Source organism: Streptomyces sp. NPDC050085, from assembly GCF_044460595.1.
GTDB lineage: Bacteria > Actinomycetota > Actinomycetes > Streptomycetales > Streptomycetaceae > Streptomyces.
Map to the genome: position 1 here is coordinate 56,598 of NZ_JBITJZ010000004.1, position 55,628 is coordinate 112,225.

The following is a 55,628-nucleotide window of genomic DNA, read 5'->3' on the forward strand; positions in this document are numbered from 1 at the left end:
GCAACGCATCCCGGTGGCAACAGGGCGTAGAGCGCCCGGTTCGCACACAACCGGCCAATAACGAACGGGGGCCTACTGGGGCGAAGTGCGTGGACCAGTGGGTGTCGAGTAGCGTTGCCGACCATGCGTCTTGTCATCGCCCGCTGCTCCGTGGATTACGCGGGCAGGCTCACCGCCCATCTCCCGTCGGCCCCCCGCCTGATCCTCGTGAAGGCGGACGGCAGCGTCTCCATCCACGCGGACGACCGGGCCTACAAGCCCCTCAACTGGATGTCCCCGCCCTGCACGTTGAAGGAGGGCACGGGCGACGACGAGGGCACGTGGACCGTCATCAACAAAGCGGGCGAGAAACTCATCATCACGATGGAGGAGATCCTTCACGACTCCTCGCACGAACTCGGCGTCGACCCGGGCCTCATCAAGGACGGCGTGGAAGCACACCTTCAGGAGCTGCTCGCCGACCGCATCGAGACGCTCGGCGAGGGCTACTCGCTGATCCGCCGCGAGTACATGACGGCGATCGGGCCCGTCGACATCCTGTGCCGCGACGCCGACGGACAGACCGTCGCCGTCGAGATCAAGCGCCGCGGCGAGATCGACGGCGTGGAGCAACTGACGCGCTACCTCGAGCTGTTGAACCGCGACCCGCACCTCGCTCCCGTCCGCGGCATCTTCGCGGCCCAGGAGATCAAGCCCCAGGCCCGCGTCCTGGCGACGGACCGGGGCATCGGCTGCACCGTGCTCGACTACGACGCGATGCGGGGCATCGAGGACGACAAGCTCAGGCTGTTCTAGGGTCACCCGCGAAAAGCCGCAGTCGCGCCCGCTCAGCTTCCGAGTGGGCGCGACTGCGGCTTTTCCGTGCGGACTACATCACCGCGGCGGAACTGGACGCGCTGCCCGTCGAGGACGCCGGGGCGCTACTGCTCACCGGCGCACTGCTCTGCGGAGCACTCGCCGAGTCCGACGTGTCCGGCGTGGTCGCCGGAGGCGACGACGACGGAGGCGGGGACGAAGGCGGCTGCGACGACGGGGGCTGCGACGAAGGCGGCTGGCTCGTCGGCGGCTTGGACGTGGGCGGCTTCGAAGACGGCGGCTTCGAGGACGGGGACTTCGAAGGCGACTTGCTCGGCGACTTCGACGGGTCCTGCGGGGATCCGCTCCCGCTCGGGTCGTCCGAAGGCCCCCCGGAGGATCCGCTCGGCGTCGGGTCGTCGGAGGTGCCGGGGATCCCGTCCTTGCCGGGGTCGGTCGGCTTCGTCGCGGTGCCACCGGAACCGCCGCCCGAGCCGTTGCCCGGGTCGGCCTGGTCGGCGCCCAGGTCCCCGCCGTTCTCCCCCGCCGAGGCCGACGGGTTGGTGCCCACCTTGTCGGACGGCGGTTCGTTGTTGTTCGACGTGGCGCCGAGCGTGACGACCGTGCCGAGCACCGCGGCGAGCAGCGCACCCGCGCCGGCCGCCACGAGGTTGCGCCGCGTGCCGTGGACGATCGACTTGCGCGAGGGCGCCTTGCCGCCGACGACGGTCGGGGCGGGCGGGGGCGGCGCCTGCCGGGTCACCAACGTGTCCGGCTCGCGCGGCGGTTCGGGCAGTGCGTACGCGGCGGGCACGCCACCGGGCGGCGACGCGGACTCCTCGTACATCGCGTCCGGGACTTCTTCCCCGGCGGCCGTGCGCCCGCCGGGCAGTGCGCCGCCCGAGCGGTCCGCGACGAGCGCGAGGGCCCGGCGTCCGGCGATCGTGCCGCGCTTGTCGGCGAGGGCGCCGCGCAGGCCGATGGAGGCCTCCAGCTCGGCGCGGGCCCGGTCGAGGTGCCCGCCGAGCAGCGCGAGAACGCCCAACTCATGGTGGAAGTACGCCTCTTCGGATACGTCACCGACGAGCCGCGCCGCCTCCTGGCCCGAGCGCAGCGCACGCTCCCAGGCGCTCCAGGCGAGCCCCGCGGCGAACGCGGGCGAGGCCGCACGGGCCAGCTCCACACCGTCGCTGGTCTCGCCCTCCACCGGGGCGGGCACGAGGACGGTGAGCGCGGCAAGGACCGCGTCGCACTCGGCGGCGACCCGCTCGGGCCCGACCGACGGGTGCCCGGCCCACCAGGCGTAGTGCCGTGCGGCGGTGCGGGCGTGCCCGACGGTGTCGTCGCCGTAGCCCGCGGCCTCCAGCTGGGTCTGCACTCCGGAGGCGAGGCGGTAGTGGCTGCCGACGGCGGTGACGAGCGCGCAGGAGACGAGCTCGGCGAGGGCCGCGTCGGCGTGCGTGTCCCCGACGAGCGCGGGCAGATGCGCCTGGTGCGGGATCTCGCCGCCGAGCGCGACGGCGAACCGCAGGGTGGCGCGGGCCGATTCGCTCAGCCGGGAGGCGAGCAGCGCGGCGGGCGCGGCACCGTCGGCGAGCGAGGGCAGCGGCACTTCGTGTCCGTCGGCGGCGTCGAAGGGCGCGTCCACCGGGGCGGCTTCGGGGCCCTCGTAGTAGCCGAACTCGTCGAACGCGGCCGGGTCGGCGCGCAGCAGGTCGCGCTGGCGCAGCAGGGCGCCGGCCTGGGCGAACCGCAGCGGCAGCCCCTCGGACTCGAACCAGAGGTCACCGGCCCACTGCGCCTCGTCGTCGGTGAGGACACGGCCGACGGCCCTCTCGAGCAGCTCCAGGCTGCTGCCGCGGCCGAGGCCGCTGAGGAAGACCTCTTCGACGTGGGAGTCGGCGGACGGCGCGGGCACGTCGGGCGTCGCGGCGAGCAGGAAGGCGCACTCGGGGGTGGCTTCGAGGAGCTCGTCGAGCGCGGCGCCGCCGAACTCGAGGTCGTCGAGGATGACCACGGCGCCGATGTCGTGGACGAGTTCGAGCAGCAGGGCGCGGTCGGGGCGGTGCAGCGGCGCGTTGTACACGGCGGCGAACAGGTCGTACAGGACGTCGCTCGCCGAGCGGCGGTGTCCGGTCAGGCGGACGACGCCGTCGGGTGCGATGTCGAGGCAGTCGTCGGCGAGCTGGTCGAGCAGCGCGGTGCGCCCGGACCCGGACGGCCCGGTGAGCCGTACGGAACGGCCGCGCGCGAGGAGCCGGACGAGCCGCTCGCGGTCCTCCTGGCGCTCCAGGAGCGGCAGTCGGGGCAGCGCGGGTCCCGGCGGCATGGGCGGCCGGGCGGCGCGGGCGAGCTCGATGCGCTCGGTGGCGTCGTACTTGACGGGCCTGCCGGGACGCTCGCCCGGCGGGCAGGGTTCGATCTCGCTGCCGTCGACGGGATTGACGGTGAGGAGATAGTCGCCGGAGACCAGCTGCACGGTGCGCGCGAGCGCGGGCGACGGCTGGCCGAAGTCGGGTGTGAGCGGATCGCGCGGCGGGCGCTGGCGGCTGCCGCCGGGCACGTCCTCGCGCCGGTCCTGGCTGAAATCTTCCGGTCCCCGGTTCATCGGGTCCATGGTCAAAGCCCCCCAAAAGCGTGGTGTGCCCCTTGCCCCTCCCGGCCTGTGCACACTGCGCTGTCGCTTCTGGTCCGGTGCCCGCGTGGCGGGTTCGTCATTCCGCGGGCGACCGAACCCTAGACCTTCGCTCAGTATCTACGAACAGGCGGGGTGCCGCGCCGCCCGAGACGTCACAGTCTCGTGAGGATTGTGCGCGCTTCCGCTAGGAATGAACGATTCATGCCGTCAGGCGCACGCGGGATTCCCCTGCGTCACACGCGCGGCAGCGACTCGACGCCGATGCCGCCCTCGATGGCCAGAATCCGGTGCAGCCGGGTCGCCACGAGCAGGCGCTGCATCTGGGGCGGCACCCCGCGCAGCACGAGCCGGCGTCCGCAGCGGCCCGCGCGCCGGTGGGCACCCATGATGACGCCGAGCCCGGTCGCGTCCCACGAGTCGAGTGCGGACAGGTCGAGCACCAGGTCTCCGTTGCCGTCGTCGACGGCGGTGTGCAGGACCGTACGGGCGTCCGCCGCGCTGCGGACGTCGAGGCGGCCCCCGACGACCAGCTCGGCGTGGTCGCCCCTGATGTACATATGCGCTCCCCATGCGATCAATCGTGACGAGAGGTATCCATGTGATCTGGGTATGTCACTGCAACTGACTGGCTAGGGACGCCAGAAGTTGCCGTCTGTAAGCGAACCGATACCGAATTCACCCCGAGGGGTGACATCGCGTCAGGATCGCGGTCCGTCCTGTGTCAGGCGTGCTTGTAGAAGCCCTGCCCGCTCTTGCGCCCGATGTCACCCGCGTCAACCATCCGGCGCATCAGCTCCGGCGGCGCGAACTTCTCGTCCTGGGACTCGGTGTAGATGTTGCTCGTCGCGTGCAGCAGGATGTCGACGCCCGTGAGGTCGGCGGTCGCCAGGGGGCCCATCGCGTGGCCGAAGCCCAGCTTGCAGGCGATGTCGATGTCCTCGGCGGTGGCGACGCCCGACTCGTACAGCTTCGCGGCCTCGACGACGAGGGCGGAGATCAGACGGGTCGTCACGAAGCCGGCGACGTCCCGGTTCACGACGATGCAGGTCTTGCCGACGGACTCGGCGAACTCCCGCGCGGTGGCGAGCGTTTCGTCACTGGTCTTGTAGCCGCGCACCAGCTCGCACAGCTGCATCATCGGCACCGGCGAGAAGAAGTGCGCGCCGACGACCCGCTCGGGGTTCTCCGTGACGGCCGCGATCTTGGTGATCGGGATGGCCGAGGTGTTCGAGGCGAGCACGGCGTCGGGGCGCACGATCTTGTCGAGCGCACGGAAGATCTCGTGCTTGACCTCGAGCTTCTCGAAGACGGCCTCGACGACGATGTCGGCGTCGGCGACCGCGTCGAGATCGGTGGTCGTGGTGATGCGGGCGAGCGCGGCCTCGGCGTCCTCGGCGGAGAGCTTTCCCTTGCTCACGAACTTGTCGTACGACGCCTTGATGCCACCGGTGCCACGCGCAAGTGCCTCGTCGGTGACGTCGCGCAGAACGACGTCCCAGCCCGCCTGGGCGGAGACCTGAGCGATGCCGGACCCCATGAGTCCGGCTCCGATGACGGCGAGCTTCCCTGCCACGTGCGACTCCCTCTCACCGCGTACCCGCATACCGCTTAACCACTGTTCACATTGCTCTTTTGCGGACCTTAGCGTCAGTGAGCGCCGGTGTGACCGCGAAGAGATGCGCGTCACGTCTCAAATGACGGACATCACACTGAACCGGGACAGCGGCCCCTCATCAGGCGTCCCGTACGGCGTAGTTGAGCACCTTTTCGCTCAGGAGTTCCTCCATCTCGTCGACGAGTTCGAGGACTTCCCTGGACACCTTGGCCGGGGTGCCGCCGGCCACCATGCGGCGCCCGATGACCGCCATGACGGTCTGGTGCACCCAGCCGATCTGACCCGCCATCAGGTCCGGCAGCGGGTCGTCGGCGCCGGCGCCGGTCTCCTCGCGCAGGGTCTCGGTGAGGTCGTCGTGGACCTCCTGCTGGATGGCCCACAGGCGCGAGCGCAGGGCGGGCGCGCCGTTCACCACGCTCATGAAGGCGCTGTAGCCGTCCATCAGGCCGACGCGCGGCGAGACCGCCTCGATCTCCTCGCGCAGTTCGCGCAGGACGGCGGCCGCGGCCGACTCCCCCGGCGCCCGGCCGCGCACCCAGCGGGACATGCGGTCCACGACGCCCCGGGAGCGGTCGAGGAACAGGTCCTCCTTGGCCGGGAAGTAGTTGTAGACGGTGTTCACGGAGACGTTCGCGGCGTCCGCGACCTCCGCGACGGTCACCGCGTCGAAGCCGCGCGCCAGGAAGAGGCCGGTCGCGACGTCCGAGATGTACTGCCGCGTCTGGCGCTTCTTCCGCTCCCTGAGCCCCTCTTTGACCACCTCTGCCATGCCGTCGATCGTAGTCGTTCTCTGGTCTCTCTGAAATTTTGGGGACATTGCAAAATTTCAGTGACTCTGTTTTTCTGGCTCGCATGGCAGTCATCAGCGCGTCCGGCCTGGCCCGGACCTTCCACACGAAACGGGGCCCGGTCGAAGCCGTCCGCGGCATCGACCTGCGCGTCGACCCGGGCGAGATCCTCGGCTTCCTCGGTCCGAACGGGGCGGGCAAGACCACGACCCTGCGGATGCTCACGACCCTGCTGCCGCCGACCGGTGGCGCGGCGACCGTCGCGGGCTGCGACCTGGCCTCCGACCCGGCGGGCGTGCGGCGTGCGGTCGGTTACGTCGCCCAGTCCGGCGGCGTCGACCCGACCATCTCGGTGCGCGAGGAGCTCGTCACGCAGGGCCGTCTGTACCGGCTGCCGAAGGCCCGAGCGGCGTTGCGCGCCAAGGAGTTGGCGGCCGGCCTCGGACTCACCGGGCTCCTGGAGCGCAGGACGGCCGCGCTCTCCGGCGGGCAGCGGCGGCGGCTCGACATCGCGCTCGGGCTCGTGCACCGCCCGAAGGTCCTCTTCCTCGACGAGCCGACGACCGGGCTCGACCCGGGCGCCCGCGCCGATCTGTGGGACCTGGTGCGCAGGCTGCGTACCGAGTACGGCACAACCGTCTTCCTCACCACGCACTACCTCGACGAGGCCGACGCGCTCGCGGACCGGATCGTCGTGGTGGACAAGGGAGTCGTGGCCGCCGAGGGCACGCCGAGCGCGCTGAAGCTGCGGTACGGCGGGTCCATCGACGCGACGCTCCAGGACACGTTCCTGGCCATCACCGGACGCGGTCCCGCGCCCGTGGACACGACCCCGGTGGCGGTGTGAGCACGATGAGGACCCTTTCCCCGGTGGTCTCCGACACCCTCCTGATCTTCGGGCGGTACGCCCGCCAGACCCTCTCCTCCCGCTTCCAGATGCTGTTCGGCATCCTGATGCCGCTGCTGTACCTGCTGTTCTTCGGGCCGCTCCTGACCGACCTGCCGCACGGCGCGAGCGGCAGCTCCTGGCAGGTCCTCGTGCCGGGGCTGCTGCTCCAACTCGGCCTGTTCGGCGCCGCGTTCTGCGGTTTCGGGATCATCCTGGAGAAGAACTCCGGCGTCGTGGAGCGGATGCGGGTCACCCCGGTCAGCCGCCTCGCGCTGCTGCTCGGCCGCGTCCTGCGCGACACCGCGCTCTTCCTCTTCCAGGCGGTGCTGCTCGTGCTGGCCGCGCTGGTGATGGGGTTGCGGGCGCCGCTCGCGGGCGTGCTCATCGGCTTCGCGTTCGTCGCGCTCCTGACGGTGTCCCTGGCGTCGCTGTCGTACGCGCTGGCCTTCAAGGTCAGTACGCCGCAGGAGTTCGGGCCCGTCATCAACGCGGTCACCATGCCGTCGATGCTGCTGTCCGGGCTGATGCTGCCGATGGCGCTCGCGCCCGGGTGGCTTGACGTGCTCTCGCACGTGATGCCGGTGCGCTATCTGGTCGACGCGATGCGGGACGCGTACGTGGGCGCGTACGGGACGGCGCACATGCTGTACGGGGCTCTGGTGGCGGCCGCGTTCGCCGGGCTCGCCGTGACGGTGGGCACACGGACGTTCCGCCGGGCCGGGGGATAACTACGCTGGCCGCATGGTCAATCTGACGCGCATCTACACCCGTACCGGAGACAAGGGCACCACGGCCCTCGGCGACATGAGCCGCACCGCCAAGACCGATCTGCGGATCTCGGCGTACGCGGACGCCAACGAGGCCAATGCCGTGCTCGGCACCGCCATCGCGCTCGGCGGCCTCGACGAGGAGGTCGTCACGGTGCTCACGCGCGTCCAGAACGACCTGTTCGACGTGGGCGCCGACCTGTCCACGCCGGTCGTCGAGAACCTGGAATACCCGCCACTGCGCGTCGAGCAGTTCTACGTCGACAAGCTGGAGGCGGACTGCGACCGCTTCAACGGGGAGCTGGAGAAGCTGCGCTCCTTCATCCTGCCCGGCGGCACGCCGGGCGCGGCGCTGCTGCACCAGGCGTGCACGGTGGTGCGCCGGGCGGAGCGCTCCACGTGGGCGGCGCTCGAGGTGCACGGGGAGACGATGAACCCGCTCACCGCGACGTATCTGAACCGGCTGTCGGACCTGCTGTTCATTCTCGCCCGTACGGCGAACAAGGCGGTCGGGGATGTGTTGTGGGTGCCGGGCGGGGAGCGTTAGCCGCCTTCTTCCCGCTCTTCCAGGGGGACGCCGACCGCCTCCCAGGAGGCCTTGGTCGCCTTGTGCTCGTCGCTGTCGGTGCCGAAGCGGGACTCCGCGGCCCGGTCGGTGGCCCGCGCCCAGGTGGTGAAGTCCTCGACGAGATCGGGGAGTTCACCGCTCAGCGCATCCCACCAGATGAGTCCGGCCCGCTCCCAGGCGTGGCCGCCGAGCTCCATGGCCAGGCGGTAGAAGGCATGGGCGGGGATGCCGCTGTTGAGCCGGATGCCGCCGGTGTCCCGCTCGGTGTCCATGAAGTCCCGAAAGTGCCTCACCTGCGGGTCCTTGCCGAGGCGTTCGTTCTCGTACGCCTCGCCCGGAGCCTTGAGCGAGCGCAGGGCGTTGCCCCCCGAGTCCGCCAGGACGAGGCCGTCGGCGAGCAGCCAGTCGGCCTCGTCGACGCTCTGCTCGAGCGCGTACTGACGGGTGAGCGCGGCCAGCACGTCGCGGATGGCGACGTGCAGGGAGCCCGACCTCCCGGAGAACGTGAAGCGGGCGAACGCGGGGAGTCGCTGCCATCCTTCGGCGGCCACCACGTCGAGTCGGCTGAAGTTGTCGAAGGTCACCCCGTCGCCGTCACCGAGATACAGGAACTGCCCGCTCCAGGTGCCGTTGTTGTGGCCCCTGCCGTAGTGGACGACCGCCGCGTACGGCCGTCGCGTCGCCTCGTCCGGGGCGAGCCCGAGCACCTCGGTGCCGAACCGGTCCATCGCCACGAGCGCCTCGTACGCCGTGTCGACGGCATCGTCCCCGTACGCGTCCCGCCCGCTCCAGCGCACCGGACGCAGCCCGTCGAGCCCCGTGCCGCCCGCCGCGTCGAACACGACGTGCCTGACCAGGTCCGAGGCGCCCGCGCCCGGGCTCAGCTCCAGCGTGCCGTCCCGGACCACGTAGGCGGGCGCACCGGGCAACAGGGTCCCACCGGGCCGGATGTCGATCCCGGGCGGGAGCAGTGCGGAACCCGTGGCCCTGGCGCCCGGCTCCAGCGCCGAGACGCGGGACAGGATCTCGTGCTCGGGCATCCGGCCCGCCGTGCCGACCGCCCTGATCGCTTCGGCCAGGCGCTGGCTGGCCGTCTCCAGAATGACGTCGCGCTCCGCGGCCGACAACCCGTCCTCGGTGGCGTGCGCGGCCAGGTCGAGGGCCTCGTAACCACGGTTGGCCAGGCCGAAGACCTCACTGCGGCGCAACCGGGCGAGCACCCCGCTGTGCCTGTCCCACGCCGACCGGGACGGTGGCTCCAGCCACCGCCCCAGCTGCCGCAGCTGTACGACGGACGAGCTGTGCCGGGTCAGTTCCGCGTAGACGAGACGCAGGGCGGTGCGGGTGTGGCCACGGCCACGGAACCACGCGCCGAGCCCGGTGGCGGCACCACCGCCCGCCGTACCGATCAACGCCGCCACCAGGGTGCTGTCCATCCCCGCATGGTCAGCCCTGCCCTTGGCCTATGCCCATGGCCCGGTGAGCGTATTTCACCTGCGTATGTCACCTGCGCCCGGAGACCGCCGCCGGCGCCTTCTTCGGGAACACCGTGTAGCTCAGCGCGATGATCACGTTGATCGCGATCAGGAACAGCATCCGCTGCTGCCACTGCACCAGGGACCCGGTGTTCCCGCCGTCGCCCACGTACCAGATCGCGCCCTGCAGCAGGCCGATCGCGATGAGGGCCGCGAGGATCCAGCGGGCCGCGATCTGCCACTCGTGGATCGCGCGCGGCACCCCGTACTTGGGCGTCGAGGGCGGCGGGCCGCCCGCCCAGCGGTGGGCGACGCGGACGTCGACCCACTGGATCGTGTAGTGGCCGAGCGCGAGGGAGTAGCCGATGTAGACGGCGGCCAGGCCGTGCTTCCAGTCGGGCTCGGCGCCGTTCTTGAGGTCGATGGCGGTGACGACGAAGAGGACCACCTCGAGGAGGGGCTCGCACAGCAGCACGGCGACGCTCGCCCGCGGCATCTTCGCCCAGTAGCGCAGCGCGAGGCCCCCGGCCAGCAGCACCCAGAAGGCGACCTCACAGATGACGATCAGCGTGACGACCACGGCGACGGCTCCTCTCACTTCGTGCCCCTGGTAACAGGCTCGCCCGCGCCGGCCCGCCGATCATCGTCACCGGTGACGATGTGCGCCTGCATCCTTCGATGTACTCGCACGGCGCCCGGCTCCGTCCCACGGCACCACGCCCCGCTCGCGCCGTACGTGTTGGATGGAGTCATGCACCTCCCGCTCCCCCGCCCGCACCGCGACGACGTCCGCATCGCCGTCGTGGGACTGCTCGGCGGGCTCGCACTGTGGGGCATCGGGCTCGGCATGAACGCCGGGCGGCCGTTCGGCGGCTCGTGGCTGCTGATCCCGCTGGTCGCGATGTCCGCCCTGGAGCTGCTGCGCCGCACCCGGCCGCAGTTCACGGTGGTCGCGGGCACGCTCGTGCTCGTCGCCGACCAGCTGACGCAGGGCTCGCTCGCGACGGTCCTGATGTTCACGGACCTGATGTACGCGGGCGCGCTGTACGGGTCCCCGGCCCTCGCCCGCCGCCTTCCGGTGTCGACGGGCCTGGTCACGGTCGCCCTCACGCTCGGCTTCCTGGCCTGGTGGCGGCGGCCCGAGGCGATCCTGGTCGGCGTCGCGACCGGCCTCGTCTCGTTCGGGCCCGCGGCGACCGGCATGCTGGTGCGCGGCCATCGCGACAAGGCCGCCGAGGAACGGCTGCGGGCCGAACAGACCGCGCTGCTCGCGGAGATGGACCGGACGCAGGCGGTCACCGCCGAGCGCGCCCGGATGGCACGGGAGCTGCACGACATGGTGGCGAACCACCTCTCGGCGATCGCCATCCACTCCACGGCCGCCCTGTCCATCGACGATCCGGCCACCACCCGCACCGCCCTGGAGACGATCCGGGAGAACAGCGTCGACGGCCTGGCCGAAATGCGTCGCCTGATCGGCATCCTGCGCGACTCCAGCGGCGATACGCAGCCGGTCGCCGCGCCCACCCTGGACGGCCTGGCGGCGCTGGTCGAGCAGGCCCGCACGAACGGACTCGACGCCGCCCTCACCCTGACCGGCAGCGTCACCGACCTGCCCGCGCCCGTCGAGCTGGCCGCGTACCGCATCGTCCAGGAGTCCCTGACGAACGCGCTGAAGCACGCCTCCGCGGGCCGCGTCACCGTCGAGGTCGAGCGCACGGCCGTGCGGATCGAGGTGCGCGTGACCAGCCCGTACGGCGACCGGGACGGCCCGCGTGCGCCCGGCTCGGGCGCCGGGCTCGTCGGCATGCGTGAGCGCACGGCGCTGCTCGGCGGCATGTTCGAGGCCGGGGCGCAGGCCGCCGGAGTGGACAAGGTCTGGCGGGTCCGTGCCACGCTGCCCCTCGACAACCCCGCTGCCGAAGGAGAGCCCGCGTGATCCGCGTACTCGTCGCCGAGGACCAGACCGCCGTGCGCGCGGGCCTCGTGCTCATTCTGGGCAGCGCGCCCGACATCGAGGTCGTGGGTGAGGCGGAGGACGGGGAGCGGGCGGTGGCGCTGGCCCGCGAGCTGCGGCCCGACCTGGTGCTCATGGACGTACAGATGCCGCGCCTGGACGGAGTTTCGGCCACGCGGGCGGTGGTCGAGGAGTCCCTCGCCGACGTCCTTGTCCTGACGACGTTCGACCTCGACGAGTACGTCTTCGGAGCGCTGCGCGCGGGCGCGTCCGGCTTCCTGCTGAAGAGCGCCGACGCGAAGGACCTGCTCGATGCGGTACGCACGGTCGCCCGCGGCGAGGGGTTGATCGCACCGGCGGTGACGCGGCGGCTCATCGCCGAGTTCGCGCACCCCCGCAGGGGCGAACAGGCCACTGTTCCGGCCGAGTTGGAGACGCTGACCCGCCGGGAGCGGGAGGTCCTCGACTGCCTGGGGCAGGGTCTGGCGAACGCGGAGATCGCGGTCCGCCTCGACATGGCGGAGGCCACGGTGAAGACCCATGTCAGCCGCCTGCTGGGCAAGTTGAACCTGCGCAGCAGGGTGCAGGCGGCGGTCCTCGCCCAGGAAGTTGGCCGAAACCCGTAATTGGTTTAGACCTTGACCGCTGGTCCAGACCTTTCTATTCTCACCGCACTGCGGTGAGCACATCCCCCACTCCGGTGCTCATGGGCGTCGCAGGGATCCACCCCCATCACGGACCCCCGAAACACCCGAGGAGCACCGATGCGCTCAACCGACGTACCCAGAAAGAGACTTCGGCACAGAATCACCGCGGTCCTCGCCACGCTGGCGCTGCCCGGCGCGGCCCTGGTCGGTCTCGCGACCCCGTCCCACGCCGCGGCCGAGGCCACCGCCGTCACCGCCACGTACGCCAAGACCCAGGACTGGGGCTCGGGCTTCGAGGGCAAGTGGACCATCAAGAACTCCGGTACCACGTCGGTGAGTTCATGGACCGTCGAGTGGGACTTCCCCTCCGGCACGAAGGTGACCTCCGCCTGGGACGCCACCGTCACCAACTCCGCCGACCACTGGACCGCCAAGAACCTCTCCTGGAACGGGACGCTCGCCCCCGGCGCCTCGGTCTCCTTCGGGTTCAACGGCTCCGGCGCCGGCGCCCCCAGCGGCTGCAAGCTCAACGGCGCCTCCTGCGACGGCGGCGACGTCCCCGGCGACGCGGCCCCCTCCGCGCCCGGCACCCCGACGGCCTCCGCCATCACCGACACCTCGGTCAAGCTCTCCTGGTCGGCCGCCACCGACGACAAGGGCGTCAAGAACTACGACGTCCTGCGCGACGGCGCCAAGGTCGCGACGGTGACCGGGACGACGTACTCCGACACCGGCCTGACCGCCGGCACCGACTACTCGTACACGGTCAAGGCCCGCGACACCGCCGACCAGACAGGACCCGCCTCCGGCTCCGTGAAGGTCCACACCACTGGCGGCGGCACCGACCCCACCCCCGGCAACAAGGTGAAGATGGGCTACTTCACCGACTGGGGCGTCTACGGCCGCCAGTACTTCCCCAAGAACCTGGAGACCTCCGGCTCCGCCGCGAAGGTCACGCACATCAACTACGCCTTCGGCAACGTGCAGAACGGCCAGTGCACGATGGGTGACTCCTACGCCGACACGGACATGGCGTACACCGCGGCCAACTCCGTCTCCGGCGTCGCCGACACCTGGGACCAGCCGCTGCGCGGCGCCTTCAACCAGCTGCGCCAGCTCAAGGCCAAGCACCCGAACCTGAAGATCATCTGGTCCTTCGGCGGCTGGACCTGGTCCGGCGGCTTCCCCCAGGCGGCGCAGAACCCGGCCGCGTTCGCCGACTCCTGCTACAAGCTGGTCGAGGACCCGCGCTGGGCCGACGTCTTCGACGGCATCGACATCGACTGGGAGTACCCGAACGCCTGCGGCCTGTCCTGTGACACCAGCGGCCAGGACGCGCTCAAGAAGCTGACGACCGCGCTGCGCGCCAAGTTCGGCTCCAGCAACCTGGTCACCGCCGCCATCACCGCGGACGCCTCCGCCGGCGGCAAGATCGAGAAGAACGACTACGCGGGCGCCGCCCAGTCCCTCGACTGGTACAACGTCATGACCTACGACTTCTTCGGCGCCTGGGCCGCACAGGGCCCGACGGCCCCGCACTCCCCGCTCACCTCGTACCCCGGCATCCCGCAGCAGGGCTTCAACTCCGCTGAGGCCATTGCCAAGTTGAAGGCCCAGGGCGTCCCGTCGGCCAAGCTCCTGCTGGGCATCGGCTTCTACGGACGCGGCTGGACCGGCGTGACCCAGGACGCGCCCGGCGGCACGGCCACCGGCCCCGCGGCAGGCACGTACGAGCAGGGCATCGAGGACTACAAGGTCCTCAAGACGAAGTGCCCCGCGAACGGCACGGTGGCCGGCACGGCCTACGCCCACTGCGGCTCGGACTGGTGGTCCTACGACACCCCGGCGACCATCAACTCGAAGATGAGCTGGGCGAAGTCGCAGGGTCTGGGCGGCGCGTTCTTCTGGGAGTTCTCGGGAGACACGTCGAACGGCGAACTGGTCACCGCGATCGACTCCGGCCTGAAGTAGCCGGCCTGAAGTAGCCACCCCACAAACCGAAGCCGGGCCTACGGGAACGCCCCCCGTAAGCCCGGCTTCTTCCATGAACGGATCAGGCCACGTTCACCCGCTGGCCGGGCGGCGCCGCCTCGAGCCACGCCAGGAAACCGGTCAACGCGTCCTCGCTCATCGCCAGTTCGAGGCGGGACCCGCGGTGCGTACAGGCGAGGACGATGGCGTCGGACAGCAGCGCCAGCTCCTCCTCGCCCTCCGGGGCACGGCGGCCGGTGACCTCGATGGCGGCGCGCTCCAGGATGCGGCGCGGCCGGGGCGCGTAGGAGAAGACGCGGAACCACTCGATCCGGTCACCGTTGTAGCGGGCGATGCCGTACCCCCAGCCCTTGCCGGAGGTGTCGTCCTCATCGGGCCCTGGCGCGTCCCACCGCAGCGAGCAGTCGAACGTACCGCCCGACCGCTGGATGAGCCGGCGCCGCAGCCCGAAGACGAACAGCCCCAGCAGTACGAGTACGACGACCGCGACTACGCACAGCACGAGAACGAGGACCATCTGCACCGACCTCCTCGCTTCTCTCGACCGGACGACCGAACGCCTGATAACGGAACAGCAAAAACAGTTGTGGATCGCCTCAGCCGCGACCCGGTCCGGAGGTCATCTCCGGCCTGGGCCGCGGCTGAGGTGTGTCACAGGGCTCGCTGGGGTCAGCGCGCCGCCACCGCGCGCAGGCGGACGTCCGCGCGACGCTCGGCAGAGGCATCGCCCTCGGCCTTCGCGCGCTCGAGCTCCCGCTCCGCCCGCTGGACGTCGATCTCGTCCGACAGCTCGGCGATCTCGGCCAGCAGCGACAGCTTGTTGTCCGCGAACGAGATGAAGCCGCCGTGGACAGCCGCCACGACCGTTCCCCCGTCGCTCGTACGGATCGTCACCGGGCCCGACTCCAGCACACCGAGCAGCGGCTGGTGACCGGGCATGACGCCGATGTCGCCGGACGTGGTGCGTGCGACGACCAGGGTGGCCTCGCCGGACCAGACACTGCGGTCCGCGGCGACGAGCTCGACGTGCAGCTCAGCAGCCAAGGTGGGCTCCTCGGGTCACCACCCGGAAGCATCCGCCACCGGGTGTTGGGTCAAAGTCTAGTGGGCGTACGACGGGGGGCGGGACACCCGCCCCCCGTCAAGAAGTCAGCAGCAAGTCAGCGACTTGCGTCACCGGCTTCAGGAGACGCCGAGCTCCTTGGCGTTGGCCTTGAGGTCCTCGATGCCACCGCACAGGAAGAACGCCTGCTCCGGGAAGTGGTCGTACTCACCGTCGATGATCGCGTTGAACGCGGTGATCGACTCGTCCAGCGGCACGTCCGAACCGTCGACGCCGGTGAACTGCTTGGCGACGTGGGTGTTCTGCGACAGGAAGCGCTCCACGCGACGGGCGCGGTGGACGGTGAGCTTGTCCTCCTCGCCGAGCTCGTCGATACCGAGGATCGCGATGATGTCCTGAAGGTCCTTGTACTTCTGGAGGACCGTCTTGACGCGCATGGCCGTGTTGTAGTGGTCCGCCGCGATGTAGCGGGGGTCCAGGATGCGGGACGTCGAGTCCAGCGGGTCCACGGCCGGGTAGATGCCCTTCTCGGAGATCGGACGGGAGAGCACCGTCGTCGCGTCGAGGTGGGCGAAGGTCGTCGCCGGGGCCGGGTCGGTCAGGTCGTCCGCGGGCACGTAAATGGCCTGCATGGACGTGATCGAGTGACCACGGGTCGACGTGATGCGCTCCTGGAGGAGACCCATCTCGTCGGCCAGGTTCGGCTGGTAACCCACGGCCGAGGGCATGCGACCCAGCAGGGTCGAGACCTCGGAACCGGCCTGCGTGAAGCGGAAGATGTTGTCGATGAAGAACAGCACGTCCTGCTTCTGCACATCGCGGAAGTACTCCGCCATGGTCAGACCCGCGAGGGCCACGCGCAGACGGGTGCCCGGCGGCTCGTCCATCTGACCGAAGACGAGCGCGGTCTTGTCGATGACGCCCGAGTCGGCCATTTCCTCGATGAGGTCGTTGCCCTCACGGGTGCGCTCACCGACACCGGCGAACACGGAGACACCGTCGTGGTTGTTGGCGACGCGGTAGATCATCTCCTGGATGAGCACCGTCTTGCCGACGCCGGCACCGCCGAACAGGCCGATCTTTCCACCCTTGACGTACGGGGTGAGAAGGTCGATGACCTTGACGCCGGTCTCGAACATCTCGGTCTTCGACTCGAGCTCGTCGAAGTTCGGCGCCTTGCGGTGGATGCCCCAGCGCTCGCCGTCGTACTTCTCGTCGGAGTTCAGCACGTCACCGAGGGTGTTGAACACCTTGCCCTTGGTGAAGTCGCCGACCGGCACGGTGATGGAGGCACCCGTGTCGGTCACCACGGCCTGGCGGACCAGACCGTCGGTGGGCTGCATGGAGATGGTGCGGACCAGACCGTCACCGAGGTGCTGGGCGACCTCGAGCGTCAGGGTCTTCTTCTTGCCGTCCTCGGCCGGGTCGTTGACCTCGACGTGCAGGGCGTTGTAGATGTCCGGCATCGCGTCGACGGGGAACTCCACGTCGACGACCGGGCCGATGACCCGGGCGACGCGGCCCGTGGCCGTCGCGGTCTCAACAGTGGTCGTCATTACTTGTCACTCCCCGCGGTCGCGTCGGCGAGGGCGCTGGCGCCACCGACGATCTCGCTGATTTCCTGGGTGATTTCGGCCTGGCGGGCCGCGTTGGCAAGTCGGGAGAGCGTGTTGATGAGCTCTCCCGCGTTGTCGGTCGCCGACTTCATCGCGCGGCGCGTGGCGGCGTGCTTGGAAGCAGCCGACTGGAGCATCGCGTTGTAGATACGGCTCTCGACGTAGCGCGGCAGCAGGGCGTCGAGGACGTCCTCCGCCGACGGCTCGAAGTCGTACAGCGGCAGGATCTCGTCGCCCTTGGACGACGCCTCCTCCGCCACCTCCTCGAGGCTGAGCGGCAGCAGGCGGCCGTCGACCGCCGTCTGCGTCATCATCGAGACGAACTCGGTGTAGACGATGTGGAGTTCATCCACGCCGCCCTCGGCCGTGTCCTTCTCGATGGCCTCGATGAGCGGACCCGCGACCTTCTTGGCGTCCGCGTACGAGGGCTCGTCGGTGAAGCCCGACCACGACTCCACGACCTTGCGCTCGCGGAAGTTGTAGTGGGCCAGACCGCGGCGGCCGACGATGTACGTGTCGACCTCCTTGCCCTCGGCCTCGAGGCGCGCCGTCAACTGCTCGGCGGCCTTGATCGCGTTCGAGTTGAAGGCGCCGGCCAGACCGCGGTCGCTCGTGAGGAGCAGCACCGCGGTACGGGTCGCCGTCTCGGCCTCGGTCGTCAGCGGGTGCTTGGTGTTCGACCCCGTACCCACCGCCGTGACCGCGCGCGTGAGCTCGGTCGCGTACGGCGCGGAGGCCGCCACCTTGCGCTGCGCCTTGACGACGCGCGAGGCGGCGATCATCTCCATCGCCTTGGTGATCTTCTTGGTCGCGGTGACGGATCGGATGCGACGCTTGTAGACCCGGAGCTGGGCTCCCATGAGTCAGGTCCCTTCCTTACGTCACTTGGCGACGTTGACGGCCGGAGCGTCCTCGCCGAGAAGCTTGCCGTCCGAGGTCTCGAACTGCTTCTTGAACTCCGCGACCGCGTCGTCGATGGCCTGGATGGTGTCGTTCGACATCTTGGCGCCCTCCTTGATGGAGGTCATCAGGCCCTGCTCCTTGCGGTGCAGGTAGTCGAGCAGCTCGCGCTCGAAGCGGCGGATGTCGGCGACGGGCACCTCGTCCATCTTGCCGTTCGTGCCGGCCCAGATGGAGACGACCTGGTCCTCGGTGGCCATCGGCTGGTACTGAGCCTGCTTGAGCAGCTCGACCAGGCGCTGACCGCGCTCCAGCTGCGACTTCGACGCGGCGTCCAGGTCGGAACCGAAGGCGGCGAACGCCTCCAGCTCGCGGTACTGGGCCAGGTCGAGGCGGAGACGACCCGACACCTGGCGCATGGCCTTGTGCTGAGCCGAACCACCCACGCGGGAGACCGAGATACCGACGTTCAGCGCGGGGCGCTGACCGGCGTTGAAGAGGTCGGACTCCAGGAAGCACTGACCGTCGGTGATGGAGATGACGTTGGTCGGGATGAACGCGGAGACGTCGTTGGCCTTCGTCTCGACGATCGGCAGACCCGTCATCGAACCGGCGCCCAGCTCGTCCGAGAGCTTCGCGCAGCGCTCGAGGAGACGCGAGTGCAGGTAGAAGACGTCCCCCGGGTAGGCCTCGCGCCCCGGCGGGCGACGCAGGAGCAGGGACACGGCGCGGTAGGCGTCGGCCTGCTTCGAGAGGTCGTCGAAGATGATGAGGACGTGCTTGCCGTCGTACATCCACTGCTGGCCGATGGCCGAACCGGTGTACGGCGCCAGGTACTTGAAGCCGGCCGGGTCGGACGCCGGGGCGGCGACGATGGTCGTGTACTCCAGAGCGCCGGCCTCTTCGAGCGCACCACGCACGGAGGCGATGGTGGAGCCCTTCTGACCGATGGCGACGTAGACGCAGCGGACCTGCTTCGACGGGTCGCCGGTGCGCCAGTTGTCACGCTGGTTGATGATCGTGTCGACGGCCAGGGCGGTCTTGCCGGTCTGACGGTCACCGATGATCAGCTGACGCTGGCCACGGCCGATCGGGGTCATCGCGTCGACGGCCTTGTAGCCGGTCTCCATCGGCTCGTGCACCGACTTACGGGCCATGACGCCCGGGGCCTGCAGCTCGAGCGCGCGTCGGCCGCTGGTCTCGATCTCGCCGAGGCCGTCGATCGGGTTGCCGAGCGGGTCGACAACGCGGCCGAGGTAGCCCTCGCCGACACCGACGGACAGGACCTCACCGGTACGCGTGACCGGCTGGCCCTCCTCGATGCCGCTGAACTCACCGAGGACGATGGCGCCGATCTCGCGCTCTTCCAGGTTGAGCGCGAGGCCGAGGGTGCCGTCCTCGAACTTCAGCAGTTCGTTGGCCATGGCCGAGGGCAGACCCTCGACCTTCGCGATGCCGTCGCCGGCAAGGGTGACCGTACCGACCTCCTCGCGCGAGGCCGCGTCCGGCTTGTACGCCTGGACAAAGTTCTCCAGCGCGTCCCGGATCTCCTCCGGCCGGATCGTGAGCTCCGCCATCTGGGTTCCCTGCTCTCCTTGTTGGGCCCGAAGTGTTCTTGGGGGTCTGGGGTCAGCCCCCAGGAATCCTCTGCACGGCCCAACTAGGGCCGTAGGTACTGCTACGTGTTACGCGTCTTTACGTGGGGTCGTCAGCCGGCCATGCGGCGGCTGGCGTCCTCGATGCGGTCCGCGATGGAGCCGTTGATGACCTCGTCGCCCACCTGCACCTTGATCCCGCCGAGGACCTCGGGGTCCACGTCCAGGTTCAGGTGCATCTGGCGGCCGTAGAGCTTCGCCAGGGACTGGCCCAGGCGCTGCTTCTGCGCGTCGCTCAGCGGGACCGCCGTGGTGACGACGGCCACCATGCGCTCCCGGCGCTCGGCGGCGAGCTTGGAGAGGGACTCGAGTCCCGCTTCCAGGCTACGTCCCCGGGGCGCGGTCACAAGACGCTCGACGAGCCGCTCGGTGGTCGGCCGGGCACGGCCGCCGAGGAGGCTCTGGACCAGGCCACCGCGGGCCGAGCCCGGAGCGCCCTTGTCGGTCAGTGCGGCGCGCAGCTCGGCGCTGGAGGAGACGATCCGGTCGAACCGGAACAACTCGTCCTCGACGTCGTCGAGTTCACCGCTCTTCTGCGCCGCGGTGAGGTCCGCGGTGTTGGCCAGCTCCTCGAGGGAGTCGACCAGGTCGCGCGAGGAGGACCACCGGGAGCGGACCAGACCGGCCACCAGGTCGACGGCCTCGCCGCTGACCTGGCCGCCGAGCAGGCGTCCCGCCAGCTCGGCCTTGGCGTCACCGGCCTGCGCCGGGTCGGTCAGGACCCGACGCAGCGACACCTCGCGGTCGAGCAGCGCGGTGACCGCGGCCAGGTCGCCGGCGAGTGCCTTGGCGTCGACCGACGTGTTGTCGGTCAGTGCGTCCAGGCGCTCACGCGCGGCGGCGAGGGCCTCGCGGCTCGCTCCGTGGGCGGTCATCGCGCAGCCTCTGCCTTCTCCTCGAGGTCATCGAGGAAGCGGTCGATCGTGCGCGACTGCCGGGCGTGGTCCTCGAGGGACTCGCCGACCAGCTTGCCGGCCAGGTCGGTGGCCAGCTGGCCGACGTCCTGACGCAGCGCCTGAGCGGCGGCCTTGCGGTCGGCCTCGATCTGGGCGTGACCGGCGGCGATGATCTCCTCACGCTGCCGCTGGCCTTCCGCGCGCATCTCGGCGATGAGCGTGGCGCCCTGCTCCTGCGCCTCCTGGCGCAGCCGCGCGGCCTCGTGCCGGGCCTCGGCGAGCTGAGCCTTGTACTGCTCGAGCACGCTCTGGGCCTCGGTCTGAGCGGCCTCGGCCTTTTCGATACCGCCTTCGATGGCCTCGCGGCGCTCTTCCAGAACCTTGTTGATGTTCGGGAGGAGCTTCTTGGCGAGGAAGCCGAAGACGATGACGAAGGCGATGAAGCCGATCACGAGCTCTGGGATCGGCGGGATGAGGGGGTTCTCGGACTCCTCAACCGCCAGCTGAACCAGGGGGCTCATTTAACTGCCTTTCGTCGAAAGGGTGCTGTCCGACGGATGGTCAGGAGGTCGGGTAGACGAACGGCATGACCAGACCGATCAGGGCGAGCGCCTCACAGAAGGCGAAGCCGAGGATCTGGTTGGCGCGGATCAGGCCGGCAGCCTCGGGCTGACGGGCGAGGGCCTGGGTGCCGTTACCGAAGATGATGCCGACGCCGACGCCCGGGCCGATGGCCGCGAGGCCGTAACCGATCGAGCCGAGGTTGCCCTTGATTTCGACGCCAGCGGCGAGGGTCTGCGCGAGAGCGGACATGCCGGTTCTTCCTTCTCTTTCAAGTACCGGTGGGGGTTGGCCACCGGATGTCTATGGGTGGAGCGGGGTGTGGGCTCAGTGGCCTTCGGCCAGCGCGCCCTGGATGAAGCTGCAGGCGAGGAGCACGAACACATAGGCCTGGACGGCCTGGATGAACAGCTCGAAGGCGGTCATGACGATGACCATCACGAACGACACGGCCGAGTACGCGATGCCGATGCCGTTGAGCATGTACCAGCTGGCGATCGTGAAGAGCAGCAGCAGGGTGTGGCCGGCGAACATGTTCGCGAAGAGCCGGACCGTGTGCGTGAACGGCCGGACCAGCAGGTTCGAGAACAGCTCGATCGTCATCGAGAGCGGGAGCACCCCGCCCAGCGACTTGTCGTAGCCGGAGAAGTTCTTGAAGGCTCCGACGAAGCCGTGACGCTTGAAGGTCAGGCTGACCCAGAGGACGTACACGATGGCCGCGAGGGCCGCCGGGTACGAAATGATCGCCGTGACGGGGAACTGGGCGAGCGGAATGATCGACCAGAGGTTCATCATCCACACGAAGAAGAACAGCGACACCATCAGCGGGACGTACTTCTCGCCCTCGCGCTTGCCGATCGTCTCGTAGACGATGCCGCGCCGGACGAAGTCGTAGCCGGCCTCGGCGACCATCTGCAGCTTGCCGGGGATGACCTTCGGCTTGGCGAAGGCGGCCCAGAAGAAGCCGATGATGACGACCGAGCCGAGCAGCGCCAGCAGCATCGTCTTGTCGAAGTAAACGTTGCTGGTTCCGTCGCCCCACAGGGGCTCGAACAGGAACGAGTGCAGGCCGGGAGCCGGGAAGCCACATCCATCAAAGAGGTGGCAGTCGGTCTCGAAGGCGAGCACCTGCGTCGGGTCAGCACTCACCGCGGGCTCCTTCAGCGTGGCGCATAGGTACGGCAACCTCGTTGTGTCGGCGCGGCGTGCAGCCGCAGTTCGGCACGGGACTGGTGTTACGGATGTGGGGGCGGCAGTTGGGCATCGAGCCTCGCGTTACAGCAGGCGTCAGCTCAGATGCCCGCGCCCGCGATGCCGCAGTTGGCACCGGACGATAGCAGGGTCGAGAACCTGCACTTATCCCGCCCCTACGCTTCACGACTTCGACCCCGTCTTCTCGGGCTTGTCGCCCTTCTGGGAGTCGGGATCGACGTAGAGGATCTTGGCCTTCATGTGGGCGCGCGTCTGCGCTGCGATCCACGCGAGGGTCGAGACGACGAGGGCGATCGCGAAGGCCCTCGGATTGAAGAGCGTCGTGTCCTGGAAGAGGGCCATGAAGACGACCATCAGCAGCAACTGCACTGCGTAGAGCATCAGGCCCATCATCTGGAACAGGTGCGGAAGCGATTTGGCAGTGCGCTCGAGGACGACGAGTCCGAGCCCCATGAAGAAGATCGCCACGAGAGTGCCGACGAGCGCACCGAGGGCCCCCTTGCCGCCCGCGACCGCAGCGCTGACCACGATGGTGATCACGCCAACAGCGGCTGTGGGTACGGCAGTTTTGAGAAGGGTCCGTGCGTCGTTGGACGGCATGGCGGCGCTCCGCTTACTGGTGGGGGCAGGGTGTCGTCATGGACGAGCGTAGTCCGGGGCCGAGAGGGAACTTCGGGCCAAGAGACCGTCGCACTACGGTCTTTCGGCTCTATCCCCGGGTCTCGTGAACCGTATCACAAACTATTTGATGCGGTCTTTACCTAGATGGTGTGCCAACCGTCACACGTGAGAGGGAACCTGCGCGTCTGTGCACTCACGAGGGCAACTTGTCTGGTATTGAAGCGATTTCGAACGCAGTGGCGTCCGGGGTCAACGAGGCGTTCCGGCCTTACGCCGATCCGTGAAGCGCGAACGAGCGCCAATTGCTGTCGCCCCGTTGACTCCTGCCGGCACCGGCGTGCGCTCCTGCTCCTCCTCCGGCACCTGCGTGGTCTCGGCCACAGCCGTACGGCGCCGGTAGCGCGGCGGCACCAAGTGCTCGGCCCAGCGCGGCGCGTGGGGCGTGAAGCGCGGCAGCAGGAGCAGCACCAGACCGACGAAGCTCAGCGCGACGATCGTGAGCACGACCCACATCCCGGACGCGGAGTGCACCGAGTACGCGACCGCGCCGAAGGCGATGAGCGCCGACCAGAAGTACATGATCAGCACCGCGCGGGAGTGCGAGTGGCCGATCTCCAGGAGGCGGTGGTGGAGGTGGCCGCGGTCGGCGGCGAACGGCGACTGCCCGTTCCACGTGCGGCGCACGATCGCGAGCACGAGGTCCGCGAACGGGATCGCGATGATCGTCAGCGGCATCACCAGCGGGATGAAGACGGGGAGCATCGCGTGGGTGGCGTCCCGGCCGCTGCCGAGGTTCAGGCGGAGCGCGTCCGGGTCGACCTGACCGGTCATCGAGATCGCGCCCGCGGCGAGGACGAGACCGATCAGCATCGATCCCGAGTCGCCCATGAAGATCCGGGCGGGATGCATGTTGTGCGGCAGGAAGCCCAGGCACATGCCCATCAGGATCGCGGCGAACAGCGTCGCGGGGGCCGCGGACTCGATGCCGTACCCGTACCAGATCCGGTACGCGTACAGGAAGAACGCGGTGGCGGCGATGCACACCATGCCGGCCGCGAGGCCGTCCAGGCCGTCGACGAAGTTCACCGCGTTGATCGTGATCACCACGAGCGCGACCGTCAGGAGCGTGCCCTGCCACTGGGTCAGCGAGACCGTGCCCACGCCCGGGATCGGCAGGAACAGGATCGTCAGGCCCTGCATGACCATGACGCCGGCGGCGATCATCTGGCCGCCCAGCTTGATCAGGGCGTCGATCTCGAACTTGTCGTCCAGCACACCGATCAGCCAGATCAGCGCGGCCCCGGAGAGCAGCGCCCGCGGCTCGTTCGACGAGTCGAAGACCTTGTCCAGGTTGGTCAGGTGGTCGGCGACCAGCAGGCCCGCGCACAGGCCGAAGAACATGGCGATACCGCCGAGCCGCGGCGTGGGTTCACGGTGCACGTCACGCGCACGGATCTCCGGCATGGCGCCGGCCACGATCGCGAACTTCCGCACCGGGCCTGTGAGCAGATAGGTCACCGCGGCCGTGATGCAGAGCGTCAGCAGGTATTCACGCACGGGCTTCCCCACAGGTATCGCTGGCCATCTCAGCCCCACACCCTAGCTTCGCGTGCTTAGGGATGGAGACTTCCGGGTAGCGACGATGGTTGCACGAGTGACGGACCATCCAGGGCCGCCGGGTCGATCCCGCGGGCCGTGTACCCCCTATCCGACGGGATACGGGGGGAATCGTCCGGCCAGTTCCCGCACTTCCTCGCGGGCCGTACGGGGCTCGAGATCTCCTCGTACGACACCCGAGAAGAGCACCGCGACGCGGGCCATCTCCGCCTCGCCCATGCCCTGGGTCGTCACCGCCGCCGTGCCCAGGCGCAGGCCGCGGCCGTCCCCGTGGGGCAGCGCGCAGGTGTCGAGGACCATGCCGGCCGAGGCCAGACGGCCGCGGGCCACCTGGCCCTGTACGCCGAGCGGCGCCGGGTCGACGGTCACGAGGTGGGTGTCCGTACCGCCCGTGGTGACGGCGAAGCCCTGCGTCTCGAGGGCGCCTGCCAGGGCGCGGGCGTTGGCGACGACCTGGTGCGCGTACCCGCTGAACGCCGGGGCCGCGGCCTCCCCGAACGCGACGGCCTTCGCGGCGATCGTGTGCATCTGGGCGCCGCCCTGCGTGAACGGGAACACCGCCCGGTCGACCCGGTCCGCGAGCTCCTCGCCGCACAGCAGCATGCCGCCGCGCGGGCCGCGCAGGACCTTGTGGGTGGTGGCGCAGACGATGTCGGCGTACGGGACCGGGTTCGGGGCCGCTCCCCCGGCGACGAGCCCGATGGGGTGCGCGGCGTCCGCGATGAGATGGGCGCCCACGTCGTCGGCGATGGCCCGGAACGCGGCGTAGTCGATGTGCCGGGGGTACGAGATCGAGCCGCAGACGATCGCCTTGGGGCGGTGGACCCGGGCGAGGGCCTGCACCTCGTCGTGGTCGATGAGGCCGCTCTCGGGGTCGACGCCGTACGGCACGAAGTCGAACCAGCGGCCGGAGAAGTTCGCCGGGGAGCCGTGCGTGAGGTGGCCGCCGGACGGCAGCCCCATGGCCAGGACGGTGTCTCCGGGGCGCAGCAGGACCGCGTAGGCGGCGAGCACGGCGGAGGACCCGGAGTGCGCCTGTACGTTGACGTGGTCGGCGCCGAAGAGGGCCTTGGCCCGGTCGATCGCGATGCGTTCGGCGACGTCGACGAGTTCGCAGCCGCCGTGGTGGCGGGCGCCGGGGTAACCCTCCGCGTACTTGTTGGCGAGCGGGGAGCCGAGGGCTTCGAGGACCGCGGGGGACGTGAAGTTCTCGGCCGCGACGAGCTGCAGGGAGTCGGCCTGGCGGGCCGTCTCGCCGAGGATGATCTCGGCCAGTTCGGGGTCCTGGCGGCGCAGTGCGTCCAGCGCGGCTGGTTCGGTGACGACCGGCATCTTCGGCTCCGGGCCTCGCGGTGGGAGGTGGGTGCCTTCCAATGTAGATCCGGGAGGTGCGGGCCGCCTGGGCTCAGCTGGGTTTGCCCGTCAGGGCGGCGACCACCGGGTCGAGCGCCTCGCTGATCTCGCCGCCGACCGACCTGAAGAACGGCAGCGGCGCCCCGTACGGGTCGTACACCTCGTCCGCCTCGACGCTCGGGGCCAGGAGCCACCCGCGTAGAGCCGCCGCGGCGCGCACCAGGGCCCGTGCGCGCTCCACCACGCCGCCCTCGGCGTCGGGGAGGGTCGTCGGGTCTATGGCCTGCACGAGCCGCGTGAACTCCTTCAGCGTGAACGTGCGCAGGCCCGCGCTGTGGCCCATGGAGATGACCTGGGCGCGGTGGTCGCGGGTCGCCGTGAGGACCAGGTCGGCCCTTATGACGTGGTCGTCCAGGAGCTCGCGCCCGACGAAGCCGGAGGCGTCCGCGCCGAAGTCGGCGAGGACCTGCTCCGCGTTGGCCTCCATCGGGGCGCCCTCGTGGCCCCAGGTGCCCGCGCTCTCCACGATCAGGCCGCCGGCCATCGGGTCGCCGAGCCGGTCCGCGAGGGCATGCCGGGTCAGCCGCTCGGTGATCGGCGAGCGGCACACGTTGCCGGTGCTGACGTGGAGGATGCGGAACGAGTCGCCGGGGAGCGCGAGCGCCCCGTAGTCGGTGCCTATGCCACGCCCCGTCTCAGGGGCTGTCAATTCGCCACCTCGAGGTCGGGTACCACCTTGCGCAGCTCGTCGGCGGTCAGCGCGCCCTCCCGCAGGAGGACCGGGACCTTGCCGGTGACGTCGACGATCGAGGAGGGCACGATGCCGGGCGTCGGGCCGCCGTCGAGGTACACGGAGACGGAGTCGCCGAGCATCTCCTGAGCGGCGTCGCAGTCCTCGGGCGAGCGGTGCCCGGTCAGGTTCGCCGAGGAGACGGCCATCGGGCCGACCTCGGTGAGCAGTTCGATGGCGACGGGGTGCAGCGGCATGCGCACGGCGACGGTGCCCCGCGTCTCCCCCAGGTCCCACTGCAGGGACGGCTGGTGCTTGGCGACGAGGGTGAGGGCGCCGGGCCAGAACGCGTCGACGAGCTCCCAGGCCATCTCGGAGAAGTCCGTGACGAGGCCGTGCAGGGTGTTCGGGGAGCCGATGAGGACGGGCGTGGGCATGTTGCGGCCACGGCCCTTGGCCTCGAGGAGGTCACCGACGGCCTCGGCCGTGAATGCGTCCGCGCCGATGCCGTAGACGGTGTCGGTGGGCAGCACGACCAGCTCGCCGCGGCGGACGGCGGACGCGGCTTCACGCAGACCGGTTGCGCGGTCGGTCGCGTCATTGGTGTCGTAACGCCGTGCCATTTAGCGGGCCTCCTGCTCAAGTACGTGTACGTCTACGCCTACGAAGAAGTGGGTCACGGCATCGCCTTGCGGGCGGTCGCGAACCGCGGCCGGTTGTTGAGGTCCGGGTGGTCGGCTGCGTCCGCCCAGCCCCGCTCCTCGGTGAAGATCCACGGCACCAGGCCGCCCTGGGTGTCCGCGTGCTCGATGACGACGACGCCGCCGGGACGCAGCAGCCGGTGGGCGGTGCGCTCGATGCCGCGGATCAGGTCGAGGCCGTCCTCGCCGGAGAACAGCGCCATGTCCGGGTCGTAGTCGCGGGCCTCGGGAGCCACGTACTCCCACTCGGTGAGCGGGATGTACGGCGGGTTCGAGACGACGAGGTCGACCTGGCCGTCGAGGTCGTGGAAGGCGTCCAGGGCGTCTCCCTGGCGCAGGTCGACCCTGGACCCCTCGACGTTCTTCCGCGTCCATTTGAGGGCGTCCTCGGACAGCTCCACGGCGTGCACGCGCGAGCGCGGGACCTCCTGTGCGAGGGCGAGCGCGATGGCGCCCGAGCCGGTGCACAGGTCGACGATCAGCGGCTCGACGACGTCCATGGCGCGCACGGCGTCTATGGCCCACCCGACGACCGACTCGGTCTCGGGGCGCGGCACGAAGACGCCGGGTCCGACCTGGAGCTCCAGGTAGCGGAAGTAGGCGAGCCCGGTGATGTGCTGGAGCGGCTCGCGCGCCTCGCGGCGCGCGGTCACCTCCCAGTACCGGGCGTCGAAGTCCGCGTCCTTGACGGTGTGCAGTTCGCCCCGCTTGACGCCGTGCACGAACGCGGCGAGCTCCTCCGCGTCGTTGCGCGGCGAGGGCACGCCGGCGTCGGCCAGCCGCTGGGTGGCCTGGGCCACTTCCGCGAGCAGCAGGTTCACGCTGGTCCTCCGGGGCTTCGCTCAGGACGTGCAGACGTACAGGGGTTACGCGGCGGCGAGCTTGGCGGCCGAGTCCGCGTCGACGCACGCCTGGATCATGGCGTCGAGGTCACCGTCGAGCACCTGGTCCAAGTTGTACGCCTTGAAGCCGACCCGGTGGTCCGAGATGCGGTTCTCCGGGAAGTTGTACGTACGGATCTTCTCGGACCGGTCGACGGTGCGGACCTGGCTGCGGCGGACGTCGGCCGCCTCGGCCTCGGCCTTCTCCTGCGCCGCGGCAAGGAGCCTGGAGCGCAGGATACGCATCGCCTGCTCCTTGTTCTGCAGCTGGCTCTTCTCGTTCTGGCAGGAGGCGACGACGCCGGTGGGGATGTGCGTGATGCGGACGGCGGAGTCGGTCGTGTTGACGGACTGGCCGCCGGGGCCCGACGAGCGGTACACGTCGATGCGCAGATCGTTCATGTTGATCTCGACGTCGACCTCCTCGGCCTCGGGCGTGACGAGCACGCCGGCGGCGGAGGTGTGGATGCGGCCCTGCGACTCGGTCGCGGGCACGCGCTGCACGCGGTGCACGCCGCCCTCGTACTTGAGGCGGGCCCACACGCCCTGGCCGGGCTCGGTCGCGCCGTTGCCGCCCTTGGTCTTCACGGCGACCTGGACGTCCTTGTAGCCGCCGAGCTCGGACTCGGTGGAGTCGATGATCTCGGTCTTCCAGCCGACGCGCTCCGCGTACCGCAGGTACATGCGCAGCAGGTCGCCCGCGAACAGCGCGGACTCGTCGCCGCCGGCGCCGGCCTTGATCTCGAGGATGACGTCCTTGTCGTCGGACGGGTCGCGGGGCACCAGGAGGAGCCGCAGCTTCTCGGTGATCTCCTCGCGCGACTTCTCGAGCTCCTTGACCTCGGCCGCGAAGTCCGGGTCGTCGGCGGCGAATTCCTTCGCCGTCTCGATGTCGTCCCCGGTCTGCTTCCAGGAGCGGTACGTCGCGACGATCGGGGTCAGCTCGGCGTAGCGCTTGTTGAGCTTGCGCGCGTTGGCCTGGTCGGCGTGGACCGACGGGTCCGCGAGCTTCTTCTCCAGATCGGCGTGCTCACCGATCAGGTCCTCGACGGCCTCGAACATCTCCGGCTCCTGCTTTTACGTGAACGGAAAAGGGCTGCACCGCAAAGCGCCGGTCCCGGTGCCCCCGCGCTAACAGGGGCACCGGAGACCGGCGCTTGAGCCTCGCTACTTCTTGGCAGCGGCAGCCTTGCCGAAGCGGGCCTCGAAGCGGGCCACACGGCCACCGGTGTCGAGGATCTTCTGCTTGCCCGTGTAGAACGGGTGGCACTCGGAGCAGACCTCGGCACGGATGGTGCCGGAGTCGATGGTGCTACGAGTGGTGAACGACGCGCCACAGGTGCAGCTGACCTGCGTCTCGACGTACTCGGGGTGGATGTCGCGCTTCAAGGTGTCTCCTAGGTTCGGGAGGGCGCCGGGTCGCAGACGCGGATTGCGGGAGCGTGAACCGGAGCCGACGTACCAGTCTGCCAGGACTGGCCGCATCCCCCAAAACCGGGGTGGGCCCGGAAGTATTCCCGGGCCCCCTCCGATCGTGGTGGCGGGCTACTTGACGACGCCTTCGGCGGTGCCGGTGGCGGTGCCCTCGGAGGCGTTCTTCGGGATCGCCCGGTCGGCCTTCAGGGCCTTCCAGACCAGGTCAGCCTTGGTCTGGTCGACCAGGACGCGGTTGGCGTCGTTCGGGTCGTACTGGACCGGCATCGTGACCATGCTCATGTCGTTCGAGCCGATGCTCTTGAGCCCGTTCCCGAACGAGACCAGGTCCTTGACGGAGGCCAGGTCCGAGTCGGTCGTCACGGACTTCGTGGCGGTGTCGGCCAGGTCGTACAGCTTCTTCGGGTTGGTGAAGACGCCGACGTCCTTGAGCTGGTCCATGAGGGCCTTCATGAACGCCTGCTGGAGCTGGATGCGGCCCAGGTCGCTGCCGTCGCCGACGCCGTGGCGGGTGCGCACGAGGCCGAGTGCCTGCTCGCCGTCGAGCGTGTGCGTGCCCGCGTCGAGCTTGAGGTGGCTGTCGGGGTCGTCGATCGCCTTGCTGGTGGTGATGTCGACGCCGCCCAGGTCGTCGATGAGCTGCTGGAAGCCGCTGAAGTCGACCTCGACGTAGTGGTCCATGCGGATGCCGGTCATCGACTCGACGGTCTTGACCGCGCAGGCCGCGCCGCCCGTGGAGTAGGCGGAGTTGAACATCGCGTTGGACTCGGCCGGGTGGACCGTGCCGTTCTTGTCCGTGCAGGACGGCCGCTCGATGAGGGTGTCCCGGGGTATGGAGACGACGCTCGCCTTCTTGTGGCCCTTGTATATGTGGACCACCATCGCGGTGTCGGAGCGGGCCGAACCCTCGTCCTTGCCGCCGCCGACCTTCTGGTTCTTGCCCGCGCGGCTGTCGGAGCCGAGTACCAGGATGTCCTGCGAGCCGTTGTCGACGTCCTCCGGCCGGTCGGTGCCCAGGGCCTGGTTGATGTCGACGCTCTTGATGTTGCCGTTGAGCTTGAAGTAGACGTACCCGAGGCCGGTGCCGCCGAGCACGACGACTCCCGCCGCGCTCCACGCCACGACGCGCAGCGCCTTGCTGCGGCCGCTGCGCGGCTTGCGGCGGCGGCCCTTGGCGCGGCGGCGCCCGGGCTGGCTGTCACTGTCCGGCATGTACTCCTCGCAGGGTTTGTCTTCGTACGGTCCGCTTTGCTCTTCACTGGGTGTGACGGTGGACCGCCCTGAAGGGTTGCACAGCGCTCTGTGCCCGCAGCGTGGTCCAAGAGCCACCGACGGTGAGGGGACCAAGGTCCCGCACCTCTGTGACCTGCACCTTTGATCTCATTCGCCGCATGTTTCACAGAGCGCGCGAATTCTTATGCCTGTGGTGAAGGTCTCTGGCGGCGCCTGTGGGGCGGGTACCCCGAAAAAGGGCTGAGCCCCGTCGCACGAGGCGACGGGGCTCAGCCCTTGAAGTACCGGTCTACGGATCGTGAAGTACGGACGTCAGTCGTTGCCGTTGCCGTTGCCGGGACCCGGCGTCGTCTTCTGGATCTGCAGCAGGAACTCCGCGTTGGACTTCGTCTGCTTCATCTTGTCGAGCAGCAGCTCGATCGCCTGCTGCTGGTCGAGCGCGTGCAGCACCCGGCGCAGCTTCCAGACGACCGCGAGCTCGTCACTGCCGAGCAGGATCTCTTCCTTGCGGGTACCGGACGCGTCGACGTCCACCGCCGGGAAGATGCGCTTGTCGGCGAGCTTCCGGTCGAGCTTGAGCTCCATGTTGCCGGTGCCCTTGAACTCCTCGAAGATCACCTCGTCCATGCGGGACCCGGTGTCGACGAGCGCGGTGGCGAGGATGGTCAGCGAGCCGCCGTCCTCGATGTTGCGCGCGGCGCCGAAGAAGCGCTTCGGGGGGTACAGGGCGGTCGAGTCGACACCACCGGACAGGATGCGGCCGGAGGCCGGGGCGGCGAGGTTGTACGCGCGGCCCAGGCGGGTGATCGAGTCGAGCAGCACGACGACGTCGTGGCCGAGCTCGACGAGACGCTTGGCGCGCTCGATGGCGAGCTCGGCGACCGTCGTGTGGTCCTCGGCCGGGCGGTCGAAGGTCGAGGAGATGACCTCGCCCTTCACCGACCGCTGCATGTCGGTGACCTCTTCCGGACGCTCGTCGACCAGGACGACCATCAGGTGGCACTCGGGGTTGTTGTGCGTGATCGCGTTGGCGATCGCCTGCATGATCATGGTCTTGCCGGTCTTCGGCGGGGCCACGATCAGACCGCGCTGGCCCTTACCGATCGGCGACACGAGGTCGATGATGCGGGTGGTCAGCACGCCCGGGTCCGTCTCCAGACGGAGGCGGTCCTGCGGGTACAGGGGGGTGAGCTTGTTGAACTCCGGGCGCCCGCGGCCGGATTCGGCCGCCATGCCGTTCGCCGAGTCGAGGCGGACGAGCGCGTTGAACTTCTCGCGACGCTCGCCTTCCTTCGGCTGACGGACCGCACCGGTGACGTGGTCGCCCTTGCGCAGACCGTTCTTACGGACCTGGGCGAGGGAGACGTAGACGTCGTTCGGACCCGGCAGGTAGCCCGACGTACGGATGAAGGCGTAGTTGTCGAGGATGTCGAGGATGCCCGCGACGGGGATCAGGACGTCGTCCTCGGACACCTGCGGCTCGTTGCCGAAGTCCTCGCGGCCGCGACGGCCACGACGGTCGCGGTAACGGCCCCGGCGGCCGCGGCGGCCACCCTCGAAGTCGTCGTCGTCCTGCGGGCCGTTGTTACGGTCGCGGTCGCGGTCCTGACGGCCGCCGCCACCGCCCTGCTGCTGGCGGTCCTGGCGGTCCTGCCGGTCCTGACGACCGCTGCCCTGCTGCTCCTTGTTGCCCTGCTCGTCGCCCTTGCCGCCGCGGCGGTCGCGGTCGCGGCCCCCACGGTCACGGCGGTCACGGCGCTCGCGACGGCCTTCGTTGCCGTTGTCGTCGCCCTTGTTCTCCGCGCCCGGGTTGCCGTCCTGCTTGACCTCGGCCTTCGAGGACACAGCCTCGGCGGTGACGGTCTCCGGGCTGCCCGCCTCGGCGGTCGCGCGGCGACGACGGCGCTCGCCGCCGGCCGGCTGCTCGTCCCCGGCGCCCTGGCCGGGGATCTCGATCTGCTGCTGGGCGGTGGCCTTGGCCTCGGCCTTCTCCGCCTTGCTCTCCGCCTTCTTCGCGGGCGCGGCGTCGGCCGCGGCGGACTCGTCGCCGGTACGGGCCTTCGAGGTGGCCCGGCGCTTCGGCTTCGTCTCGGCGGCATCAGATGCAGCGGCAGTGCTCTTCGCGGAGGCACCGCCTCCGGCCTGCGCCTCCTTGATGACCTCGATCAGCTGGCTCTTGCGCATCCGCGCAGTCCCCCTGATACCGAGGCCCGATGCGACCTGCTGCAGCTCGGCCAGCACCATGCCGTCGAGGCCGGTACCGCGGCGCCGCCGGGCGGGCGCAGCAGAGGCATCCCCTGCAGACGCGGCGGGCGCGGCAGCGGAGCTGTCGGCAGTCACGCCCATCAGATCGGTGGTGTCGCTCACGAAGGGTCCTTCCCTGGAGCGGACGTCGGCCTGTCTGGCTCGGCGACCGGTTGTGCTGTCCGGCGGTGGTCCTGCCTGTACGGACCGTGCCGGGGCGGTTGTCCGCCGAAACGGCGGAAGAATTCATTGGTGACGGCGATTCCGGATTCCGCGGGTGCACTTGATTTCTGTGTCACGCGGCTCGGTCACGCCGGTTCCGGAGCATGCTCGACGGCAATCAGCGCCGCGTCCCGACATACGAGGACGATGCACGGAATTGCTGGGGAGGCTCCCGGAAGAATGGTTGTCCCGGACGGGGACACACAGCACCTCGCCATGGTGGGGTCGGGTGCAGACTTGAGGTTAACACTACCGGATCCAACAAACATTCCCCCTCTCTCAATCCGGCAACCGGACGCTTTTGATCAGACGCCCTGGGAACCGAGCGGCAGCACGCTCGCTCCGTCGGCGTCGAGGTCCAGGCGGTTGGCCGCCCAGCCCTCTCCGGCCAGCCGGGCGACCTTGTCGGCCGCTCCGTCCTCCACCAGGGCGATGACCGTCGGCCCCGCCCCGGAGATCATCGCGGGCACCCCGTCGGCCCGCAGCCGCTCCACCAGTGCGGCGCTCTCCGGCATGGCGGGAGCCCGGTACTCCTGGTGGAGACGGTCCTCTGTGGCCGGCAGCAGCAGCTCGGGGCGCCTGGTCAGGGCCTCGACGAGCAGGGCCGCCCGGCCCGCGTTGGCGCTTGCGTCCACATGGGGGACGGTGCGCGGCAGAAGTCCCCGGGCCATTTCCGTGAGGACCGGCTTTCCGGGGACGAAGACCACCGGAACGATGGAATCGGCGGCGTCGAGCCGGACCGCACGGCCCGCCCCGTTCTCCATCCAGGCGATGGTGAAGCCGCCGAGCAGGCACGGTGCCACGTTGTCCGGGTGGCCCTCGATCTCGGTGGCGAGCTCCAGCAGGGCCGCGTCGTCGAGCTTCGCGTCGCCGCCTATGGTCACCGCGCGCGCCGCGACGACGGCGGCCACGATCGCGGCGGAGGAGGAACCGAGGCCCCGGCCGTGTGGGATGCGGTTCGCGCAGACGATCTCGAGGCCGCGCGGCTGCCCGCCGAGCAGGTCGAAGGCGGTGCGCAGGGAACGTACGAGAAGGTGCGACTCGTCGCGCGGCAGGGTCTGAGAGCCCTCGCCCGCGATGTCGATGTTCAGCCCGGAGTCGGCGACCCTGACGACGACGTCGTCGTAGAGCCCCAGCGACAGGCCGAGGCTGTCGAAGCCCGGGCCGAGGTTGGCGCTGGTGGCGGGGACGCGCACCCTGACGGCGGCGGCGCGGAACGCGGGACCGGCCATCGCTCGATGACTCTCCTTGAGCTGCGGGATGTTTCGAAAAACTTCCGAGACTTCCGATGTCTTGTGCTGCGTGGGACGACACCCGGGCCGCGAAGGGAATCAACGGCGACGGCACCGCGGCATATGCGGCGGGCGGGTTCGGTACAGCCTATCGAAGGAAGGTTCTGTGGCGACATAGGGCGCACAGGAGGCGCACGATGCGTGTCGTAAGCCCCCTGTGCACCCCCTGTACGGATACGCCCAGTTGACGGCGTATCAGGGGTCGCGTTCGCCCTCAGGCGAGGCCGAGGCGCTCGGCCGCGGCGGCCGCGTCGACCGGGACGGTCAGGGGCTGGGGGGCGCCCGCGACGGCCCAGTCGGGGTCCTTCAGGCCGTTGCCCGTGACGGTGCAGACGATCTTCTGGCCCTTGTCGACCTTGCCCTGCTCGGCGGCCTTCAGCAGACCGGCGACCGACGCGGCGGACGCGGGCTCGACAAAGACACCCTCCTGGGACGCCAACAGCTTGTAGGCGCGCAGGATCTCACGGTCCGTCACCTCGTCGATGAAGCCGCCGGACTCGTCGCGCGCGGCGAGCGCGTGCTGCCACGAGGCGGGGTTCCCGATGCGGATTGCGGTCGCGATCGTCGAGGGGTCCTTGACGACCTCGCCGCGCACGATCGGCGCGGAACCGGAGGCCTGGAAGCCCCACATGCGGGGCGTGTGCGTCGACACCGAGTCGGCGGCGTACTCCTTGTAGCCCTTCCAGTAGGCCGTGATGTTGCCCGCGTTGCCGACCGGCAGGACGTGGATGTCGGGGGCGTCGCCGAGCGCGTCCACGATCTCGAACGAGGCGGTCTTCTGGCCCTCGATGCGGAACGGGTTGACCGAGTTGACCAGCGCCACCGGGTAGTTCTCGGAGAGGCTGCGGGCCAGGTTCAGGCAGTCGTCGAAGTTGCCGTCGACCTGCAGGATCTTCGAGCCGTAGACGAGCGCCTGGCCCATCTTGCCGAGCGCGATCTTGCCCTGCGGGACGAGGACGGCGCAGACCATTCCGGCCCGCACGGCGTACGCCGCCGCGCTCGCCGACGTATTGCCGGTGGACGCGCAGATGACGGCCTGCGCGCCCTCCTCCTTGGCCTTGGTGATGGCCATGGTCATGCCGCGGTCCTTGAAGGAGCCGGTCGGGTTCGCGCCCTCGACCTTCAGGTGGACCTCGCAGCCGAGGCGCTCGGAGAGGACCTGCGCGGGCACGAGCGGCGTACCGCCCTCGCGCAGCGTCACGACCGGCGTGGTGTCCGACACCGGGAGCCGGTCCCGGTACTCCTCGATGATGCCGCGCCACTGGTGGGTCATTCCGGTCATCCCTGCTACTCCCCTTCAACACGCATGATGCTGGCGACACCGCGCACGGTGTCGAGCTGACGCAGCGCGTCCACGACCCCGGTGAGGGCCGCGTCGGCGGCGCGGTGGGTGACGACGACGAGGGACGCCTCGCCGTCCTTCCCCGACTGCCGCACGGTGTCGATGGAGACCCCGTGCTCGGCGAAGACCGTCGCGACCTGGGCGAGGACGCCCGGCTTGTCGGCCACGTCGAGGCTGATGTGGTACCGCGTCACGACGTCGCCCATCGGGGAGACGGGCAGTTGCGTGTACGCGGAGTCGCCGGGTCCCGTCGCGCCGTTGAGGCGGTTGCGGCAGACGGCGACGAGGTCGCCGAGAACGGCGGACGCGGTCGGCGAGCCGCCGGCACCGGGTCCGTAGAACATCAACTGGCCCGCGGCCTCGGCCTCGACGAACACCGCGTTGTACGCGCCGCGCACGGAGGCCAGCGGGTGGTCGAGCGGGATCATCGCGGGGTGCACGCGCGCGGTCACTGAGCCACCGTCGGCGGCCCGCTCGCAGATCGCGAGCAGCTTGATGGTGCAGCCCATTTCCTTCGCGGACGCGAAGTCGGCGGCGGTCACCTCGGTCATGCCCTCGCGGTACACGTCGTCGAGGCGGACGCGGGTGTGGAAGGCGATCCCGGCGAGGATGGCGGCCTTGGCGGCGGCGTCGAAGCCCTCGACGTCGGCGGTCGGGTCGGCTTCCGCGTACCCGAGGGCGGTGGCCTCGTCGAGGGCCTCCTGGTAGCCGGCGCCGGTCGAGTCCATCTTGTCGAGGATGAAGTTCGTCGTGCCGTTCACGATGCCGAGGACGCGGTTGACCTTGTCCCCCGCGAGGGACTCGCGCAGCGGGCGCACCAGCGGGATCGCGCCGGCGACGGCGGCTTCGTAGTACAGGTCCTCGCCGTGTTCGAGCGCGGACGCGTGCAGGGCCGCACCGTCCTGGGCGAGCAGCGCCTTGTTGGCCGAGACGACGGAGGCGCCGTGCTCGAAGGCGGTGGTAATGAGGGTCCGCGCGGGCTCGATCCCTCCGATGACTTCGACTACGACGTCGATGTCGCCGCGTTTGACGAGTGCGGTCGCGTCGGTGGTGACCAGCGCCGGGTCGATGCCCTCGCGCACCTTGGAGGGACGGCGGACGGCGACGCCCGCGAGCTCGACCGGAGCGCCGATGCGCGCCGTGAGGTCGTCGGCGTGCGTCGTCATGATGCGCGCCACCTCTGAGCCGACAACCCCACAGCCCAGCAGCGCCACCTTCAGCGGACGCGTACGCATCATCCGACCTCGTTTCCTCTACTACTGCTACTACTCGTCGACGTATCTCTACGGACTTGACGGTCTCTAGCGGTGTCTACGGTGGGACCAGTCTCACGCACCGGACCAGGCTTTCTGCCCCCGGTCCGGATGATGAGACAGATATTTCATTTATCCGACGTCGAGACGCAGGAGATCTTCCTCCGTCTCGCGCCGGACGATCACCCGGGCCTCGCCGTCGCGCACGGCGACGACCGGCGGGCGAAGTGCGTGGTTGTAATTGCTGGCCATGGAGCGGCAGTACGCACCGGTGGCCGGGACCGCGATGAGATCGCCGGGCGCGACGTCCGCCGGCAGGAAGGCGTCCTTCACCACGATGTCGCCGCTCTCGCAGTGCTTGCCGACGACGCGGACGAGCATCGGCTCGGCGTCGGAGCGGCGGGAGACGAGAGCGACCGTGTACTCGGCGTCGTACAGGGCGGTCCTGATGTTGTCGGACATGCCGCCGTCGACGGAGACGTACGTGCGCAGGCCCTCCAGCGGCTTGACCGTGCCGACGGTGTAGAGCGTGAAGGCGGTCGGGCCGACGATGGCGCGGCCCGGCTCGACGGAGATGCGCGGGGTCCGCAGGGACGCGGCCTCGCACTCGCGCGTCACGATCTCGCTCAGCGCCTTGGCGATCTCCTGCGGCTCACGGGGGTCGTCGTCGCTGGTGTACGCGATGCCGAGGCCGCCGCCGAGGTCGATCTCGGGCAGCTCGACGCCGTGCTCGTCGCGCACCTCGGCGAGCAGGCCGACGACGCGGCGGGCGGCGACCTCGAAGCCTGCCATGTCGAAGATCTGGGAGCCGATGTGGCTGTGGATGCCGATGAGTTCGAGCCCGTCGAGCTTGAGGGCGCGGCGCACGGCCTCGGCGGCCTGTCCCCCGGCGAGCGCGATGCCGAACTTCTGGTCCTCGTGCGCGGTGGCGATGAACTCGTGCGTGTGGGCCTCGACGCCCACGGTCACCCGGATCTGCACGCGCTGCCGCTTGCCGAGGCTCTCGGCGATGTGGGCGACGCGGACGATCTCCTGGAAGGAGTCGAGGACGATGCGGCCGACGCCGGCGGAGACGGCCCGCTCGATCTCCACCTCCGTCTTGTTGTTGCCGTGGAAGGCGATGCGCTCGGCGGGCATCCCGGCGGAGAGGGCGGTGGCCAGCTCGCCGCCGGAGCAGACGTCCAGGTTCAGCCCCTCCTCGTGCAACCAGCGCACGACGGCGCGGGAGAGGAAGGCCTTGCCGGCGTAGAAGACGTCCGCGTCGGGCCCGAAGGCGTCGCGCCAGGCAGCGCACCGCGCCCGGAAGTCGACCTCGTCGAGGAAGTACGCGGGGGTGCCGAACTCCTCGGCGAGGCGGGCGACTTCGATGCCGCCGACGGTGACCGTCCCGTCGCCGGTACGGTCCACGGTCTGGGACCACACCTTCGGGTCGAGGGCGTTCAGGTCGGCGGGCGGGGCGGTGTAGTGGCCCTCGGGCAGGACGTCGGCGTAGCGGGGGCCTGCGGGGTGTGCGGAACGGCTCATGGCTGCGGTGGGCTCTCTTCTTTACAGATGTTCCGGGGCGTCGATGCCGAGCAGGGTCAGGCCGCCGGCCAGCACCGTCCCGGCGGCTTCGGCGAGCGCGAGCCGGGCGCGGTGGGCGGCCTCGGGTTTCTCCGCGCCCAGGGGCAGCACGGTGGCGAGGGCGGGCAGCAGGGTGTCGGCGACGGTGACCAGGTGCCGGGCCAGACGGTCGGGGGCGCGGTGCCGGGCGGCGCTCTGCAGGACGCGGGGGTGTTCGGCGAGAGCGGCGAGGAGGTCGCCCTCTCCGGTGACGTCACCTGGCTCGGCGGTGAAGCCGAGGTCGGCCGCGTTGCGCGTGAGGGCGCGGGTGCGGGCGTGGGCGTACCGGACGCGGAAGAGGGGGTTCGACTCGCGCTGGGCGAGGTGCGCGTCGTCGATCCGGGGCCGGTCGTGGGCGGCGGGGTGCAGCAGGGCCCAGCGGGCGGCGTCGCGGCCGAGCGGGACGGGGTCGGCGGGGGCGGGCACGGGCCGCACGTTCACCGCGAGGGGCGCGGGGGCCTCCGGGGTGCCGGCGGCGTCGACCTCGGCGCCGAGAATCCGGGTCCACGCCGCTTCGGTCCTGGCGGCGCAGCTCGTCCGCACGAGGGCGCCCTGGGAACGCAGGATGCGGGCAGCGGCATCCATGACGACGACGGCGCGGACCTCGTGCGGGGCGTGCAGCTGCACCACTTGTCCGGTGGGCCCGGCGGCGAACCCGTACCGGGACCCGTCCCGCAGGATCTGCGCCGCGAGCGGGCCCGGCGCGAACGCCCGGAGGCTGAAATTAAGAAACCCCGGCCCCGTCACGACGACGTCGGCGACGCCGTCCGTGTCCTCCAGATACGGCCGGAGCGTCTCGGCGACCTGCCGCGGGGGCCGGCCGGCGGGGCCCGCGACCTGCAACGCGACGTTGGTCGCGTAGTCGCCACGGCCACCGGGACGGGCCCGCTCGACAACGATCCGGCCCGCGCCAGGCTCCACCGCGGCAGGATCGAGCTCACCGTCGTCGACCGCGCGGCGCACGGCGCGCAGGACGGTGTGGGAGAGCTCTGCGGGGGTCACGGGGTAAGCGTAGGGGAGGAGGGGGGTGGGTAGGCGAGTCGGTTTGTCGGATGGTCCGGGATACGGACGCGCGGACGCGCGGACGCGCGGGCGCCGGGCTGTGCGGCGGGTGGGGCGGGTTCGGCTGGGGTGGCAGGTGGGGCAGGTACGGCGGGGGCAAGACCGACCAGGCCGACAGGTGGGAGGGGTCCGGCAGGTGGGGCAAGACCGACCAGGCCGACAGGTGGGAGGGGTCCGGCTGGCGGGGCAGGTACGGCTGGGCTGGCAGGTGAGGCGGGTCCGGCTGACTCAGGCGTCTGCCGTGCGGCCGGCTCGTTCGGAGTCGTCGGCGGTGTGCCGCGTGCCCTGTCCCTCGTCATCCTTCACCGCGGCGTGCCCGCGCTCGCTCAACTGCCGTACTACGCGCACGAGTTCACCCGGCTCGAACGGCTTGGCCAGGAAGGCGTCGACGCCTACGTCGAGCCCGCTCTCCACCTCGTACTGCGTGCAGGCGCTCACGACGACGATGGGCAGACCGCTGGTCCGGGCGTCCGCGCGCAGTCGCGCGGCGGTCCGCAGGCCGTCCAGGCGCGGCATGACGACATCCAGGGTGACCACGTCGGGCCGCACCTGATGCACCACGTCCAGGCATTCGGCACCATCGGCCGCGGTCACGACCTCGAAGCCCTCCAGCTCGAGATTGACCCTGATCAGCTGCCGGATGACCTTGTTGTCGTCCACAACAAGGACCCGGCCGGACGCGCCTGGCACAACTTGAGAGTAGGTCGGCGCCCGCCACCGCGTCCGGGTTTTCCCCACTTCCGCCCCGTACAGGGGAGGCCGGCGCCACCGCCAAGCCCGCATCCGACCCTGCGACGACCCCGCGACGGCACCCCGATCGCCTTCGAAATACCTGTTCATGATGACCCCGGTCGAGCTGGTAGGGTTCTACCCGTCGCCACGCACCGCGCGGCGCACGCCCCCGTAGCTCAGGGGATAGAGCAACGGCCTCCGGAGCCGTGTGCGCAGGTTCGAATCCTGCCGGGGGCACCTTGTACGAGGTGTCCGAAGACCCCGCCGTCAGCGAGTTCGCTGAGCGCGGGGTCTTCTTGCATGTGCGCGTAAACCGTGAACCGCGAACCGGTCTAGGCCGATGCCTTCTTCCGCGGGGTCGATGTCGTCTTCTTCGTCGACCTGGAGGTGGCGGTGGAGGTGGCGGTGGAGGTGGAGGTCGACGTGGACTTCTTCGCCGATGCCGCCTTCTTCTTCGCCGCCGCTCCCGACTTCGAGGCCGAACTCGCCTTCGTGGGCGTCGACTTCTTCGCCGTCGTCTTCTTGCGGGACGGCGACTTGCGTGCGGCGATGTGCGTCACCTCGGCCACCTCGGAGTCGCCGCGGGCCTCCTTCGCCGCGCGCACGCTGCTCTCCAGGGCCGCCATCAGGTCGATGACCTTGCCGCCGCCCGCGGCCGGTGCCGCCGGGGCCTCGAGGGCCGCGCCGCCGGAGGTCTTCGCCGCGATCATCTCCTCCACCGCGGCCCGGTAGTCGTCGTGCAGGGAGTCGAGGTCGACCTCGCCGAGGGTGTCCATCAGGGCGTCCGCCAGGTCGAGTTCGGCGTCGCGCACCGTGACGTGCGTGTCGGGGGCGACGTCCTGCGGGGTGCGGATCTCGTCCGGCCACAGCAGGCCGTGCATGGCGATGACGTCGTCGACGACGCGCAGCATGCCGAGCCGTTCGCGGCCGCGCAGCGCGAACTTGGCGATCGCCACTTTCTGGCTGCGCTTGAGTGCTTCGCGAAGGAGCGTGTAGGGCTTGGCGGCCGGGACGCCGTTCGCCGCGAGGTAGTAGGCCGCGTCCATCTGGAGCGGGTCGATCCGGTCGGCCGGGACGAAGGCGACGATCTCGATGGTCTTGGCCGTGGGGATCGGGAGGGCGGCGAGGTCGTCCTCCGTGATCGGAATGATGGAGCCGTCCGCGTCCTCGTACCCCTTGCCGATCTCGGCGGACGTGACCTCCTTGTCCTCCAGCTCGCACACCTTGCGGTAGCGGATGCGGCCGCCGTCCTCGAGGTGGATCTGGCGGAAGGAGATCGCGTGGTTCTCCGTGGCGTTGACCAGCTTGATCGGGATGCTGACCAGGCCGAACGAGATGGCGCCGTTCCATATGGAGCGCATGCGGTACCTCCCGTTGTGAATGTCTGGATTACGAAGATGAAGAGGTTTCGACCAGACTATTACGGTATGACGCCCATCACAGAAGTGGAGGGGCGGCGGCTCGCGCTCAGCAATCTGGACAAGGTGCTGTACCCGGCCTCCGGGTTCACCAAGGGCGAGCTGCTGCACTACTACGCGACCACGGCAGGGTCCCTGCTCGCGCACCTCTACAACCGGCCCGTCTCCTTCCTGCGCTTCCCGGACGGACCCGACGGCCAGCGCTTCTTCGCCAAGAACGTGCCGCCGGGGACACCCGCCTGGGTGAAGACCGCGGAAGTGCCGCGCTCGGAGGGCGTCTCGCGGCAGATCCTCGTGCAGGACTTCGCCACGTTGATGTGGGCGGCGAACCTGGTCACGGAGTTCCACACCCCCCAGTGGCAGGCCGACGCCCCCGCCCGGGCGGACCGGCTCGTCCTCGATCTCGACCCCGGGGAGCCGGCCGACATCGTGCAGTGCTGCGAGATCGCGCTGTGGCTGCGCGAGCGGCTCGCCGCGGACGGCCTGCACACGTACGCGAAGACGTCCGGGTCCAAGGGGATGCATCTGCTCGTGCCGCTGGTGCCGACCCCGTCGGAGCAGGTCAGCGCCTACGCGAAGGGGCTTGCGCAGGAGGCCGAGCACGAGCTGCCGCATCTCGTCGTGCACCGCATGACGCGCAGCCTGCGCCCCGGCAAGGTGTTCGTCGACCACAGCCAGAACTCCGCCGCGAAGACCACCGCATCCCCCTACACGCTGCGCGCCCGGCCCGAGCCGACCGTCTCCGCGCCGGTGACCTGGGAGGAGGTCGAGTCCTGCGAGCACGCCAGTGACCTGGTGTTCCTCGCCGACGACATCGCTCCTCGACTGCAGCGGTACGGGGATCTGCTCGGGCCGCTGATCAATCTCAACCGAGCCGGGCGGCTGCCGTCGTGAGCCTCCTGGAGCCGCCGGTGCAGGTGGCCCTCGCCGAGTCCGTGGAGGCGCTGCCGCCGGGCGACGGATGGGCGTACGAGCCGAAGTTCGACGGGCATCGGATGGTCGTGCTGCGGGGCCCCGAGGAAGGGGACGGGGTCCGGTTGCAGGCGCGGTCGGGGCGGCTCGTGGGCGGCGCCTTCCCCGACCTCGTCGCGGCGGGCCTGGAGCTGCCCGCCGGGACCGTGCTCGACGGGGAGGTCGTGGTCTGGCTCGACGGGCGTACCGACTTCGCGGCGGTGCAGCGCCGGGCCGCGGCCGCGTCGGCGGCGCGGGCCCGCGTCCTCGCCCGCGAGCAGCCCGCCTCGTACGCGGCCTTCGACCTGCTCGCCGAGGGCGGCACCGATCTGCGCGCCCTGCCCTACGCCGAGCGCCGCGAGCGCCTGGTGCGGCTGCTTGCGCCGCTCGGGCCGCCGCTGCAGGCCGTCCCGGCGACGACCGACCGGGACACCGCTGTGACCTGGTACGAGACGCTGCCCGCGACCGGCGTCGAGGGGCTGGTCGCCAAGCGGCTCGACGGGAAGTACCGCGGCGGGCGGCGGGCCTGGCTGAAGCTGCGGCACAGTGACACCCGGGACGCCGTGGTCGTCGGCTTCACGGGGCGGGCCGGGGCGCCGCGGGCCCTGGTGGTCGTGCTGCCGGGTGACGGCTCGCCGATTCTGACCACGCCGCTGGCCGCGGGGTTGCGGGCCGACGCGGCGCACCGGCTGCCGCCGTCGACGGGGCAGGAAGGCGTCGTCACCGCCGTGGGTGTGGGGGACGTGGCCTATCAAGTGCTGCCCGCCGAGCCCTCGTTGACGCTGGAGGTCCGGCAGCGCAGTACGCGCCACGGCGCCTTCTCCGCCGAACCCGTCAGGTTCCGGTGAGGGACCCGGGCCACCAGGTCGCCCATGTCCCCCGGTCCCGGGCCATCAGGTCGCCCATGTCCCCCGGTCCCGGGCCATCGCGTGCAGGCCCTCCACGTCCGCCGGCTTCAGCAGGCCCCCCGTCCGCGCGAGCCCCGAGACCTCCGTGTCCGTCAGCAGTCGTACGTCACGTGGCGGCGCCAGTACGTCGACGGAGGACGGCTCGACCAGCACGAGTGCCGCCCTGACCTCGGCCGTCAGCGCGAACGACGCCCGCGACGCGTCGGCCCGCACCCGGCGCAGCAACGGCTCGGGCTCGCCCCGGCCCACCGTGACCATCGGGTCGCTCACCCGCACCCGCTGCTTGCGTACGGGCATCACGTGCAGCGCGAACAGGCCGCCGGGGCCGATCAGCAGATGGTGGATGCGGGCCCCGCCGGGCAGCGGCACCGAGTGCAGGGTCCGCCAGCCCGCAGCCTCCAGGCCGTCGAGCACCCCGCCAACCAGTTGCTGCGCGGCCAGCGCCCGGCGCCGCGGGTCGGTGCGCAGCCTGCGCTGGGGTGCGGGCTCCCGGTCGAGGGCGATCACCAGGGCCTCGCCCGGACGGTTGGGGGCCAGGTCGTCGTCCGGGTGGAGGCTGAGCCGTGCCAGCTCGGCGGGTGTGGGCACGGGCGGCGGGCCTATCGCGACGTGGCCCGTCAGGAAGGGGCGGAGGGCGTCGAGCACCGCCTCGCGCTGGGTCTCGGTGAGCAGATTGACGCGGCCGGCGTCCCGGTCGTACCAGGCGACGTTCCTGCCGTCCTCCCCGCATACGTAGAGCCGCTCCTGCCCGTGCCGCCAGGTCGGTATGACACGCAGTCCGTTCATGGCTCATCACCCCCTGACCATGGGAGCAGCAAGCCAGCCGCAGGGCAAGAAGCCCGCAAGCCCGGCAGGACGTCCGTAACCGTCAGGACCGGCGGCATTAACCGCATCGGGGGCGGAGCGAGGGCCCGCTGTTACACAGCCGCCGAATCTCCGTGATGCCGGACTTTTACGGTGATGGAACGAAACGCACCCTGGGCCCTCGCAACGAAACGCACCCCGGGCCCTCGCCCGTACCGGACCGATCGGAGTCACCATGCGCCCCGCCCTTCTGCGCAGCGCCGTCATCACCGCCGCTCTCGGCGGCGCGGTGCTGGTCCCCACCGCCGCGTTCGCGGACGCCCAGGCGCACGCCCCGGCGGCCGTCACCGTCCAGGTCGCCCAGCGCTCGATGCCCGACCAGCCGGAGCAGCCCGCCGCCCAGGCCCCGCAGGACGTCGCGGCCAATCCGTACTTCCTGGTGGCGGGCGGTGCGATGGCCGCCGCCGGTGCCGCGGGGCTCGTGTACTCCACCGTGCGCCGCGGCCGCGCCGACGGCTGATCCCCCTCACCCCCGATCCCCACTGGAGTGCCCCCGTGAAGATTCCCGCTCGCCTCGCCGCGACCGCCGTGCTGACGGCGTCCCTCGCCGCCGGTGTCACCGCCTGCGGGCAGGGTTCGAGCGGCGGCACCGGCACGAACACGGCCCCCGACGTCTCCGTGCACAACACGACGGCGCCCGCCGCACCGCAGGCCAAGGGCGCCGCCGCCCCGCTGGACCGCTCGGTGCCGACCGGCCTGCGCATACCCTCCGCCGGGGTCGACTCCGCCGGCATGCTGCGGCTCGGGCTCGACCGGGGCGGCGAGCTGCAGGTCCCGCCCGTCGCCAAGGCCGAGGAGGCCGGCTGGTGGACGGGCAGCCCGACGCCCGGCGAGAAGGGCGCCGCGGTGCTGGTCGCGCACTACGACACGGCGAACGGCCCGGCGCTGCTGCGGAACATCGCGAAGGTGGGCACCGGCGACACGATCCAGGTGCCGCGCGCGGACGGCAGCACCGCGACGTTCAAGGTGCGCCAGATCCAGCAGGTCAATAAAAAGGACTTCCCCACCAATAAGGTGTACGCAGCGACCGACCGGCCCACGCTGCGCCTCATCACCTGCGGCGGCCCCATCGTGGACGGCCACCGCAGCGACAACATCATCCTCTACGCCGATCTCGTCCACGCCTGACGACAGGAGAGCAGTGACGCCCAGGCGCCTCGGTCTCGCGGCCCTCGCGGTACCCGCCACCGCCCTGCTCGTCACGGGCTGCGGCGACACCGGCGAGCTCCAGGGTGCCGGTCCGACCCCGACGGCGGTGGGCCCGCGGCACCTGTGGCCGACGCTGCCCCCGGCGTCCGCGCCCGCCGACGACTACGGGGCGGGCGAGACGCAGGTGGTCAAGGGCGTCCCGGTGCCGGGCGGCGATCTGCACAAGGTGAGTCCGGTGGCGGTGATCCGGGCCCAGGCGGCCGCGGACCCGGACACGTACAAGGAGATCGCGAAGGGGCTCGACGACTGCGGCGATCCGGGACCGAAGGGGCCCGACTGCCCCGTCCTGCACGCCTATTACGCGGATCTGACGGGCAACGGCAAGGACGACATGGTCGTCGGCGTGCGGGCGCCGAAGGACCAGCTCGTGGTGCGCGTGTACATGTACGCGGACGGCAGGCTGACCCAGATCATGAACGACGAGGACGCCGTCGTCAGCGTGCAGCTGGCCGGGCGCAGCGTCGTGGTGCGCGCCGTCGCCGACCTTTCGGGCTACGAGTACCGGACCTCGTGGTCGTACGACAGCCACCAGCGCGCGATGCTGCCGACGCGCGACGAGATCGTGCGCACCGGGCCGCCGCAGACGCCCGTGCCCGAGACGCCGTCCGCGAGCCCGGCCAAGACGCCGTCCGCGGAGCCGACGCCGGCCCCGTCGCCCGCGTCGCCCTCCGTCTCCCCGAGCGCCTCATGACGCGCCGGGTGCGGCTGCCCGCCTGGACCGCGTCGCTGACCTGGAAGGCCGCCGCGTTCATCACGGTGATCTGCTGCGGGCTCGCCGCGCTGCTGGGCACGCTCGTGCACGTGTCGGTCACCCATCAGACGGTGCGCGAGGCGCGGGAGCGGGCGCTGACGCGACTGGCCGAAGCGACCACGGCGTTCCAGGCCGGCGGGCGGCTCGGCCCGGGTGCCGGGCTCGATCCGCCGGGGCTGCCCGCCTCGCTGCGGGCCCTCGCGGTGAAGGGCGAGCGCGGCACGATGGTCGGCAGCCACGACGCGCACCCCACGATGTGGGCGGCGGGCCCGGCCGCCGGGGGCGGAAGTGAAGGGGAGCGAAGCGACTTCGCTGGAAGGGCGGGGGCGGGAGACGGGCGGGCGCTGGCCGTGGAGATCGACTACTCGCAGGGCGCCCGCACCATCGACGGCCTCGACCAGGCCATCCTCGGCTCGTCCGTGCTCGCCATCGGGGCGACGCTGCTCGTCGGCGCGTTCGCGGTGACCCGGGTGACGCGGCGGCTGCACACGACGGCGCGGGTCGCCCGGAAGATCAGCGCGGGCGACCTGGACGCGCGGGTCAACGACCGGCGGACGAACGACCCGGACCGGCACCAGGACGAGGTCGCGGACGTGGCCGGTGCCCTCGACAGCATGGCGTCGTCGTTGCAGGCCCGGATCCTGACCGAGCAGCGGTTCACGGCGGACGTCGCGCACGAACTGCGTACGCCGCTGACCGGACTGCACGCGGCGGCGGAGCTGCTGCCTCCGGGGCGCCCCACCGAGCTGGTGCGCGACCGGGTCGCCGCGCTGCGCACGCTCACCGAGGACCTCCTGGAGATCTCCCGGCTCGACGCGCGCAGCGAGCGCGTGGACCTCGACGCCAACTGGCTGGGTCCGGTGGCCGAGCGCGTGGTGCGCGCGTCCGGCACGCAGACGGAGGTCGTCGTCGCGCGGGACGTGTGCGTCGTGACGGACCGGCGCCGCCTGGAGCGCGTCCTCGGCAACCTCGTGGCGAACGCGCACGGGCACGGGTCCTGCCCCGTCGTCCTGACGGTCGACGGGCCCGTGATCACCGTGCGGGACCACGGGGAGGGCTACCCGGACTATCTGGTGGAGCACGGGCCGCAGCGGTTCCGTACGGAAGGGGGTGCGCGGGGCCATGGCCTCGGGTTGACCATCGCGCTCGGGCAGGCGGAGATTCTGGGCGGGACGCTGCGGTTCGCCAACGCGACGGACGGTGGGGCGGTGGCGACGCTGACCCTGCCGTACGAGGAGCCCGCGGTCTGGCCCGGCTAGCTTCCCGTCTGCCGGGTGCGGTCTCGTTGCCGGGTGCGGCCCGGTGGTCCTGCTTCGCGCAGTTCCCCCCGCCCCTGAAGGCATGCGCTCCGCGCCGCCTTCCCCGTACACCTCGCGGGGTCACCCTGGCGGCGCCCGCCGCCGTGCGCATCCCCCGTGTGGCGCATTAGGTGAAGGGACGGGGCCTCGCACGAGGTCCCGGTCGGAACACTCCCCCGCAGGAGGCCCCCGTGACCGCACGGACCGTCACCGCCCGCCTCGGCATAGCCGTCGCCGCCCTCGCGACGCTCGCCGCCACCGCGTCCCCCGCCCTCGCCGACGACAGTGCCGGCGCCTCGACCGGTGCGAACAACAACCCGCCCGTCTACAAGGGCCGCGTCGTCGCCCACGGCGGACTCCTGCTGCGCGACGCCCCCACCCGCGGCAGCCGCGTCATCCGCACCGAGCCGTACAACGCGATCGTGCCGATCTTCTGCAAGACGGGCGGTGACGACGTCGCCGGAAACCGCCTCTGGTACCTGCTGACCGACGGCACCTGGGCCTGGGGTTCGGCGAAGTACATCAACAACATCGGCGCCGCGCCCCGCTGGTGCTGACTTGACCTGATATCGGGAGCTTGCTTGCTACGTTCCCGATATGACCGGATCAACGGGCCCAGCGCGAGCGCACGCACCGTCCGCGGTGCCGGCCGTCCGCGTACCGAAGCGCCGCGGCACCGAGCTCGCCCTGATCGTCCTGGCCGTCCTGCTCAGCGTGTACGGCTACTGCGACGTGGGGCTCGCGAAGAACGGTTCCGTCCCGCCCGGCGCCGCCGGTTACGGCGCCGGGCTCGGCGTGCTCGCGCTCCTCGCCCACTTCGCGGTCCGGTTCCGCGCCCCGTACGCGGACCCGCTGCTGCTGCCGATCGCGGTGCTCCTCAACGGCCTTGGCCTGGTGCTCATCTACCGCCTCGACCTGGAGACGCCGAGCGACGAGGCGGCGCCGACCCAGCTGATCTGGTCGACGCTCGGGGTGGGCCTGTTCATCGCCTTCGTCGTCTTCCTGCGCGACCACCGCGTCCTTCAGCGCTACGCGTACCTGTCCGTCGTCGCGGCCCTGATCCTGATGATCCTGCCGATCTTCTTCCCCGCCGTGAACGGCGCCCGGATCTGGATCCGGATCGGCGGCTTCTCCATCCAGCCCGGTGAGTTCGCCAAGATCCTGCTCGCGATCTTCTTCGCCAGCTATCTCGCGGCGAACCGCAACGCGCTCACGTACACCGGCAAGAAGCTCTGGAAGCTGCAGCTGCCGACGATGCGCGTCTTCGCGCCGATCCTCGCGATCTGGCTGATCAGCGTCGGCGTCCTGGTCCTGGAGACCGACCTCGGTACGTCGCTGCTGTTCTTCGGGCTGTTCATCGTGATGCTCTACGTCGCGACGGGGCGCGGGAGCTGGATCGCGATCGGGCTGGTGCTCGCCGCGGCGGGCGCGTTCGTCGTCGCCTCCTTCGAGCCGCACGTGCACAGCCGCGTCGAGGACTGGCTGCACCCCTTCGCCTCGATCGACGCGGGCAACGGCCCGGGCCAACTCGCCCAGTCCCTGTTCGCGTTCGCGGCGGGCGGCATGCTCGGCACGGGGCTCGGGCTCGGCCACTCGATCCTCATCGGCTTCGCCGCCAAGTCGGACTTCATCCTGGCGACGGCGGGCGAGGAGCTGGGCCTGGTCGGGCTCACCGCGATCTTCCTGCTGTACGCGCTGCTCGTGGAGCGGGGTTACCGGGCGGGGCTCGCGCTGCGCGACCCGTTCGGCCGGCTGCTCGCCATCGGCCTGGCCTCGATCGTCGCGCTGCAGGTCTTCGTGATCGCGGGCGGCGTGATGGGGCTCATCCCGCTGACCGGTATGGCGATGCCGTTCCTCGCGCAGGGCGGCTCGTCCCTCGTCACCAACTGGATCATCGTCGCGATCCTGGTCCGGGTCAGTGACCAGGCCCGTGGCTCGCTGCTGCCCGAGGACTCCCCGGAGGGGGCCAAGTGACCAAGTACATCCGCCGTGCCTCGGTCTTCTGCCTGGTCCTGCTGGTCGCGCTGCTCGTCAACGCGGCCCGCGTCCAGGTCTTCCAGGCACCGTCGCTCGACGACAACTCGGCCAACCGCCGCTCCACCATTGCCCGTTACGACCAGCCGCGCGGCAACATCCTCGTGCAGGGCAAGCCGGTCACCGGTTCCAAGGACACCGGCCAGTCGCTGCGCTACGAGCGCACGTACACGAACGGGCCGCTCTACTCCCCCGTCACCGGGTACGCCTCGCAGACGTACGGCACGACGTTCGTCGAGAGCGCCGAGGACGACATCCTGTCCGGCACCGATCCGATGCTCTCCCCGATCCCCTTCTGGGACGAGATCTCGCGGACGCAGGAGCCCGGCGGCAACGCGGTCACCACGATCAACGCGGCCGCGCAGCAGGCCGCGTACTCCGGGCTCGGCGGCAAGAAGGGCGCGGTCGCGGCGATCGACCCGTCGACGGGGAAGATCCTCGCGCTGGTGTCGGCGCCGAGCTACGACCCCGGGGACATCTCCGGGACGGGCAGTTCGGCCACCGACGCGTGGGCGAGGCTGAACGCCGACCCGGACCAGCCGATGCTCAACAGGGCGATCCGGCAGACGTATCCGCCGGGTTCGACGTTCAAGATCGTCACGGCCGCCGCGGCCCTCGAGAACAACGTCGTCAACGGGGTCGACACGCCGACCGACACCCCGTCCCCGTACACGCTGCCCGGCACGACCACGCAGCTGACCAACGAGAACCCCAACGCGGCGTGCGAGAACGCCACGTTGGAGTACGCGCTCCGGGTCTCCTGCAACACCGTCTTCGCCAACCTCGGCGTGCAGGTCGGCCTGAGCGACATGGTGAAGACGTCGGAGAACTTCGGCTTCAACGACACCGGGCTCAGGATCCCGATGACCGCCGCCAAGTCGAACTTCGACACCGACATGAACAAGTCGCAGCTGGCGCTCTCCTCCATCGGCCAGTACGACACCGCGGCCACGCCGCTGCAGATGGCGATGGTCGCGGGGGCCGTGGCCAACGGCGGGACGCTGATGTCCCCGCACCTGGTCGACCGGACGACCACGTCCGACGGCGACACGGTCACCACCACCGGCACGAAGACGTACAAGCAGGCCATGTCGCCGTACACGGCGACGCAGCTACAGCAGATGATGGTCGACGTCGTCACGCAGGGCACGGGCGCCAACGCGGCGATCTCCGGGGCCACGGTCGGCGGCAAGACGGGCACCGCCCAGAACGGCGTGAACAACGAGGGCGTCCCCTACGCCTGGTTCATCTCCTACGCGCAGGCCGACGGCGCGTCCTCGCCGCAGGTGGCGGTGGCCGTGGTGGTGGAGGACGCGGAGGCGAACCGGGCGGACATCAGCGGCGGCGGCAGCGCGGCGCCGATCGCGCGGGCGGTCATGGAGGCGGTCCTCAACTCGTCGGACACGAACGGGAATTGACGACGAACCCGGGACTTCACCAACGGCAGAAGTGGTCCCCGTTCCGGTGACCGGATTGGCCCTGCCGCGGCGGGCCGTTCGCGCCTAGCGTCCCGATCATGACGACGTACGAACTCGCGCAGGTGAACATCGGCCGCCTCAAGGCCCCGCTCGACGACCCCGAGATGAAGGACTTCACCACCAACCTGGAGCCGGTGAACGCCGTCGCGGACGCCGCCGACGGCTTCGTGTGGCGACTGCAGGACGACTCAGGGGACGCGACGGACTTCCGGATCTACGACGACGCGTCGATGCTCCTGAACATGTCGGTGTGGCGGGACGCCGACGCACTGAAGGCGTTCATGTACCAGGGCACGCACCGTGAACTCCTCGCCAGGCGGCGGGAGTTCTTCGAGCGGCTGACCGAGCCGGTGACGGTGCTGTGGTGGGTGCCGGCCGGGCACCGGCCCACCGTCAAGGAGGCCGAGGACCGCCTCACGCACCTGCGCGAGAACGGTCCGACTCCCTACGCCTTCACGTTCCGGGCGCAGTTCAGTGCAGGGGCTGCCTGAGCTCCGCACGGATCTGGGCGGTCATCTTGGCGGTCATCTCCAGGTCCACCTTCTGCGGGTCCTGGACGGCGATCTCGGGGGTGATCGCCCCGACGGCGGCACCCGTGTTGTCGTCGGCCCACCCACACATCGGGATCGTGACGGAGGTCCCGGCGTTGTCCTGTGTGAGGACCTCGCAGGTGATCGTGACGTCGGTGCCCGACGGGTGGAAGTCCCTCGGCGGTACCGCGACCTTGGCGTTGTCGCCCTTGGCCGCTCCCTTCATCATGCCGTCGCGTGCCGCGTCGGTGTTCTTGAAGCGGCCGTACATGCCGGAGACGATCAGCACACCCTTGTCCTGGTCGCCGTTCAGCGCGTACTGCCCGATGGCGGCCTTGAGGTCCTTGGCGTCCCAGGACCCGTCCGCTTGGTCCTCCAGAGCCGCGCCCTGACTGTCGGACAGGTCGTCGGCCAGCTCGAACCGGCCGTCGAGCACCGTCTTCTTCAGCGTCAGCTTGTACTTGGCGTCGGGGAACGTCGCCTCGTTGCCGAACCAGGCCAGCGCGCCGAGCCCGATGAGCGCGACGATGCCGAGCGCCACGGCACCGGCGACGATCCCGATGATCAGCCCGACCCGCCGCTTCTTGGGCGGCGGGGCACCCCACGGTGCGGGGTAGGGCTGACCGGGCTGCTGCGGGAACCCCGGGTAGCCGTAGGGCTGCTGCCCGTACGGCTGCTGCGGCTGCCCGTAGGGCTGGGCCGGCGGCTGCTGGCCGTACGGGTTCGGCTGCTGGGGCGGGGGCTGCGGTGGCGTGGACACGTCCGGAAACGCTACTCCATGGCGTCGCCCGCGCGAATCGCGGCGTCCACCTCCTCGACCCGCTCCAGCTCCTCGGCCGCGAACCGCTCCGCGTCCAGTTTCTCGGCGATCTCCTCGTCCTGCGCCATCAGCTGGTCGAGGTTGGAGTTGCCCATCTCGAAGACGCCCATGTCGACGTAGGCCTGCTGGAGCCGCTTGCCCCACAGGCCGATGTCCTTGACGCACGGCACGATGCGGCTGAACAGCAACTGCCGGAAGAGCGCCAGGAATTCGGACTGCTCGGTGTACTCGTCGGCCTGCGCCTTCGGGATGCCGAAGTCCTCGAGCACCTCCACGCCGCGCAGCCGGTCGCGCATCAAGTAGCAGCCCTCGATGACGAATTCCTCGCGCTCACGCAGCTCGGCGTCCGTGAGCTGCTTGTAGTAGTCGCGCAGGGCCATCCGCCCGAAGGCGACGTGACGGGCCTCGTCCTGCATGACGTAGGCGAGGATCTGCTTGGGCAGCGGCTTGTCGGTGGTGTCGCGGATCATGCCGAACGCGGCGAGCGCGAGGCCCTCGATGAGGACCTGCATGCCGAGGTAGGGCATGTCCCAGCGGGAGTCGCTGAGGGTGTCGCCGAGCAGGGCCTGCAGGTTGTCGTTGATGGGATAGAGCATCCCGATCTTCTCGTGCAGGAAGCGGCCGTAGATCTCCGCGTGCCGGGCCTCGTCCATGGTCTGGGTGGCGGAGTAGAACTTGGCGTCGAGGTCGGGGACCGACTCCACGATGCGCGCCGCGCACACCATCGCGCCCTGCTCGCCGTGCAGGAACTGGCTGAACTGCCAGGAGGCGTAGTGCCTGCGCAGGTCGCCCTTGTCCTTGTCGGTCATCTTCGCCCAGTGGGGGGTGCCGTACAGGGACATGGCCTCGTCGGGGGTGCCGAGCGGGTCGTACGGATCGACCTCGAGGTCCCAGTCGATGCGCTTGGCGCCGTCCCACTGCTTGTCCTTGCCCTTCTGATACAGGGCCAGGAGGCGGTCGCGTCCGTCGTCGTATTCCCAGCTGAAGCGAGCCGAACTGGCCGACGGTACCTGCCAGTTGGGCTCTTTCGGGGCCTTGGTGTACAGCTCATGCGTCGCCATACCGGCAGGCTCACACGCTGCTAGACGCGGGGTCAACAAGTCGTGCGCAAGGGATTGACGCCCTTGCTGACAAGCAGTCTCATAAGAGGGGAGCACAGATGTGACCGCGGGTAACTTCACAATCAACTCTTCGACAGGGATGGGGAGTCAGCGATGACGACCATGACGGAAGCCGACGCGCTGGAAGGGCTGCGGGACGCGCTCGGTCTGCTCAAGGACCGGGAGCAGGTGGCCGAGCGGCTGCTCGACTCTTCCGCCAAGCACTCCTTCGACCCGGACAAGGAGCTGGACTGGGACGCGCCCTTCGAGGAGGGCAAGTGGTTCTGGCCGCCGGAGCTGGTGTCGCTGTACGACACCCCGCTGTGGAAGAAGATGAGCGAGGAGCAGCGGATCGCCCTGTCCCAGCACGAGGCGGCGGCGCTCGCCTCGCTCGGCATCTGGTTCGAGCTGATCCTGATGCAGCTCCTGGTGCGGCACGTCTACGACAAGGCGGCCACGAGCGCCCACGTCCGGTACGCCCTCACGGAGATCGAGGACGAGTGCCGGCACTCCAAGATGTTCGCGCGGCTCATCACGCGCGGTGACACCCCGCACTATCCGGTGGCGCGCGTCCACCACAACCTCGGCCGGCTCTTCAAGACGATCTCGACGACGCCGGGTTCGTTCACGGCGACGCTGCTCGGCGAGGAGATCCTCGACTGGATGCAGCGCCTGACGTTCCCGGACGAGCGGGTCCAGACCCTCGTCCGCGGCGTGACGCGGATCCACGTCGTCGAGGAGGCGCGTCATGTCCGTTACGCGCGTGAGGAGTTGCGGCGTCAGATGGTGACGGCGCCGCGCTGGTCGCAGGAGTTCACGCGCCTCACGTCGGGCGAGTTCGCGCGCATCTTCTCGGACGCGTTCATCAACCCCGAGGTCTACACGAACGTCGGCCTCGACAAGAAGGAGGCCGTGGCCCAGGTCAAGGCCTCCGGCCACCGCAGGGAGATCATGCAGACGGGGGCCAAGCGGCTCACGGACTTCCTGGACGACATCGGGGTGCTGCGGGGTGTGGCGCGGCAGTTGTGGAAGTCGTCGGGGTTGTTGGCGTGAACGCCGGTCCGCACGCGGACGCACCGTAGGACGTGCCCCTTCGTCGGCGACCGCGGGTGCGTCGTGGCCGGTCGCGCAGTTCCCCGCGCCCCTGGGCCGTGCGCGGCCGGCCACGGCGAAGGCCGGGCCCGGCGACGGTCCGCACCCCTACGGCGCTCCTCCGGAGCCGGTTACCCTTCACCGCATGACCTCGGCAACCGGCACGCCCGCCTACAGAAGGCTCAGCGTCGAGGAGCGGCGTGCTCAGCTGCTCGAGGCGGCGTTGTCGTTGTTCGCGCACCGGGCGCCCGAGGAGGTCTCGCTCGACGACGTGGCCGAGGCCGCGGGCGTCTCGCGGCCGCTCGTGTACCGCTACTTCCCGGGCGGCAAGCAGCAGTTGTACGAGGCCGCGCTCCGGTCGGCCGCCGACGAGCTGGAGCAGTGCTTCGCCGAGCCGCCCGAGGGGTCCCTGTCGTCGCGGCTGACGCGGGCACTCGACCGGTACCTGGGCTTCGTCGACGAGCACGACATGGGGTTCGCGGCACTGCTCCAGGGCGGCAGCGTGGTGGAGACCTCCCGGACGACGGCGATCGTGGACGGGGTGCGCCGGGCCGCCGCCGACCACATCCTCAGCCATCTGTCGGCCCCCGTGCCGGGACCGCGGCTGCGCATGACGGTCCGGATGTGGATCACCGCGGTCGAGGCGGCCTCGCTGATCTGGCTGGACGAGGACAAGCAGCCGCCGCTGGACGAGCTGCGGGACGGGCTCGTCGAGCAGTTCATGGCGGTGCTCACGGCGACGGCGGGCCGCGACGAGCAGACGGCACAGGTGGTGCGGGACGCACTCGCCCTGGAGACCCCGGACGGGCCGGTGGGCGGGCT

The 55,628-nt window shown here is 70.4% G+C and carries 54 protein-coding genes and 1 tRNA gene (1 of these 55 only partly in view); 20 read left to right on the forward strand and 35 right to left on the reverse strand.

Annotated features, from left to right (window positions below; translation table 11 throughout):
- Window positions 1-123 precede the first annotated feature (123 nt).
- Complete coding sequence (nucS, locus tag ACIBUY_RS16330; protein ID WP_365563169.1) at window positions 124-795, forward strand: endonuclease NucS; 672 nt, start codon at window positions 124-126, stop codon at window positions 793-795.
- 73 nt (window positions 796-868) lie between these two features.
- On the opposite strand, the gene ACIBUY_RS16335 is transcribed toward nucS, so the two are convergent.
- The 4 genes from ACIBUY_RS16335 to ACIBUY_RS16350 all read right to left on the reverse strand — a co-directional run bounded on the left by ACIBUY_RS16335 (window position 869) and on the right by ACIBUY_RS16350 (window position 5,817).
- The gene (locus ACIBUY_RS16335) at window positions 869-3,412 is read right to left on the reverse strand and encodes an ATP-binding protein (protein ID WP_399152898.1); all 2,544 of its coding nucleotides are present in this window, start codon (window positions 3,410-3,412) and stop codon (window positions 869-871) included.
- 254 nt (window positions 3,413-3,666) lie between these two features.
- The gene (locus ACIBUY_RS16340) at window positions 3,667-3,990 is read right to left on the reverse strand and encodes an STAS domain-containing protein (RefSeq protein ID WP_365563165.1); all 324 of its coding nucleotides are present in this window, start codon (window positions 3,988-3,990) and stop codon (window positions 3,667-3,669) included.
- 164 nt (window positions 3,991-4,154) lie between these two features.
- Window positions 4,155-5,006: a 3-hydroxyacyl-CoA dehydrogenase family protein gene (locus tag ACIBUY_RS16345; protein WP_365563162.1), complete on the reverse strand. Its 852-nt coding sequence runs from the start codon at window positions 5,004-5,006 to the stop codon at window positions 4,155-4,157.
- Between the two features lie 160 nt (window positions 5,007-5,166).
- Window positions 5,167-5,817: a TetR/AcrR family transcriptional regulator gene (locus tag ACIBUY_RS16350; protein ID WP_399152899.1), complete on the reverse strand. Its 651-nt coding sequence runs from the start codon at window positions 5,815-5,817 to the stop codon at window positions 5,167-5,169.
- Window positions 5,818-5,900: 83 nt separating this feature from the next.
- Between ACIBUY_RS16350 and ACIBUY_RS16355 the strand changes: the two genes are divergently transcribed.
- The 3 genes from ACIBUY_RS16355 to ACIBUY_RS16365 are packed head-to-tail and all read left to right on the forward strand — an operon-like array spanning window position 5,901 to window position 8,039.
- Window positions 5,901-6,683 (forward strand): ABC transporter ATP-binding protein, encoded by a 783-nt coding sequence (locus ACIBUY_RS16355; protein WP_399152900.1) that lies wholly within the window; start codon window positions 5,901-5,903, stop codon window positions 6,681-6,683.
- Between the two features lie 5 nt (window positions 6,684-6,688).
- Window positions 6,689-7,453, forward strand: a complete 765-nt coding sequence (locus ACIBUY_RS16360; RefSeq protein WP_399152901.1) for an ABC transporter permease — start codon at window positions 6,689-6,691, stop codon at window positions 7,451-7,453.
- Between the two features lie 13 nt (window positions 7,454-7,466).
- Complete coding sequence (locus ACIBUY_RS16365) at window positions 7,467-8,039, forward strand: cob(I)yrinic acid a,c-diamide adenosyltransferase (RefSeq protein ID WP_365563151.1); 573 nt, start codon at window positions 7,467-7,469, stop codon at window positions 8,037-8,039.
- On the opposite strand, the gene ACIBUY_RS16370 is transcribed toward ACIBUY_RS16365, so the two are convergent.
- Window positions 8,036-9,496 carry a M4 family metallopeptidase gene (locus ACIBUY_RS16370; protein WP_399152902.1) on the reverse strand — a complete coding sequence of 487 codons (1,461 nt, stop codon included), beginning with the start codon at window positions 9,494-9,496 and terminating at the stop codon, window positions 8,036-8,038. The two genes, ACIBUY_RS16365 and ACIBUY_RS16370, sit on opposite strands and share 4 nt — an antisense overlap.
- Window positions 9,497-9,563: 67 nt before the next feature.
- Window positions 9,564-10,115: a hypothetical protein gene (locus tag ACIBUY_RS16375; protein ID WP_399152903.1), complete on the reverse strand. Its 552-nt coding sequence runs from the start codon at window positions 10,113-10,115 to the stop codon at window positions 9,564-9,566.
- Window positions 10,116-10,286: 171 nt separating this feature from the next.
- Between ACIBUY_RS16375 and ACIBUY_RS16380 the strand changes: the two genes are divergently transcribed.
- The 3 genes from ACIBUY_RS16380 (at window position 10,287) to ACIBUY_RS16390 (ending at window position 14,110) form a co-directional block, all read left to right on the forward strand.
- Complete coding sequence (locus ACIBUY_RS16380; RefSeq protein ID WP_365563143.1) at window positions 10,287-11,474, forward strand: histidine kinase; 1,188 nt, start codon at window positions 10,287-10,289, stop codon at window positions 11,472-11,474.
- Window positions 11,471-12,118 (forward strand): response regulator transcription factor, encoded by a 648-nt coding sequence (locus ACIBUY_RS16385; protein ID WP_365563140.1) that lies wholly within the window; start codon window positions 11,471-11,473, stop codon window positions 12,116-12,118. The genes ACIBUY_RS16380 and ACIBUY_RS16385 overlap by 4 nt, the downstream gene beginning before the upstream one ends.
- 138 nt (window positions 12,119-12,256) lie before the next feature.
- Entirely contained in the window at window positions 12,257-14,110 is a 1,854-nt protein-coding gene (locus tag ACIBUY_RS16390; protein WP_365563138.1) for a glycoside hydrolase family 18 chitinase, read from the forward strand.
- An 82-nt stretch (window positions 14,111-14,192) separates the two neighbouring features.
- Here the strand turns inward: ACIBUY_RS16390 and ACIBUY_RS16395 are convergent, their stop codons facing one another.
- From ACIBUY_RS16395 to ACIBUY_RS16515, 25 genes are all read right to left on the reverse strand, one after another.
- Window positions 14,193-14,648: a DUF2550 domain-containing protein gene (locus ACIBUY_RS16395; protein ID WP_365563135.1), complete on the reverse strand. Its 456-nt coding sequence runs from the start codon at window positions 14,646-14,648 to the stop codon at window positions 14,193-14,195.
- Between the two features lie 152 nt (window positions 14,649-14,800).
- Window positions 14,801-15,175, reverse strand: a complete 375-nt coding sequence (locus tag ACIBUY_RS16400; protein WP_095936680.1) for a F0F1 ATP synthase subunit epsilon — start codon at window positions 15,173-15,175, stop codon at window positions 14,801-14,803.
- Between the two features lie 138 nt (window positions 15,176-15,313).
- Complete coding sequence (gene atpD / locus ACIBUY_RS16405) at window positions 15,314-16,750, reverse strand: F0F1 ATP synthase subunit beta (protein ID WP_365563132.1); 1,437 nt, start codon at window positions 16,748-16,750, stop codon at window positions 15,314-15,316.
- On the reverse strand, window positions 16,750-17,670 hold the full coding sequence (locus ACIBUY_RS16410) for a F0F1 ATP synthase subunit gamma (protein WP_365563129.1): 921 nt from the start codon (window positions 17,668-17,670) through the stop codon (window positions 16,750-16,752). The genes atpD and ACIBUY_RS16410 overlap by 1 nt, the downstream gene beginning before the upstream one ends.
- Before the next feature lie 21 nt (window positions 17,671-17,691).
- Window positions 17,692-19,287, reverse strand: a complete 1,596-nt coding sequence (atpA, locus tag ACIBUY_RS16415; protein WP_365563127.1) for a F0F1 ATP synthase subunit alpha — start codon at window positions 19,285-19,287, stop codon at window positions 17,692-17,694.
- Window positions 19,288-19,418: 131 nt separating this feature from the next.
- On the reverse strand, window positions 19,419-20,240 hold the full coding sequence (locus ACIBUY_RS16420; protein ID WP_365563124.1) for a F0F1 ATP synthase subunit delta: 822 nt from the start codon (window positions 20,238-20,240) through the stop codon (window positions 19,419-19,421).
- Window positions 20,237-20,782 (reverse strand): F0F1 ATP synthase subunit B, encoded by a 546-nt coding sequence (locus tag ACIBUY_RS16425; protein ID WP_365563121.1) that lies wholly within the window; start codon window positions 20,780-20,782, stop codon window positions 20,237-20,239. The genes ACIBUY_RS16420 and ACIBUY_RS16425 overlap by 4 nt, the downstream gene beginning before the upstream one ends.
- A gap of 40 nt (window positions 20,783-20,822) precedes the next feature.
- Window positions 20,823-21,074 (reverse strand): ATP synthase subunit C, encoded by a 252-nt coding sequence (locus ACIBUY_RS16430; RefSeq protein WP_018535366.1) that lies wholly within the window; start codon window positions 21,072-21,074, stop codon window positions 20,823-20,825.
- 75 nt (window positions 21,075-21,149) lie between these two features.
- Window positions 21,150-21,971, reverse strand: coding sequence for a F0F1 ATP synthase subunit A (gene atpB / locus ACIBUY_RS16435; protein ID WP_365563118.1), 822 nt, complete (start codon window positions 21,969-21,971; stop codon window positions 21,150-21,152).
- A 225-nt stretch (window positions 21,972-22,196) separates the two neighbouring features.
- Complete coding sequence (locus tag ACIBUY_RS16440; protein ID WP_365563115.1) at window positions 22,197-22,634, reverse strand: hypothetical protein; 438 nt, start codon at window positions 22,632-22,634, stop codon at window positions 22,197-22,199.
- A gap of 270 nt (window positions 22,635-22,904) precedes the next feature.
- Window positions 22,905-24,212 carry an MraY family glycosyltransferase gene (locus ACIBUY_RS16445; protein ID WP_365563112.1) on the reverse strand — a complete coding sequence of 436 codons (1,308 nt, stop codon included), beginning with the start codon at window positions 24,210-24,212 and terminating at the stop codon, window positions 22,905-22,907.
- Between the two features lie 147 nt (window positions 24,213-24,359).
- A complete protein-coding gene (glyA, locus tag ACIBUY_RS16450; protein ID WP_365563110.1) occupies window positions 24,360-25,604 on the reverse strand; it encodes a serine hydroxymethyltransferase in 1,245 nt (414 codons plus the stop codon).
- Window positions 25,605-25,677: 73 nt separating this feature from the next.
- Window positions 25,678-26,334, reverse strand: a complete 657-nt coding sequence (locus ACIBUY_RS16455; protein WP_365563107.1) for a protein-tyrosine-phosphatase — start codon at window positions 26,332-26,334, stop codon at window positions 25,678-25,680.
- Window positions 26,331-26,978, reverse strand: a complete 648-nt coding sequence (locus ACIBUY_RS16460; protein ID WP_365563104.1) for an L-threonylcarbamoyladenylate synthase — start codon at window positions 26,976-26,978, stop codon at window positions 26,331-26,333. The genes ACIBUY_RS16455 and ACIBUY_RS16460 overlap by 4 nt, the downstream gene beginning before the upstream one ends.
- A 53-nt stretch (window positions 26,979-27,031) precedes the next feature.
- On the reverse strand, window positions 27,032-27,877 hold the full coding sequence (prmC, locus tag ACIBUY_RS16465) for a peptide chain release factor N(5)-glutamine methyltransferase (protein WP_365563101.1): 846 nt from the start codon (window positions 27,875-27,877) through the stop codon (window positions 27,032-27,034).
- A 45-nt stretch (window positions 27,878-27,922) separates the two neighbouring features.
- Window positions 27,923-28,999: a peptide chain release factor 1 gene (gene prfA / locus ACIBUY_RS16470; protein WP_365563098.1), complete on the reverse strand. Its 1,077-nt coding sequence runs from the start codon at window positions 28,997-28,999 to the stop codon at window positions 27,923-27,925.
- Between the two features lie 105 nt (window positions 29,000-29,104).
- Window positions 29,105-29,326, reverse strand: coding sequence for a 50S ribosomal protein L31 (gene rpmE / locus ACIBUY_RS16475; RefSeq protein ID WP_018535357.1), 222 nt, complete (start codon window positions 29,324-29,326; stop codon window positions 29,105-29,107).
- A 156-nt stretch (window positions 29,327-29,482) separates the two neighbouring features.
- Window positions 29,483-30,583, reverse strand: coding sequence for an LCP family protein (locus ACIBUY_RS16480; protein ID WP_365563094.1), 1,101 nt, complete (start codon window positions 30,581-30,583; stop codon window positions 29,483-29,485).
- Window positions 30,584-30,916: 333 nt separating this feature from the next.
- Window positions 30,917-32,971: a transcription termination factor Rho gene (rho, locus tag ACIBUY_RS16485; protein ID WP_399152904.1), complete on the reverse strand. Its 2,055-nt coding sequence runs from the start codon at window positions 32,969-32,971 to the stop codon at window positions 30,917-30,919.
- Between the two features lie 404 nt (window positions 32,972-33,375).
- Window positions 33,376-34,302, reverse strand: coding sequence for a homoserine kinase (gene thrB / locus ACIBUY_RS16490; protein ID WP_365563087.1), 927 nt, complete (start codon window positions 34,300-34,302; stop codon window positions 33,376-33,378).
- A gap of 274 nt (window positions 34,303-34,576) precedes the next feature.
- Window positions 34,577-35,635, reverse strand: a complete 1,059-nt coding sequence (thrC, locus tag ACIBUY_RS16495; RefSeq protein WP_365563304.1) for a threonine synthase — start codon at window positions 35,633-35,635, stop codon at window positions 34,577-34,579.
- 14 nt (window positions 35,636-35,649) lie between these two features.
- A complete protein-coding gene (locus ACIBUY_RS16500) occupies window positions 35,650-36,942 on the reverse strand; it encodes a homoserine dehydrogenase (RefSeq protein WP_365563084.1) in 1,293 nt (430 codons plus the stop codon).
- A 147-nt stretch (window positions 36,943-37,089) separates the two neighbouring features.
- Window positions 37,090-38,481: a diaminopimelate decarboxylase gene (lysA, locus tag ACIBUY_RS16505; RefSeq protein WP_365563081.1), complete on the reverse strand. Its 1,392-nt coding sequence runs from the start codon at window positions 38,479-38,481 to the stop codon at window positions 37,090-37,092.
- Between the two features lie 21 nt (window positions 38,482-38,502).
- Window positions 38,503-39,561: an ArgS-related anticodon-binding protein NrtL gene (nrtL, locus tag ACIBUY_RS16510; protein WP_399152905.1), complete on the reverse strand. Its 1,059-nt coding sequence runs from the start codon at window positions 39,559-39,561 to the stop codon at window positions 38,503-38,505.
- A 288-nt stretch (window positions 39,562-39,849) separates the two neighbouring features.
- The gene (locus tag ACIBUY_RS16515) at window positions 39,850-40,404 is read right to left on the reverse strand and encodes a response regulator (RefSeq protein ID WP_365563075.1); all 555 of its coding nucleotides are present in this window, start codon (window positions 40,402-40,404) and stop codon (window positions 39,850-39,852) included.
- A gap of 114 nt (window positions 40,405-40,518) precedes the next feature.
- Here ACIBUY_RS16515 and ACIBUY_RS16520 point away from each other — a divergent pair.
- Window positions 40,519-40,590: transfer RNA gene (locus ACIBUY_RS16520), tRNA-Arg, on the forward strand.
- Between the two features lie 95 nt (window positions 40,591-40,685).
- On the opposite strand, the gene ACIBUY_RS16525 is transcribed toward ACIBUY_RS16520, so the two are convergent.
- Window positions 40,686-41,714 (reverse strand): Ku protein, encoded by a 1,029-nt coding sequence (locus tag ACIBUY_RS16525; protein ID WP_399152906.1) that lies wholly within the window; start codon window positions 41,712-41,714, stop codon window positions 40,686-40,688.
- A gap of 66 nt (window positions 41,715-41,780) precedes the next feature.
- Here ACIBUY_RS16525 and ligD point away from each other — a divergent pair, with 66 nt between their 5' ends.
- Window positions 41,781-42,665, forward strand: coding sequence for a non-homologous end-joining DNA ligase (ligD, locus tag ACIBUY_RS16530; protein WP_399152907.1), 885 nt, complete (start codon window positions 41,781-41,783; stop codon window positions 42,663-42,665).
- Window positions 42,662-43,570, forward strand: coding sequence for an ATP-dependent DNA ligase (locus ACIBUY_RS16535; protein ID WP_399152908.1), 909 nt, complete (start codon window positions 42,662-42,664; stop codon window positions 43,568-43,570). Before ligD ends, ACIBUY_RS16535 begins: the two co-directional genes overlap by 4 nt.
- A 45-nt stretch (window positions 43,571-43,615) precedes the next feature.
- On the opposite strand, the gene ACIBUY_RS16540 is transcribed toward ACIBUY_RS16535, so the two are convergent.
- Window positions 43,616-44,416: an NERD domain-containing protein gene (locus ACIBUY_RS16540; RefSeq protein WP_365563063.1), complete on the reverse strand. Its 801-nt coding sequence runs from the start codon at window positions 44,414-44,416 to the stop codon at window positions 43,616-43,618.
- Window positions 44,417-44,669: 253 nt separating this feature from the next.
- Here ACIBUY_RS16540 and ACIBUY_RS16545 point away from each other — a divergent pair, with 253 nt between their 5' ends.
- The 8 genes from ACIBUY_RS16545 (at window position 44,670) to ACIBUY_RS16580 (ending at window position 51,755) form a co-directional block, all read left to right on the forward strand.
- Window positions 44,670-44,954 (forward strand): hypothetical protein, encoded by a 285-nt coding sequence (locus ACIBUY_RS16545; protein ID WP_365563060.1) that lies wholly within the window; start codon window positions 44,670-44,672, stop codon window positions 44,952-44,954.
- 35 nt (window positions 44,955-44,989) lie between these two features.
- A complete protein-coding gene (locus tag ACIBUY_RS16550; RefSeq protein WP_365563057.1) occupies window positions 44,990-45,622 on the forward strand; it encodes a class F sortase in 633 nt (210 codons plus the stop codon).
- A 13-nt stretch (window positions 45,623-45,635) separates the two neighbouring features.
- Entirely contained in the window at window positions 45,636-46,394 is a 759-nt protein-coding gene (locus tag ACIBUY_RS16555; protein WP_365563055.1) for a hypothetical protein, read from the forward strand.
- A complete protein-coding gene (locus ACIBUY_RS16560; RefSeq protein ID WP_365563052.1) occupies window positions 46,391-47,713 on the forward strand; it encodes a HAMP domain-containing sensor histidine kinase in 1,323 nt (440 codons plus the stop codon). The genes ACIBUY_RS16555 and ACIBUY_RS16560 overlap by 4 nt, the downstream gene beginning before the upstream one ends.
- A 230-nt stretch (window positions 47,714-47,943) precedes the next feature.
- Complete coding sequence (locus ACIBUY_RS16565; protein ID WP_365563050.1) at window positions 47,944-48,309, forward strand: SH3 domain-containing protein; 366 nt, start codon at window positions 47,944-47,946, stop codon at window positions 48,307-48,309.
- A 40-nt stretch (window positions 48,310-48,349) separates the two neighbouring features.
- The gene (locus ACIBUY_RS16570; protein ID WP_365563048.1) at window positions 48,350-49,726 is read left to right on the forward strand and encodes an FtsW/RodA/SpoVE family cell cycle protein; all 1,377 of its coding nucleotides are present in this window, start codon (window positions 48,350-48,352) and stop codon (window positions 49,724-49,726) included.
- A complete protein-coding gene (locus tag ACIBUY_RS16575) occupies window positions 49,723-51,204 on the forward strand; it encodes a peptidoglycan D,D-transpeptidase FtsI family protein (RefSeq protein WP_399152909.1) in 1,482 nt (493 codons plus the stop codon). Before ACIBUY_RS16570 ends, ACIBUY_RS16575 begins: the two co-directional genes overlap by 4 nt.
- A 98-nt stretch (window positions 51,205-51,302) precedes the next feature.
- Complete coding sequence (locus ACIBUY_RS16580; protein ID WP_365563044.1) at window positions 51,303-51,755, forward strand: DUF3291 domain-containing protein; 453 nt, start codon at window positions 51,303-51,305, stop codon at window positions 51,753-51,755.
- Here ACIBUY_RS16580 and ACIBUY_RS16585 read toward each other — a convergent pair.
- On the reverse strand, window positions 51,736-52,554 hold the full coding sequence (locus ACIBUY_RS16585) for a hypothetical protein (RefSeq protein WP_365563041.1): 819 nt from the start codon (window positions 52,552-52,554) through the stop codon (window positions 51,736-51,738). The two genes, ACIBUY_RS16580 and ACIBUY_RS16585, sit on opposite strands and share 20 nt — an antisense overlap.
- A gap of 11 nt (window positions 52,555-52,565) precedes the next feature.
- Window positions 52,566-53,675: a ferritin-like domain-containing protein gene (locus ACIBUY_RS16590; protein WP_365563038.1), complete on the reverse strand. Its 1,110-nt coding sequence runs from the start codon at window positions 53,673-53,675 to the stop codon at window positions 52,566-52,568.
- Window positions 53,676-53,828: 153 nt separating this feature from the next.
- Here ACIBUY_RS16590 and ACIBUY_RS16595 point away from each other — a divergent pair, with 153 nt between their 5' ends.
- Together ACIBUY_RS16595 and ACIBUY_RS16600 are read left to right on the forward strand one after the other, a co-directional pair.
- Window positions 53,829-54,767 carry a diiron oxygenase gene (locus tag ACIBUY_RS16595; RefSeq protein ID WP_365563036.1) on the forward strand — a complete coding sequence of 313 codons (939 nt, stop codon included), beginning with the start codon at window positions 53,829-53,831 and terminating at the stop codon, window positions 54,765-54,767.
- Window positions 54,768-54,951: 184 nt separating this feature from the next.
- Window positions 54,952-55,628, forward strand: partial view of a TetR/AcrR family transcriptional regulator gene (locus ACIBUY_RS16600; protein WP_365563034.1) — the 5' portion only. The gene runs 49 nt beyond the window's last position; the window shows 677 of its 726 coding nt (coding positions 1-677); its start codon is at window positions 54,952-54,954; its stop codon lies beyond the right edge, outside the window.

What these genes read in the sequence shown, in the direction of transcription:
- nucS (WP_365563169.1), top strand. Translation starts at nt 124, where the DNA reads ATGCGTCTTGTCATCGCCCGCTGCTCCGTGGATTACGCGGGCAGGCTC.
- ACIBUY_RS16335 (WP_399152898.1), bottom strand. Translation starts at nt 3,412, where the DNA reads ATGGACCCGATGAACCGGGGACCGGAAGATTTCAGCCAGGACCGGCGC.
- ACIBUY_RS16340 (WP_365563165.1), bottom strand. Translation starts at nt 3,990, where the DNA reads ATGTACATCAGGGGCGACCACGCCGAGCTGGTCGTCGGGGGCCGCCTC.
- ACIBUY_RS16350 (WP_399152899.1), bottom strand. Translation starts at nt 5,817, where the DNA reads ATGGCAGAGGTGGTCAAAGAGGGGCTCAGGGAGCGGAAGAAGCGCCAG.
- ACIBUY_RS16355 (WP_399152900.1), top strand. Translation starts at nt 5,901, where the DNA reads ATGGCAGTCATCAGCGCGTCCGGCCTGGCCCGGACCTTCCACACGAAA.
- ACIBUY_RS16360 (WP_399152901.1), top strand. Translation starts at nt 6,689, where the DNA reads ATGAGGACCCTTTCCCCGGTGGTCTCCGACACCCTCCTGATCTTCGGG.
- ACIBUY_RS16365 (WP_365563151.1), top strand. Translation starts at nt 7,467, where the DNA reads ATGGTCAATCTGACGCGCATCTACACCCGTACCGGAGACAAGGGCACC.
- ACIBUY_RS16370 (WP_399152902.1), bottom strand. Translation starts at nt 9,496, where the DNA reads ATGGACAGCACCCTGGTGGCGGCGTTGATCGGTACGGCGGGCGGTGGT.
- ACIBUY_RS16380 (WP_365563143.1), top strand. Translation starts at nt 10,287, where the DNA reads ATGCACCTCCCGCTCCCCCGCCCGCACCGCGACGACGTCCGCATCGCC.
- ACIBUY_RS16390 (WP_365563138.1), top strand. Translation starts at nt 12,257, where the DNA reads ATGCGCTCAACCGACGTACCCAGAAAGAGACTTCGGCACAGAATCACC.
- ACIBUY_RS16395 (WP_365563135.1), bottom strand. Translation starts at nt 14,648, where the DNA reads ATGGTCCTCGTTCTCGTGCTGTGCGTAGTCGCGGTCGTCGTACTCGTA.
- atpD (WP_365563132.1), bottom strand. Translation starts at nt 16,750, where the DNA reads ATGACGACCACTGTTGAGACCGCGACGGCCACGGGCCGCGTCGCCCGG.
- ACIBUY_RS16410 (WP_365563129.1), bottom strand. Translation starts at nt 17,670, where the DNA reads ATGGGAGCCCAGCTCCGGGTCTACAAGCGTCGCATCCGATCCGTCACC.
- atpA (WP_365563127.1), bottom strand. Translation starts at nt 19,287, where the DNA reads ATGGCGGAGCTCACGATCCGGCCGGAGGAGATCCGGGACGCGCTGGAG.
- ACIBUY_RS16420 (WP_365563124.1), bottom strand. Translation starts at nt 20,240, where the DNA reads ATGACCGCCCACGGAGCGAGCCGCGAGGCCCTCGCCGCCGCGCGTGAG.
- ACIBUY_RS16425 (WP_365563121.1), bottom strand. Translation starts at nt 20,782, where the DNA reads ATGAGCCCCCTGGTTCAGCTGGCGGTTGAGGAGTCCGAGAACCCCCTC.
- ACIBUY_RS16430 (WP_018535366.1), bottom strand. Translation starts at nt 21,074, where the DNA reads ATGTCCGCTCTCGCGCAGACCCTCGCCGCTGGCGTCGAAATCAAGGGC.
- ACIBUY_RS16440 (WP_365563115.1), bottom strand. Translation starts at nt 22,634, where the DNA reads ATGCCGTCCAACGACGCACGGACCCTTCTCAAAACTGCCGTACCCACA.
- glyA (WP_365563110.1), bottom strand. Translation starts at nt 25,604, where the DNA reads ATGCCGGTCGTCACCGAACCAGCCGCGCTGGACGCACTGCGCCGCCAG.
- ACIBUY_RS16460 (WP_365563104.1), bottom strand. Translation starts at nt 26,978, where the DNA reads ATGGCACGGCGTTACGACACCAATGACGCGACCGACCGCGCAACCGGT.
- prfA (WP_365563098.1), bottom strand. Translation starts at nt 28,999, where the DNA reads ATGTTCGAGGCCGTCGAGGACCTGATCGGTGAGCACGCCGATCTGGAG.
- ACIBUY_RS16480 (WP_365563094.1), bottom strand. Translation starts at nt 30,583, where the DNA reads ATGCCGGACAGTGACAGCCAGCCCGGGCGCCGCCGCGCCAAGGGCCGC.
- thrB (WP_365563087.1), bottom strand. Translation starts at nt 34,302, where the DNA reads ATGGCCGGTCCCGCGTTCCGCGCCGCCGCCGTCAGGGTGCGCGTCCCC.
- thrC (WP_365563304.1), bottom strand. Translation starts at nt 35,635, where the DNA reads ATGACCCACCAGTGGCGCGGCATCATCGAGGAGTACCGGGACCGGCTC.
- ACIBUY_RS16500 (WP_365563084.1), bottom strand. Translation starts at nt 36,942, where the DNA reads ATGATGCGTACGCGTCCGCTGAAGGTGGCGCTGCTGGGCTGTGGGGTT.
- lysA (WP_365563081.1), bottom strand. Translation starts at nt 38,481, where the DNA reads ATGAGCCGTTCCGCACACCCCGCAGGCCCCCGCTACGCCGACGTCCTG.
- ACIBUY_RS16515 (WP_365563075.1), bottom strand. Translation starts at nt 40,404, where the DNA reads ATGCGGGCTTGGCGGTGGCGCCGGCCTCCCCTGTACGGGGCGGAAGTG.
- ACIBUY_RS16525 (WP_399152906.1), bottom strand. Translation starts at nt 41,714, where the DNA reads ATGCGCTCCATATGGAACGGCGCCATCTCGTTCGGCCTGGTCAGCATC.
- ligD (WP_399152907.1), top strand. Translation starts at nt 41,781, where the DNA reads ATGACGCCCATCACAGAAGTGGAGGGGCGGCGGCTCGCGCTCAGCAAT.
- ACIBUY_RS16540 (WP_365563063.1), bottom strand. Translation starts at nt 44,416, where the DNA reads ATGAACGGACTGCGTGTCATACCGACCTGGCGGCACGGGCAGGAGCGG.
- ACIBUY_RS16545 (WP_365563060.1), top strand. Translation starts at nt 44,670, where the DNA reads ATGCGCCCCGCCCTTCTGCGCAGCGCCGTCATCACCGCCGCTCTCGGC.
- ACIBUY_RS16560 (WP_365563052.1), top strand. Translation starts at nt 46,391, where the DNA reads ATGACGCGCCGGGTGCGGCTGCCCGCCTGGACCGCGTCGCTGACCTGG.
- ACIBUY_RS16570 (WP_365563048.1), top strand. Translation starts at nt 48,350, where the DNA reads ATGACCGGATCAACGGGCCCAGCGCGAGCGCACGCACCGTCCGCGGTG.
- ACIBUY_RS16580 (WP_365563044.1), top strand. Translation starts at nt 51,303, where the DNA reads ATGACGACGTACGAACTCGCGCAGGTGAACATCGGCCGCCTCAAGGCC.
- ACIBUY_RS16590 (WP_365563038.1), bottom strand. Translation starts at nt 53,675, where the DNA reads ATGGCGACGCATGAGCTGTACACCAAGGCCCCGAAAGAGCCCAACTGG.
- ACIBUY_RS16595 (WP_365563036.1), top strand. Translation starts at nt 53,829, where the DNA reads ATGACGACCATGACGGAAGCCGACGCGCTGGAAGGGCTGCGGGACGCG.